Source organism: Saccharothrix obliqua (genome assembly GCF_019375475.1).
GTDB lineage: Bacteria > Actinomycetota > Actinomycetes > Mycobacteriales > Pseudonocardiaceae > Actinosynnema > Actinosynnema obliqua.
Genome location: NZ_JAHXGQ010000009.1, coordinates 227,801 through 285,471 on the forward strand (window position 1 = coordinate 227,801; position 57,671 = coordinate 285,471).

Here is a 57,671-nt window from a genome sequence, read left to right on the forward strand (position 1 = left end):
ATGGAGCGGGGGCTCACCCAGCGCAGCAGGTTGTGCACCGAGCCCGCCTTGTCGTTGGTGCCGGACGCCCGGCCCCCGCCGAACGGCTGCTGGCCGACGACCGCGCCGGTCGGCTTGTCGTTGACGTAGAAGTTGCCCGCGGCGAACCGCAGCGCCTCCTGCGCGTGGGCGATGGCCGCGCGGTCCTGGGCGATGATCGCGCCGGTCAGGCCGTACGGCGCCGCGCTCTCCATCTGCTTGAGCACGGTGTCGTAGTCGCTGTCGTCGAACACGTGCACGGCCAGCACCGGGCCGAAGAACTCGGTGGTGAACACCTCGTGCGCGGGGTTCGAGCCGAGCAGCACGGTCGGGCGCACGAAGTAGCCGTCGGTGTCGTCGGCGGTGCCGCCGGCCGCGATCTCCAGCGAGGAGTCGCCGCGTGCCGCCTCCAGCACGCCGGACAGCTTGTCGAACGAGCGCCGGTCGATGACGGCGCCGAGGAAGTTCGACAGGTCCGTGACGTCACCCATGGTGAGGGACTCGACGTCGGCCAGGAAGTCGTCCTTCATGCGGTTCCACACCGAGCGCGGGACGTACGCGCGGGACGCGGCGGAGCACTTCTGGCCCTGGTACTCGAACGCGCCGCGGACCAGGGCGGTGCGCAGCACGTCGGGGTCGGCGGACGGGTGCGCGAGCACGAAGTCCTTGCCGCCGGTCTCGCCGACGATGCGCGGGTAGGACCGGTAGTTCGCGATGTTCGCGCCGACCTGGCCCCACAGGTGCTGGAAGGTCCTGGTGGACCCGGTGAAGTGGATGCCCGCGAGGTCGGGGTCCGCGAGCGCCACCTCGGACACGGCCAGGCCGTCGCCGGGCAGCAGGTTGATCACGCCGGGCGGGAGGCCCGCCTCCTCCAGCAGCCGCATGGTGAGGTGCGCGGCGAAGCTCTGCGTGGGCGAGGGCTTCCACAGCACCACGTTGCCCATCAGGGCGGGCGCGGTGGGCAGGTTGCCCGCGATGGCGGTGAAGTTGAACGGCGTGATCGCGTAGACGAAGCCCTCCAGCGGGCGGTGGTCGGTGCGGTTCCACACGCCGGGGGAGGACTGCGGCTGCTCGGCGAGGAGCTGCCGGCCGAACGACACGTTGAAGCGCCAGAAGTCGATCAGCTCGCACGCGGCGTCGATCTCGGCCTGCACGGCGGTCTTGGACTGGCCGAGCATGGTGGCGGCGTTCAGCGTCTGGCGCCACGGCCCGGCGAGCAGGTCGGCGGCCTTGAGCAGGATCGCCGCGCGGTCGTCGAAGGACAACGCGCGCCACGCCGGCGCGGCCTTCTTGGCCGCCTCGACGGCGTCCCGGGTGTCCTGCTGCGTCGCGCCGTGCAGCGTGCCCAGGACGGCGCGGTGGTTGTGCGGCTGGACGACGTCGAAGCGCTCGCCGCCGCCCACCCGCTGCTCGCCGCCGATGGTCAGGGTCAGTTCGGTGGGTTCCTTGGCCAGCTCGGCCAGCTTCGCCTGCAACTGCGCGCGCTCCGGGGTACCGGGTGCGTAGCTGAGGACGGGCTCGTTCACCGGTGCGGGGACCCTGGTCACGGCATCCACAAGCAGCTCCTTCGCCACATGGTTGTGTCGGCTTCACGGTAGGACTACCGAGCGTGCACACCGTTGTCCGCACGGCTAGGCTTGCGTGTGCTCCGTTGTCCGCGCGGACAAACGTGCGGCCGGTCGGCTGCCGACCGGAAGGGGGTGCGGGTGAGCCTGCGCCAGGTGTTGATCGCGCTGGGTGATCCGCTGGTGGAACTCCAGGTCGCGCCGCACGGCCTGGAGGTCGACGTGCACGACGTGGTGATCCTCGACCCGGACGACGCGCCCGACATCCGGCCCGGCGACCTCGCCCTGGTGGTCGGCGCGCGTGGCCGGGCGGCGCTGCCGCTGGTCCGGGCCGCCGGGCAGGGCGGCGCGGCGGCCGTCGCGGTGAAGGTGGACGCGCCCGCGCCGGTGCTGCGGCAGGCCGCGGCGGACGCGGGCGTGGCGTTGCTCGGGGTGCGGCCGGAGGTGCGGTGGGAGCACCTGGAGTCGCTGGCCCGCGGTGTGGTGAGCAGCGCGCGGCTGACCGCCGACGCGGGCGCGGGCGAGGTGCTCGGCGACCTGTTCGGCCTGGCCCAGACGATCGCCGCGTTGACCGGCGGCATCGTCAGCATCGAGGACACCGCGAGCCGCGTGCTGGCCTACTCGCGCTCCTCGGACGAGGTGGACGAGCTGCGGCGGCTGTCCATCCTCGGCCGCCAGGGACCCGAGCCGTACCTGAAGATGCTCCGCGAGTGGGGCGTCTACCAGCGGTTGCGCTCCGGTGAGGACGTCGTGCGCATCGACGAGCGGCCCGAGTTGGGCATCCGGCGGCGGATCGCGATCGGCGTCCGCGCGGGCAACCAGCCGCTGGGCACGATCTGGGTGCAGGAGGGCGCGACGCCGCTCACCGAGCGGGCGGAGCGGGCGTTGCTCGGCGCGGCGCGGGTGACCGCGCTGCACCTGGTGCAGCAGCGCGAGCCGACCGCCGCGTTCCGGGAGAACCTGCTGGCGTCGCTGCTGGACGGCCGGATGGACGCGGCGTCGGTGGCCGGGCAGATCGGCGCCGACCCGGCCAAGCCCGCCGCCGTCGTGGTGTTCGCGTTGCGCGGCCAGGAGAACGCCGACCGCACCCAGCACGAGCTGCGGCACGCCGAGCTGACCGGCCTGATCTCCGTGCACGCCGCCGCGTACCGGCGCAGCGCGCTGGTCAGCCAGTCCGCCGGGCGCACCTACGTGTTGTTGCCCGACCTGCCGCCGACCGCGCCGCTGCTCGCGCTGACCAGGGAGATCGTCGCCGCCGCGCGCAAGCACATGGGGCTGCGGGTGCAGGGCGCGATCGGTTCCACCGTGCCGACCGTGGACGAGGTCATGGTGTCCCGGCACGAGGCGGACCGCGTGCTCGACGCCATGGGCCGCGACCTGGACGTGGACGTCGCCACGCTCGCCGACGTCCGGTCGCGGGTGCTGGTCAGCGAGACCCTGGCGCTGCTCGCCGAGCACCCGCGCATCCGCGACCCCCGGCTGGACCGGCTCGAACCGGAGCTGGCGCGTTCCCTGCTGGCGTACCTGGACGCGTTCGGCGACGTGCGTGCCGCCGCGAGCGGGCTCCACGTGCACCCGAACACCCTGCGGTACCGGGTGCGGCGTGCCGCCGAGGTCGGCGGGTTCGACCTGGACGACCCGCTGCTCCGGCTGTTCGCACAACTGCAACTAAGGCTGCCCTGAGCCCTTCACCGGCCGCACCCTAGGCTCCGCGCCGTGAACCTCGATGCGTCGTCCAGGCGCGGCAGTGACTTCGCCGAGTTGTCCAGGACGGTCAAGCAGGCCGGCCTGCTCGACCGGCGGATCGGCTTCTACGTGGTGTGCCTGGTGGGTGCGCTCGGCGCCCTGGCGGCGGCGGTCGCGGGTGTGGTCGCGCTCGGTGACTCGTGGTGGCAGCTCGGCCTCGCCGCCGTGCTGGCCGTCGTCTACACGCAGATCGCGTTCCTCGGCCACGACGCGGGCCACCGCCAGATGTTCGCGACCAACAAGGCGAACGGGACCGTCGGCCTGCTCCTGGGCAACCTGGTGATCGGCGTCGGCTACGGCTGGTGGATGGGCAAGCACAACCGCCACCACGCCAACCCCAACCACGAGGACGAGGACCCGGACGTCGACATCGCCGTGCTCGCGTTCAGCGCCGAGCAGGCCCAGCGCAAGCGTGGCTTCTTCCGGTGGGTGGTGAAGAACCAGGCGTGGCTGTTCTTCCCGTTGCTGTTGCTGGAGGGTTTCAGCCTGCACGTCATCAGCACGGCCGCCGCGGCACGCCGCGAGGTGCGCGGGTGGCGGCTCGAACTCGTGCTGCTCGCCGTGCACTTCGTGGCGTACTTCGGGTTGGTGTTCGCGGTGATGTCGCCGGGCAAGGCCATCGCGTTCATCGCCGTGCACCAGGGCTTGTTCGGCGTGTACATGGGTTGTTCGTTCGCCCCCAACCACAAGGGGATGCCGGTGTTGTCCGCCGGCCACCGGCTCGACTTCCTGCGCAAGCAGGTGCTGACGTCGCGCAACGTGACCGGCGGCTGGTTCACCGATTTCCTGCTGGGCGGCCTGAACTACCAGATCGAGCACCACCTGTTCCCGAACATGCCGCGACCGCACCTGCGCCGCGTGCGGGTGCTGGTCCGCGACTTCTGCCGGGAGCGGGGCATCTCCTACGCCGAGTGCGGCCTGTTCAGCTCGTACGGGTTCGTGCTGAAGTTCCTGCACGAGGCGGGAGCTGAACTGCGTGGTGGAGAAAAGCTCGCTCGCACAGCGTCCAGGTAGTGGTGGTCAGCAGGTAGACGCCCGCCGCCAGCGGCAGCACGGCGGCGACGAGGACGGTCCCGAACGGCAGCAGCCGCACCAGCTTCGCGAACGGCGGCTGCGGCCCGGCGGCTTCGGCGGCACGCGCCGCCTGCCACCGCGCCGTCGCGAACGCGACCACCGCCAGCGCGGCGAACAACACCAGGAACACGGCGTTGTGGTCGTACGCGCCGAACCAGTGCGCGCCCAGCGGCGTGCCGAGCAACGTGCCTTCCAGCAACGGGTTCGGCGTGGTGACCAAGCGGTACATCACCATGAAGAACGGCACCTGCACCAGGGCGGGCAGGCAGCCCGCCAGCATCGAGGTGCCGTTGGCGCGGTACAGCTCCATGGTCTTCTCCTGGAGCTTGCGCATATCTTTGCCGTGCTTCTCCTGGAGCGCGCGCACTTGCGGTGCGAGCGCGGCCCGCGCCTTCTCGCCGCGCACGGCGGCTCGGCTCAGCGGGTGCATCAGCAGGCGGACGACGACGGTGAACAGGACGATGGCGAGCGCGGGCGTGGCGACGCCCGCCAGGGCTGCGCCCAGGGCGTGGAACAAGGGGGTACTCCGGTTTCAAGCGAGCGGGAAGAGGACTTCAGGCGCTGAGGCCGAGTCCGGGTGCTCGCGGCCGGGGACGCCCCGCGGCGTCGGGGTCGCGCAGGCGCAGGAACGCCGCTTTCAGGGCTTTCTCGCGCAGGGACAGGGAACGCGCCCACGTCGGCGTCGTCCGCTCGGTGGGCGCGGTGGTGAGCAGCAGCGCCACCAGGGCGACCGCCGCGACGGCGGCCAGCAGCTCGGCGGGCGCGTGGAAGAGGGTGAACGCGAACAGACCCGGCAGGTACAGCGCGAGCAGCAGCTGGAGCCTGGTCACGGCCACCTCCCCTCGGGTTCCTCAGTCGAGCGTACCCACCACGGCGGGCCGCGTGGGGTGGTCGTAGCGGATCGTCACGTCGGCGTCCGGCGCGTAGTCGTCGTACGCGGGCAGCACCCACCGCAGCTCCGGGTCGACCTGCCGGGCCAGCGCCGCGTTCGACAGCAGCAGGTGCACGGTCAGCTCGGCGGGCAGCCACTTGTCCAGCAGCAGCGTCCCGTCCAGCACCAGCACGCCGCCCGCGGGCAGCGACACGTAGTCGGCGCGGCTCGCCCGGTCCGCGGTGGCGTCCCACAGCGACGGCAGCACCCGGCCCGTGCCGCCCGGCTCCAGCGGGTCCAGCACCTCCCGCAGCAGGCCGGGCACGTCGACCCAGCCGGTGCGGAACGACTCCGGGTCGGTGTGCCCGAACTCCAGCCGCACCGACGCGGGGCGCAGGAAGTCGGCGGCGGACACCCGCAGGACGGGCCGACCCCGGGCCCGCAGCGGGTCCACGAGCGCGTCGGCGAGCCGTTCCGGGTGCGCGGGCGGCGCGCCGTCGACCAGGACGCGGGTCCACGCGTCGCGCGGCCGGTCGGCGATCCGGTCGACCAGCTCCGCGACCAGGGCGTCCGGCGTCAGCGGGCGGACCTTCACGGCAACGGGTAGTCGTGCCAGCCGGTCGGCAGCTCCGGCACCGGCCAGTCCGGGTCGGGCTCGAACTCCGACCACGCCGGGTCCCACCACGTCGTGCCGGCCGCCACCATCGCCTCGATCTCCGCGCCGGTGCGGCGGATCGCCGCGCCCTGGGCGGCCGTGTACTTGCCGTGCGCCACCTGCTCCTCGAACTCGACGCGGTCCTTGTCCTCCAAGCCGCCCTCCACCGGCAGCCAGTAGTCCAGCTCGTGGTCGAGCGTGTCGAAACCGAAGGGCGTGCGGCGGAAGGGGTCCTGGAGGTTGAGGTACCACCCGGCGAACCGGCGTTGCTCGCCCTGCCAGTACAGGTCGACGGAGTAGGCGTCGCCGGGTCGGTGGAGCTGGAGCTTGCCGTGCCCGCGCCAGTGCGTGTTGCCCGCGGTCCGCCACGGGTGCGGGAACGGGTGGTCCGGGAAACCGAAGCGGGCGCCGGGCACCGTGAAGACGGCCAGCAGCTCCGGCCCGTCCTCGATCACGCGGGTCGGCGTCACCGACCACGGTTTGCCGTGCAGGACTTCCCGGCGCAACGCGACGTCACCAGGTGCGAAGAACCCCATGCGGCCAGCCTAGGCGAGCGTGTGGGGAGGGTCGGGGCAGTGCGGTTCGCGGTGGGGGTGGGTGTGCCGGTGCGGGACATGCGCCAGGTCGGTGTGGTGACGCGGGTCGCGGTGGTGGGCGGGTCAGGCGAGGGCGCGGCGCAGGCGGGTTTCCGCCAGGGCGTGCCGGGGATCGGGTCGGGGCAGGCGGCGCACCAGGCGTTCCAGCACCTCCACGTCCTCCACCGCGCCCGCGAACGCCCACAGCGCGTCGGCGTCGTCGTGGTCCAGCACGCCGCGCCGCACGGCCGCCGCCAGCTCCTCCCGCTCCGCGCGCACCACGGGCGCGTCCGACCGCGGCAGCAGCTCGCCCTGGTACGCCGCCGCCGCGGCGGGCACGTCGCCCGCCCGCAACGCCGCCCGCACGGCCAGGAAATCACCCTGCACGTCCGCCGACAGCCGGTACGGCCTGGTCAGCAGCACGTCACCGAGCTGCGCGCGCAACCGGTGCAGCTCGGCGCGCACGGTGGCCGGGTTGCCGCGCTCGCCGTACAGGTGCAGCGCCAACTGCTCGGCGGTCAGCCCGCGCGGGTGCAGCGCCAGGGCGGTCAGCAGTTCGGCGTGCCGCAGCGACAGCACCAGCGCCCGCCCGCCGAGCGACCCGGCGAGCCCGCCGAGGAAGCGCAGGGACAGCACGGGTCTTCGCCCGCTCCGGCGTGGCACGCGGAGCAGGTACCCCTCGTCCAACGGCTCCACGAGCGCTTCCCGCCCGTCGGCCAACCGCACCCGGTCGGCGGTCACGTCCACGCGCCTGGCTCGCAGGTCCGCCGACGCCAGCACGCGCCCGGTGGGGCTGAGCAGCGCGCCCGGCTCACCGCGCAACGCGGCCAGGTGCGGCCGGTTCGCCTCGCGCAGCCGCTGGTCGCGGAGCGCGAGCCGCACCTGGAGCTGGCTCTCCACCAGGCGCGCGGTGGTTGCCACCAGCGCGCTGATGGTGGGGTGCGCGGTGCGCAGCGACCCGCTGAGGTCGACGACGCCGATCGTCCGGCCGGTGTCCGGGTCCCGCACCGGCGACGCCGCGCACGTCCAGTCGTGGTAGGCCCGCACCAGGTGCTCGGCGGAGTGCACGGTGACGGGCCTGCCCAGGGCGAGCGCGGTGCCCATGGCGTTGGTGCCGATGGCGTCCTCGCTCCACCGCGAGCCCTCGGTCAGGTGCACCCGCTCGGCGCGCCCGCGCACGGCGCTCGCGCCCTCGCACCACAGCACGTGGCCCTCGGCGTCGGTGACGATCATGATCTGGTCGGCGTCCCGGGCGATGGCGACCAGCGTCTCCCGCAGCACGGGCAGCATCGCGGCCAGCGGGTGCGCGCCACGCACCTCGGCGACCTCGTCGGGGGCCAGCACGAGCGGCGGCTGGTGGTGGTCCGGGTCGACCCGCGCGGCCAGGGAGCGCCGCCACGACTCGACGATGAACTCCCGCGCCCCGGTCGACGGCGACCCCGTCAGCTCCGCCTCGTGCAGCCCGGCGAGCAGGCGCGGGTCTGGGTGCATCGCGGACAACCTCCTGGCTGACCAGGATGACGCCCCGCGCCCGGTCGCGGCAAGCCGGCTCGTGGTCCGATCGGGTGCAACGTGACTGCAACGTCCCCGCCCCTAGGTTCGCCGCGTCCAGCGCGGTGCCAGTGGGGAGGCGGGAAGACGATGACCAGGTACGCGGCGCCCGGCCGGCCGGGCAGCCCGGTGTCCTGCCGCGAGCGGTACGACCACTTCATCGGCGGCGAGCACGTGCCGCCCACCAGGGGTGGTTACTTCGCCAACGCGTCGCCGGTGACCGGCGAGGTGTTCACCGAGGTCGCCCGCGGCACCGCCGAGGACGTGGACCGGGCGCTGGACGCGGCGCACGGCGCGGCCCGCGCGTGGGGCCGCACGTCCGCCGCCGAGCGCGCGAACGTGCTCGACGAGGTCGCCGACCGGGTCGAGGACCACCTCGAAGCGCTGGCCGTCGCGGAGACCTGGGACAACGGCAAGCCGGTGCGCGAGGCGCTGACCGCCGACCTGCCCGCGGTGGTGGACCACTTCCGCCGCTTCGCGGGCGTGGTGCGCGCCGCGGAGGGCGGTGTCGCGCGGCTCGACGCGGACCGCGTGGCCTACCGCTTCCCGGAGCCGCTGGGCGTGGTCGGGCTGGTCGTGCCGTGGGACTTCCCGCTGCCGGCGGCGGCCTGGCGGCTCGCGCCCGCGCTCGCCGCCGGCAACGCGGTGGTGCTCAAGCCCTCCGAGCGGACGCCCGCGTCGATCCACGTGCTGCTGGACGTGATCGCCGACCTGCTGCCGCCGGGTGTGGTCAACGTCGTCAACGGGTTCGGCGACGAGGCGGGCGCGCCGCTGGTCTCGTCACCCCGGGTGGCGCGGATCGGGTCCACCGGCGGGACCGCCGACCGGCACGCGGGCGGCAAGAGCCCGAACGTCTTCTTCGCCGACGTGGTCGCGCACCGGGACGCCTTCCGCGACAAGGCGTTGGAGGGCTTCGCGATGTTCGCCTTCAACCAGGGCGAGGCCCGCACGTGCCCGTCGCGGGCGTTGATCCAGAGTTCCGCCTACGAGGAGTTCCTGGCCGACGCGGTGGAGCGCACCGGGGCCATGCGGCAGGGCGACCCCCTGGACACCGCCACGATGGTCGGCGCGCTGGTCGACGCCGAGCAGGTCGCGGCGGTGCTGGCGCACGTGGGGACCGGTCGGCGGGAGGGCGCGCGGCTGGTGTGCGGTGGTGAGCGGGCCGACCCGGGCGGCGAGCTGTCCGGCGGCTGCTACGTGGCGCCGACGGTGTTCGAGGCCGACCACAAGATGCGCGTGTTCCAGGAGGACGTGTTCGGGCCGGTGGTGTCGGTGACGCGGTTCGACGACGTCGACGACGCCGTGAAGATCGTGAACGACGCCCCTCGCGGTCCGGGTGCGGGCGTGTGGTCGCGGGACGGCGGCCAGGCGCACCGCGTGGGCCGGGAGATCCGGGCGGACCGGGTGTGGGTCAACGACCACCAGCCGCACCCGGCGTTCGGCGGCTGGGCGGACCACCGCGCGCTGCTGGACCGCTACCAGCGGGCGAAACAGGTGCTGGTGAGCTACTCGGCCGGTGCGCGCGGGTTGTTCTGACGGGCCGGGGGAGGCGCCGCGTCGGCCGCCTCCCCCGCTCCGCTCACTTCCAGGGGACCTGCGGCGACGGGTAGAAGTTCACGCCCTGCGCCTGCCAGCGCGGGCCCTGCGCGGCGAGGCGGACCCGGAACTTGGCCCAGTCGTGGGTCTCCCACGGCGACCAGCCCAGTTCGGCGATGGCGGGCAGCCGCGGGAACGCCATGTGCTCGACCTCCGCCGAGTCGGTCAGCGTCTCCGTCCACAGCGGGGCCTCGACGCCGAGCACCGCCGACGCGGGCAGGTCCTCGACGAACGCGCCGGGGTTCCAGTCGTACGCGTCCTCGACGTCGGTGTACCCGGCCCACTTCAGGCCCAGCTTGGTGTTCTCGTCGTACTTCATGTCCAGGTACGCCTTGGTGGCGGGCGACAGCACGACCCGGCTGCCGCGCTTCGCGGCGGCGACCACGTCCGGCGCGACGGTCTTGGTGCCCCAGAACTGCGGCACGGTCGACGCGGGCGGGTCGGCCTTCACGAACTCGTGCCAGCCGACCGCGGTCTTGCCGTGCTTGGCGACCAGCGGCAGCACCTTGTCCATGAACTTCACGTAGTCCGGGTCGGTGGTGACCAGCGCCTCGTCACCGCCGATGTGGATGTACCGGCCGGGGGTCAGCGCGGCGACCTCGCGCAACACGTCGTCCACGAACTCGTACGTGATGTCCTTGTCGATGCACAGCGAGCTGAAACCGACCTCGATACCGGTGTACAGCGGCGGCGCGACGCCGTCGCAGTTCAGCTCGGCGTAGGAGGCGAGCGCGGCGTTGGTGTGGCCCGGCAGGTCGATCTCCGGGATCACCTCGATGTGCCGGGACGCCGCGTAGGCCACCAGGTCCCGGTACTGCTCCTGGGTGTAGTAGCCGCCGGCGCCGCCGCCGACCTCCGTGCTGCCGCCGTGCTCGGTCAGCCGGGGCCAACTCTTGATCTCCAGCCGCCAGCCCTGGTCGTCGGTCAGGTGCAGGTGCAGGCGGTTGATCTTGTACTGGGCGATCTGGTCGATGTACCGCTTGACCTCGGCCACGGAGAAGAAGTGCCGCGCCACGTCGAGCATCGCGCCGCGGTGCGCGTAGCGCGGGTGGTCGAGCACGCTGCCGCCGGGCACGGTCCACGGGCCGCGCTGCCGCGACGCGGACTCCACCTTGGCGGGCAGGAGCTGGCGGAACGTCTGCACGCCCGCGAAGAGGCCGGCCGCGGTCCGCGCCCGGATCACCACGCCGCGGTGCGTGACGTCGAGCTGGTAGCCCTCGTCGCCGACGCGGGGGTCGGCGCCGGTCAGCAGCAGCGAGATGCCGTGACCGGACGCGCCGGGCGCGACGGGCAGGCGGTAGCCGGTGGACGGCCGCAGCACGCCCGCCAGGTACTCGCCGACCTGGCGGGCCTCCCGCGAGCCGGGGTGGGTGTGGATGCGCGTGTCGGCGGCGAGGGTGTAGGTCACGCCGGGCTTGGGGGTGACTTTCACCGGTGCGGGCACGATGTGGTGCAAGGGGGTCTCCGGAACGGCCTGCGCGGGGCTCGCCGCGCCCACCGCGCTCAGGAACAGCAGTGCGGCGAGCGCGCGTCCGACAGCGCGCCGACCGGCGCGTCTGGTTCTGTCCACGGGTCGTGGCACGGACATCCTCCTGGGGTCGACGTGGATCACCCGGGCGGCGGCCCGATCACCGTTTCAGCCGTGCCGGCGCAGTGTCAAGGTCCGGACCAATCAGGCGAACCGCGGAGCGCCCAGGTCACGCCACACGGCGGGGAACCGCTCCTCCACCCGGGCCGCCTTCGCCGCCGCCAGGCCGTGCAGGACGCCGAACGTGAAGCCGTTCTCCCCGTCGCGGTGCGCCTGCGCACCCAACTCCCGCAGCACCGGCCGGGCCACCACGCTGTCCTGGTGGTCGCCGAGCAGCGTCTGCAACCCCTTGAGCCGCTTGCGGTACTTCCGCGCGGCCTTGCCGAACCGGGGCTCCACCGCCTCGACCGCGTACCGGAGCCGCTTGGCGGCCTTGCGGGACTCGTGCAGCGACTCGTCGTCGTGCGCGTGCGCGGCGGCGCGGGCGAGCCGGCGGTAGGTCTTGTCCACCAGGGGCGGCAGCACCTTCTTCGCCTTGTGCGCCGCGAGCGGGGTCAGCGGCGGTTCGGCGAGCAACGCGTCCACCGCGTCCAGCAGCTCGAAGTACCGGCGGCTGTTCATCGCGGTGGTGGCGGCCTCGTGCGCGGCGGCCTCCAGCGGCGCGAAGTGGCGGGTCAACCGGGCCGCGACGGGTCCGAGCACCACCGCGTCGTCCAGTTCCGCCACGGTCGTCTCGAACTCGGCGCGCAGCACCTCGGCGTCCCGCGCTTCGCCCAGCACGCCCGCGATCCACTTCAGCTCGTCGGTGAGGGCACGGGTGCGTTCGCGGTCCACGACCTTGCCGAACGCCTGGAGCGCGCTGCGCATCCGGCGCGTCGCCACGCGCATCTGGTGCACCGCGTCGTGCTCCTGCCGACGCACGCGCGGGTCCTGCTGCTTCATCGCCTCCGCCTGCTCCCGCAGGTACGCGAGCACCACCTCGCCGGCCGTCCGACCCGGTCCGGGCGCGGGCGGCGCGGGGGACAGGCGGCCCGCCAGCAGCCGGGTCAGCTTCGCCGCCGACGCGGACCGCGTGATGCCCGCCTCGGCCAGCCTGCGCTCCACCAGGTCCAGCAGCGCCCGGTCGCCGCGCTCGCCGAGTTCCACCTCGATCTCGCGCCAGGTGTCCACCGACGCGTCCGCCACGTCCTGCGCGGACACCAGGTCCTCCACCACCTCGGCGAGCAACCGGCCCCGGTCGTCCACGAGCTGCCAGCTGTGCCGCGTGGTCCGGATGCGCGCCACGGGCGCCAGCTCGTCGCCCCGCGCGTGCACCTGCACCAGCGAGCCGAGCTGCTTGGGCGGGTGCTTCGACGCGCGGCCCGGTGGCAGGCGGACCTCCTCGCGGGTGTCCGCGGCGACCGGCAGCTTCAGGTGCCAGCCCGCGTCGTCGCCGCCGACGCGCCTGCGCAGCGTCCACCCGGCACGGGCCAACCGCAGGTCGGCGGTGTCGTAGTAGACCGCTTCGAGGTGCTGCTCCCGCGGCCCGGCCGCCGCGGCGACACCGGGCAGGTCGGCCAGGTCCGGCAGCGCGACGCCGGTCGGCGCTTCGTACTTGCGTTCCGTCTCATGAACCGATGTCGACATGTATCAGGCATACACCGGAGGATCGGTGTTTACCCCTGGTAACTGTGGGTGAAGTGCGGTTGACCTGCTCGGGCGGTCGTACCCGACCGTCCGCGTGGTTTTCCAGTCGGGTGGCTTGCGGGCCGGACTCCGTGGGGTTGGCTGAAGTTCGTGCCCACGGAGAAAGAGCGGCTCGACGTGGTCGAGCCGACCCTCGCCGAAGTCGTCACGCAGGTCCAGCTGCTGACCGCCGAGCTGGGTCGCGTCGGCGCCCGGCTGCTGGTGCTGGAGCGCAGGCTCGCCGGCGCGGGCTCCGGGCCGGACGAGGACTTCGACGCCGTGGACGACGAGATCACCGACGTCGTCACGGCACTGCGCGCCGCGTGGGACGCCGAGCAGGAGGTGCTGGCCGACTCGGTGCGGGTAGAGCTGCGCCAGGAGGTCGCCGAGCACGACGCGCTCAAGGAGCGCCGCGACGCGGGCCGCGCCCGGCTCGCCGCCGGCCGGATACCGCGGTTCGAGCGGGACGCGCTGGAGCACGAGGTGCACCAGCTCGACTGGCAGATCGAGGCGGGCGAGGCCGCGGCGGCGGACGCGGCGGCCCGGCTGGAAGCGGACGCGGCGGCGGCCGAGGAGCCGTGGCGGCAGGAGGCCGTCGTGGCGGGCGAGAAGGCCCGCGTGGAGATCTGGGACGTGGCGGCCCGGCGGCTGGAACGCGCGCTCGCCGCCGACCGCAGGCTGCCGGTGTGGTTCCGGGTCGGCGTCGGCGAGATACCGAGCCCCGACCCGACGCCGTGGGTGCGTGCCGCGACGGCGCTCATCGCCTACCGCCTGGAGTACGGCATCACGACCGCCGTCGACCCGCTGGGCGAGCCGCCGTCGGCGGGTTCCGGTTCGGCGGCCTGGGTGCGCCGCACCGAGGCGCACACCGACCTGGTCGACCAGCTCCAGTCGCTGCGGCCGTAGCTACCGCGGGCAGGTCCCGAGCATCGCGGCCAGCGCGTCGTGCTCGGCCTGGTCCGCGGTGAGGTCGTAGGCCGCCTTCACCGAGACCCAGTTCGTCGCGTACGCGCACCAGTACGCCTCGACCGGCGGTTTCCACTTCGCCGGGTCCTGGTCGCCCTTGGCGCGGTTGGTGGTCGCCGACACCGCGAGGAGCTGGCTGCCGCCCAGGTCGTTGGCGAACTTCTGCCGCTGCTCGTCGGTCCACTTGTCCGCACCCGACCGCCACGCCTCGGCCAGCGGCACGGTGTGGTCGATGTCCAGCTTGCCCGCCTCGGTGATCGTCACCCCGTCGTAGGGGCTGACCCACGAGCCCGCGGTGGCCTTGCAGTCCTTGTCGGTGCGGACGTCCGCGCCCTGCTTCTGGAGCACGACCTCACGCGTGTCGCACGAGTTGCCCTGGCCGCTCCAGTGCGGGAACCGGTCGCGGCTGTAGCCGGCCATCTTGCCCTCCGGCGCGATCCGGAGCGCGGCGAGCCGATCGGCGGCCTCCCCGGGCGCCACCGGCGGCTGCCCCGCCGTCGGTGACTGCCCCGCGGTCGGCGGCTGCCCGGTGGTCGGCGGGTTGTCCTCCTGGTAGCGGGTGAGGAAGTAGCCGAGCACCAGCAACACGACCAACACCGCCGCGCTTGCCCACGTCGTCGTCCGTTTCCCGCTCATGGGCACCTATGATCAGCGATCACGCCGGCGGCGTGATCACCGGGGCTACGGCCTGCTGGTCAGGTAGCCGCCCATGTGCGTGAAGTAGTCGGTGGCGGCGAGTTCACGCCCGTCCTCGGTGCGGACGCGCTTCACCAGCAACGCGTGGTTGCGCCCGCGCCGCGCCAACGCGCCCGCGACGATCGCGACGCCGTCGCCCTCGCGGTAGAAGATCCGGCCCGGCGTGCCGCCGTAGCGGGCCCGCGACACCTCGGCCTCGACGATCTCCAGCCGCCTGCCCCGGTGGAAGGTGAACGCGCTCGGGTACGGGGCGCACTGCGCGCGCACCAGGCGGTCCAGCTCCTCGGCCTCCCACGTCCAGTCGATGCGCAGGTCCTCCTCGGCGCGCTTGTGGAAGAAGCTCGCCTTGGCGCGGTCCTGCTTGACGAAGTCGGTGCGGCCCTTGGCGATCTCGGCCAGGCCGTCCACGGTGATCGGGCCGAACAGCTCCAGCGTCCGGTGGAACAGGTCGGTGGTGGTGTCGCGCGGGCCGACCGGCACGGCGCGCTGGAGCACGATGTCGCCCGCGTCCAGCGTCTCGTCCATGATGTGCGCGGTGACGCCGACCTCCTTCTCGTCGTTGATCAGCGCCCAGATCAGCGGCGAGAAACCCGCGTAGGCGGGCAGCAGCGAGTCGTGCACGTTGAGCGTGCCGTGCTTGGGGAGGGTGAAGATCCGCGGCGGGATCCAGGTGCGCCAGTTGGTCGCGACGATGACGTCCGGGTCGACCTCCTTGAGGCGCTGGAGGAGTTCGTCGTCGTCGGGGCGCTCGCGGATCAGCGTCTCCACCCCGTGCTCGGCGGCGAGGTCGGCGACCGAGTCGCTCCAGATCCGCTCGTAGGCGTGGTCGCTCTTGGGGTGGGTGACCACGAGGACCACCTCGTGCTCGGAGTCCAGCAACGCCTGGAGCGTGCGATGTCCCCAGGTCTGGTAGCCGAACATGACGACCCGCATGGGTCCTCCTCCGCGATTAGGCTTGCCTAAGTTATCCGACCCTAACCTAATCGGGTGGTCGACTAGCCTGTCCAGGGTGATCCTCGACGTGAAAGTGCACGGCCGGATCGTGACCATGGACCCCGCGCGGCCCGAGGCGCGTTGCCTGGGTGTGTGGGGCGGGCGGATCGCCGGGCTGGACGAGGAAGTGGCCGACCTGCCCGCGCGGCGCGTGGTCGACCTGGGTGACGCGGTGGTGCTGCCCGGTTTCGTGGACGCCCACAACCACCTGGCGTGGGCGGGGCGGGCCGCCCGCACGCCGGACGTGTCCGGGTGCGCGACCGCGGCGCAGGTGCTGGACGTGCTGCGTGCCGCGCCGCGCACCGGGTGGCTGGAGGCCGCCGGCTACGACCACCGCGTCCTGGACCGCCCGTTGACGGCACGCGACCTCGACACGGTGGGGACACGCGTGTACTTGCAGGACGTGTCGGGGCACGCGTGCGTGGTGAGCAGCGACGTGCTGGCGTCGCTGCCCGCGTCGGTCGTGGGCGCCGTGGGTCCGAACCCGACCGGTTTCCTCGCGGAACGGGCGCAGACCGCCGTCCGCGAGCTGATCCAGCCGTACTCGGTCGCCGACATCGCCCGCGACGTCCGGGCGGGCGCGGAGCAGTGCCTGCGCGAGGGCGTCGTGCTGGCCGCCGAAGCCGGTGTCGGCGCGGGCCTCACCGGCAGCGGCGCGCTGGAAGTGGCGGCGTACCAACGTGATCCGCTGCCCATCCGGGTGCAGCTGATGGTGTCGGCCGACGAGTTGCGCGCCGTGCGCGCCCACGAGGCCGACGGCGTGCGCCGAGCCCTGCCGCTGGGGCTGCGCACCGGGTTGGGCGACGAGTGGTTGTCCATCGGGGCGTTGAAGCTGTGGACGGACGGCGGCATGATCGCCCGCACCGCGGCGCTCACCGAGCCGTACGCGGGGGTCGGCGGCGTCGGTCAGTTCCAGGACGACCCCGAGGTGATGCGCGCGGCGATCCTCGACGGGCACGCGGCGGGGTGGCAGCTCGCCGTGCACGCGATCGGCGACCGGGCCGTGGACTTCGCCCTGGACGCCCTCGCGGAGGCGCGGGCGGCGGTCGACCGGCCGGACGCCCGGCACCGCGTCGAGCACTGCGGCCTGGTCCGGCCGGACCAGCTCGACCGGATCGCGGAGCTGGGCGTGATCCCGGTCGTGCAACCGACTTTCCTGTGGGCGTACGGGGACGACTACGCGGCGATCATGGGGGAGCACCGAGCGCCGTGGCTGTACCGGGGCCGCGCGTTCCTGGACCGCGGTGTCGTGGTGGCGGGCAGTTCCGACCGGCCGGTGGCGGACGGCAACCCGTTGCGGGGCGTGCAGTTCATGGTGGAGCGACGTTCCTCCGGCGGCCTCCCGGTGGGCGCGGACGAAGCCCTGACGGTGCACGAAGCCCTTGCCGCGTACACGATCGGCGCGGCGTACGCGTGCCGGGTGGAGCACTCGCTCGGGTCGCTCACACCGGGGAAGCTGGCCGATTTCGTCGTGCTGGACCGCGATCCACGCCAGTGCGAACCGGCACGCATCGCCGAAACCACCGTGCTGGCCACCGCCCTGGGCGGCGACTTCCGCCACGACCCCGGGGGCCTGGCCACCTGACCCCGCCCCACCCCGGTGCCGCCGCTCCCACCGCCGCGGCGGCACCGCCCCCACGCCGCGCACCGGCACCGCCGCTCTCCAAGCCGCGCCGCCGCCCGCCTACGCGCCGCGCCCGGCCGCCCTCCCCGCCGCGCCCCGGCACCGCAACCCTCCCCGCCCGCCCCGGCACCGCAACCCTCCCCGCCGCCGGCCTCCCTGCCGCCGGTCTCCCTGCCGCGACGGTGCCCCTCACCCCGCCGCGCCCTCACCCCGCCGCGCCCCGGCACCACCGCTCCCCAGCAGCGTGCCCCTCGCCGCCCCTCCGCCCTGCCGTCCCTCCGCCGCTCGCTCCCGCCCCGCTCAGGCGCTCATCCGCCAGTGCACGACGTACCCGGCCGCCTCCGCGGCGATCAACGCGTCCAACTTGGCCAGGTTCGTGCGCTTCCCCATCCGGAACGCCCGCCCCCGCCGCGCGTCCAACACCAGCGGCGTGGCACCGGGCAACGTGCCGGGCAAGGTCTGCTGGAGGATGCGCAACCCCACGTTCGCCGCCTCCTGCGTCAACGGCGGCTCCTTCACGTACGTCAACACCACCGCCGTCGAACCGTCCGGCATCCGCAGCCCCAGGTGCGGTTTCACGCGCAACGTCAGCTCACCCGACGCCCACTTCGCCGAACCCACCGGCACACCCGTGCCCCGCGTGGCGCGCAACCACGGCACGAAACCGTCCCGCACCTCCTGGAACGCCCGGAGCTGCCCGTTCCTCGTCGCCGCACGCACCGCCGCGTCCAGCTCGGCCTCCGGGTCGGGCGAGTTCGCCGCCCGCCGCATGGCGTCGCGCACCGGGTTGTAGAAGCCGCTCACCCACGGGTCCGCGCCCAGGTACACCTCGCGCTGCCCCGACACGATGCTGATGCGCCCGCGCTGCCCGCTCATCACGTACTCGGTGAACGACAACGCGGTGACGCTGACCGGTTCCACCACGACTGGCTCCCCTCGTCGCATCGAACTGCTGTTCGAATTCTACCGCCGGGGTACGACATTCCGGAGCGTGCGAACGGCTGGTCGCGTACCGTGCCGCCGAACCGGACGCGCGTGACGAGAAGAGGCCGCCCATGGGGGAGCGCTCGGACATCGACCTGACCAGACCCAGCGCCGCACGGGTCTACGACTACTACCTCGGCGGCGCGCACAACTTCGCGGTCGACCGCGAGATGGCGCGCCAGGCCATCGCCATGTGGCCGGAGGTGCCGCTGATCATGCAGGCCAACCGCGCCTTCCTGCGGCGGGCGGTGGAGTTCTGCGCGGCACGGGGCGTCGACCAGTTCCTGGACCTCGGCTCGGGCATCCCGACCGCGGGCAACGTGCACGAGGTGGCCCGCACCGCCAACCCCGAGGCGCACGTGGTCTACGTGGACAGCGACCCGATCGCGGTGACGTACAGCCGCACCATCCTCGGCGACGACCGGCGGACCGCCGTGGTGCAGGAGGACCTGCGCGACCCGGGCGCGGTGCTGGCGGCGGCCGGGGAGCTGCTCGACTTCGCCCGCCCGGTGGCCGTGATGATGGTGGCGGTCCTGCACTTCGTGCCGGACGGGGACCGGCCCGAGGACGTGGTGGCCGCCTACCGGGACGCCGTGGTGCCCGGCAGCCACCTCGTCGTCTCGCACGCCACCCACGACGGCCAGGCCGACACCCACCAGGAGCTGTACCGCAAGCGCACGTCGACCCCCATGACCATGCGGTCGGCGGACCGGGTGCGGTCGTTGTTCGCCGGGTTCGAGCTGGTCGAGCCGGGCGTGGTGCACCTGCCGCGGTGGCGGCCCTCGTCGCCGGACGACGTGGGCGACCACCCGGAGCGCTTCGCCGGCCTGGCCGCGGTGGGCCGCAAGCCCTGACACGCGAAGGGCCCCGCCGCGGCGGGGCCCTTCCCGGTGCTCAGAGGTAGTACGCCAACCCGATGGTGACCAGCCAGAACAGGCCGAGTGCCTGGAGCACGTGGTCCCGGTAGGCCACGTCCTCCGGTGCGCCCGCCTTGCCGCTGTCCACGTCCACCGCGTACCGCAACATGCCGACCACCAGCGGGATCATCGAGATGACGCTCCACTGGTTCACGGTCCGCTCGGCGATCTGGAACGCCCACAGGCCGTACGACATGATCATCACGGCGGCGGCGGTCGCCCACACGAAGCGCAGGTAGCTCTCCGAGTAGTTGCGCAGCGACTTGCGGATGTTCGCGCCCGTGGTGTGGAACAGCTTGATCTCCGCGTACCGCTTGCCCGCCACGATGAACAACGAGCCGAACGCCGTGACCAGCAGGAACCACTGCGACGGCACGATGCCGGCCGCCACGCCGCCCGCGATGAACCGCATCAGGAAGCCGGACGCCACGATGCACAGCTCCAGCACCGGCTGGTGCTTGAGCCCGAAGCAGTAGCCGAGCTGCACCGCCAGGTACACCACGACGATGGTGACCAGTTCCCAGTTCGCCGTGTACGCCAGGGCGAGCGAGCCGAGCACCAGCACCACGGCCGCGCCGTACGCCAGCGGCACCGGCACGACGCCCGCCGCGATGGGCCGGTTCTTCTTGGTCGGGTGCGCCCGGTCGGCCTCCACGTCCTTCGCGTCGTTGACCAGGTAGATCGACGACGCGGCGAGCGAGAACACCACGAACGCCAGCGCCGCCGACGTCAGCACGGAGAACTCGGTGATCTGCGCCGACGTGAACGGCGCGGCGAACACCAGGACGTTCTTCAGCCACTGCTTCGGCCGCATGGCGCGGACCAGGCCGCCGACCACGCCGCCGGAGCGCCGCTCGGTCGCCGCCTCCGACGCGGTGGCGCTCATTTCGCGGCCCGTCGCCGCATGAACCGCCGCACGCCACCCGCGACGGCCGCGCCGAGCACCGAGCCCGCCAGCACGTCGGTCGGGTAGTGCACGCCCAGCACGAGGCGGCTGACCATCATCGGCGGCACGACCGCCAGCGCGCGGCGCCTGCCGAGCAGCCCGCCGAACAGGACGGCGGCGGCCGTGGTGGACGTGGCGTGCGACGACGGGAAGCTGAGCTTGCTCGGCGTGCCCACCAGGACCTGCACGCCCGGGTCGTCCGGGCGCGGGCGGCGCACCACCCGCTTGACCGCGATGGAGGCGGCGTGCGCGCCGACCACGCCGGCGGTGGCGATCAGCCACTCGCGCCGGCGTTCCCGGTCGACCAGCGCGCCCACCGCGCCGAGGGCGCACCAACCCGCGCTGTGCTCACCGAACAGCGACATGGCCTTGGCCGCCCGGACGACGGGCGGGTTGGCCAACGCCGCCTGGACACCGCGCAGCGCGGCCGTCTCCCGGCGCGCCGCGGACCGGTCTTCGTCCATCTGCTTCTCTCCTGACGGTGATTACTGGACGGGCTGCCAGCCCAAGCGGGTCTGGCGGTTGGCGGTGACGGTGTACTGGCCGCCGGGGTACGGGTTGTCGATGCGGTACACCTCGATCCTGCGCTCGCCCGGGAAGTCCCGGAAGCGAGCGGTCAGGAACGTCATCGACGACGACAGCGGCACCTGGCCGAACAACGCGCCCCGGTTCGTCTGCCACACCGAGTCGCCCAGGCCGTCCAGCCACAGCACGGCCTTCGTCACCGGCTCCACGATGCCGTGCTGCACGACCGGCTGCTGCTGGCAGGGGAACAGGAACGCGATCTGCCAGCCCAGCGCCACCTTCTCGTCCCGGCCGAGGTAGCTGGTCAGCGGCACGTACCGCTGCACGCTCGGCGAGGTGACGGCGAGCCAGCCGCCGGTGTCGGTGGTGGCGTCGGTGGCGACCAGGCGCATCACGTCGGCGCCCGCGGGCAGGCCGGTGGAGCCGTCGGCGAGCACCACGTTGCGCCACGCCACCCGGTCGCCCTGGTCGCCCAGGCCGCGCTTGCCCACCACCTCGGGCTCGCCGGGCCCGCTGCGGCCGTACTCGACGGTCAGCGCGTTGCCGGTGCGGATGCGGCCGGAGACCAGGACCGCGACGGCGGAGTCCGCGGCCAGCGAGTCGGGCAGCCGGTACCAGCCGGTCGTGACGGCGCCGGTGGTCTTCTCCGGGGTGTTGTCGGCGGTGGCCTCACCGGTCTGGACGAGGCTGCCCCACACCTGCGTGGCCGCGCCGCCGCCCGGCGGCACGTACGGGGTGAACCAGCCGCCGCCCTCGGTGAAACCGGACACCTGCGCGGACTGGCCGGGCAACGCGGTCAGCGGCTGGGCCGCGTCCACGTCCAGCACGTCCAGCGCGCCCGCCGCGCCGCAGTTGTCGGCGTGGACGTCGCGGACGTTCGCGGCGGACGGCGAGTAGGTGTCCCAGGTCCGCTTGGTCGCCACCGCGAAGCCGCCGACCAGGTACAGCACGTTGACCGCGAAGAACACCACGACCAGCGCGGGCACGGCGAGCACCCACGCCTCGCGGCCCCGGCCGGGCCCGGACCGCTTGAGCACGCGGCCGATGACCAGCGCCAGCACCACCAGGCCGAGCGCCCACCACAGCGGCTGGTCGAACTTCACGAACGCCAGCTGCATCGGCTTGTCCTGGTGGGGCAGGCCGAACATCCAGTTGTACGGCCACACGTTGGGGCCGTGCGCGGCCAGCGCGAGCATGAAGCACGCCGCGACACCGGACGCGATCACGCCCACCAGCGGCAGCTTCGTCTCCCTGGTCAGCTCGCGCGCCAGCGGCACGCCGCCGACCAGCATCAGCGTCAGGAACGCGGCGCCGAGGCCGGCCAGGCTGCCGAAGTGGTGGGTCCACTTGCTCGGCGTGAACCACAGCAGCAGCAGGGCGGCCAGCACCGACCAGCCGGACAGCCACAGCCGGTAGGACACCGGGATCTTCTTCAGCCGCGCGCCGACCACCAGCAGGACGAACCAGACCAGCGCCAGCAGGCACACCACGACGCCCGCGCGCTTGGCGTACGAGCCCATCGCGATGTCGTTGAACAGGAACGCCCAGCGCACCCACTCCGAGTACCAGGTCTCCTGGGGCTGGATGGCGTTGAAGATCTCCTGGCTGCGGGTGAAGTCGTGCAGGCTGCCGTCCACGAAGCCGAGGAACGCGGTCACCGTGCCGGGCGCGACCAGGCAGGCGATCCGCACCAGCAGCCCCGACCGCGTCGGCGACACGTCCTTGAGCAGGTGCCAGATCGCGGGCAGGCCCGCGACCAGCGGCGCGAGCGCCGTGAAGCCGGTCGGGTGCGCGGTGAACCCGATGCCCGCGACCAGCACCGCGACCCACACCAGCGCGAGCCGCCGCCGCTCGACGGCCGTGACGACGGCGAGCAGCGTGCCGATGCCGCACATGGCCACCACGCCCTCGGGCCGCACGCCCATGTCCAGGGGCAGCCACCAGGCGAGGAACGCCGCGCCGAGCACGACCCGCAGCACCACGCCGCCCCAGCGGGCGGTCCACGGGGTGTCCGGCAGCACGCCCGCGCGGGCCGTGTACTTGCGCAGCACGTACCAGGTGACCAGGCCGAACAGCAACGCCGGCACACGCAGCAGCACGGGCGTGGTGCCGATGTTCTGCCAGCCCGCGAGGAAGTAGTAGAACCAGGAGAACGGCGTGAAGTTCTGGTTGAAGATCTGGTAGTAGTTGCCGACATAGCCCTCGAACGGGACGTTCTTGGCCATGGCGTTGTAGTAGCCGTCGTCGTCCGACATCGGCGCGAGCAGCGTCCACAGCACCATCACCGCCGGCACCACCACGTCCACCAGCCGGAAGCTGAACCGGGACGGCTTGGCGGGCGAACGGGGCGTCTCGCGGTCCAGCGCGACCAGGCAGCCCAGCGTGACCAGGCCCGCGATGCCGAGCAGCACCATCAGGCCGATCTTGATGGCCGTCGGCGAGCTGTTGAGCATGTCGTCCACGCGCACCGTGACGGACATGTCGTCCGCGGTGCCGCCGGGCAGCGACGTCACCGAGGTGGCCAGCACCGCCACGCTGGGCAGCGTCGCCGACCGGGCGACCTCCTGGCCGTCCCGGGTGACCACCAGGCCGTTCTTGTCGCCCTGGATCCGGTATGCGCAGTCACCGTCGGGCAGCGGGGAGGTGAACAGCTCCTTGCCCGGCCCGTTGGCGACCAACTGGCCGTCGCGGACCGCGACGACCAGGCCGTCCCGGCCGGTCGCGGGCTGCTTCGGGTCCATGGTGGCGAGCACCACGCCGTCACCGCTCCCGGCCGCCGCGCGGACGGCGTCGCAGCTGAACCGGGCGTCGAACCCGATCGGCTTGTACGAGAGCAGGTTGAGCATGGTCGAGGCCGGCGCGGCGGAGTCCTTGGGCCACTGGACCGTCGGGTCGCTCACGGTGACCGGCGCGAACGGCAGCAGCACCGCGCACAGCACGGTGACCAGGGCCGCCGCCAGGGCCAGCGGGCGCAGGCGGTGCGACCGGGACCGCGTGGGGACCGGTTCTTCGGGGGTGGGCGCCGCGTCGGCGGCGTGCCCTGCGTCCTGAACTGCGTGCGGTCGGGTCACTCGCGGTCGTCCTCGCCTGTGTTCGTTTAGGTCAACGCCCAAGCCGTGTCGTGGGTATTCCAACCGGTGTCGGCCACGCTGCTGTCACGGGCGGGTTCCGGCAGCGTCGCGGATGGCCTGGCGCACGTCGCGAGAATTCGTCCGGACGTCGTCGAATAATCACGTTCGCCGAGGTCCGGCCCCCGCGCGCGGCGACCCCCCGAGAGCCTCAGAGCCACGTGACTGGGCAATACTAATCACCCCCGCGGACCCCTCCCGCCGGGGGCTCATGAGGAGGGCGCGTTCTGGCTGAGCAATCCGGTGGTCGGCAGCGGTCGACCCGCGGCGCGGTCGGGATCGTCGGCCTGTGCGTGGTGACGTCCGGCCTGCTGGTCAACGCCTACCTCGCTATTGTCGCGCGCAACGTGTCACCCGCCGAGTACGCCCATTTCGGCTCGTTCTGGTCACTCGCCCTGGTGGTGGGCTTCGGCGTGTTCCTGCCCGTCGAGCAGGAGCTGGCCCGGCTGCTGCCCGGCCGGTCCGACCGGCGCACGCCCGCGCGGTCCGCGTTGGCCGTGGCGGGTGTGATCGGGCTGGTGGAGCTGGCGGTGGTGCTCGCCGCCACGCCGCTGCTGCTGGACTCGTTCGGCGGACACGGGCTCACCATGGCCGCGCTCGCCGCGATGTGCCTGGTCTCGGCCGGCCAGTTCGTCGTCCGCGGCCTGCTCATCGGGCTCAACCGGATGGGCACCTACGGCCTGGTGCAGGTGCTGGACACCGCGCTGCGGGTCGCGCTGGCGCTCACGGTGGGCCTGTTCGGCGTGTCCGACAGCGCGGGTTTCGCGTGGACCCTGGTGATCGCCGTGCTGCTCGCGCACCTGCCGGTCGCGCCGCTGCTGCTGCGCCGCGTGCGCGAGACGCCCGCGGTGACCACCCCGCCCGCCGAGCCCGTCACGACCCGCCGGTTCGCGGGCGCGGTCGCGCCGCTGCTGCTCGGCTCGCTGTGCGCGCAGCTGCTGCTCAACGGCCTGCCGGTGGCCGTGCCGCTGATGGCGGGTCCCGGCGAGCAGGACGCGGCCGGGCACTTCCTCGCGGCGTTCCTGCTGGCCCGCATCCCGCTGTTCGTCGCGGTGCCGCTGCAAAGCGTGCTGCTGCCGTCCATGGCGGCCCTGGCGGACGCCGGGCGCGGCCGGCTGGTGCGCGCCCTGCTGCGGCTCGCGGCCGGGCTGGCCGTGCTCGCCGCGTGCGGCGTGGCGGTCGCCTGGACGTTCGGGCCGTGGCTGGTGCGGCTGGTGTTCGGCGCGGCCTACGTGATCGAGCCGGGCGACCTGGCGTTGATCGTGCTCGGCGTCATCGCCCACCTGGGCCTGGTCATCACCACGCAGGCGCTGGTCGCCAGCGCGCTGCACCCGGCGGTGGCCTGGAGCTGGCTGTGCGGGATCGTGGTGGCGGGCGTCGCGTTCGCCGTCGTGCCCGGCCTGCTGCTGCGAACGGAACTCGCGTTCCTGCTCGGCTCCGGGGCGGGCTGGCTGTTCGCCATGATCTACTTGGTCGCCCACTCGCGACGCCCTTCACCCACTCGCGAAGACAAGGGAGCTATCCGTGCCGGATGACCGCGACGACCTGGTCATGGCGCTGACCTACTACACCCCGTACGTCTCCGGGCTGACGAACGTGGCGCGGGACGTCGCGGAGGGCCTGGCCGCGCGTGGTCGGCGGGTCACCGTCGTCACCACCCGGCACGACCCGTCGCTGCCGGAGCGGGAGGTCGTGAACGGCGTGCGGGTGCTGCGCGCGCCGGTCCTCGCGAAGCTCGGCAAGGGCACGGTCAGCCCCCAGTTCACCAAGCTGGTGATGGACGCCAGTGCGCGTGCCCGGGTGCTCAACGCCCACCTGCCGATGCTGGAGGCGGGCCCGGTGACGCGCCTGGCGAAGTGCCCGGTCGTGCTCACCTACCACTGCGACGTGAGCCTGCCGCCCGGTGTGGTCAACACCGTGCAGGGCAAGGTGATCGACGCGTCCAGCCGCACCGCCATGCGGCACGCCGCGGCGGTCGTGGCGACCAGTGAGGACTACGCGCGGCACAGCAGGCTGTGGCCGTGGATCGCGCCCCGCATGAGCACCATCCCGCCGCCGTGCGCGCCCGTCGAGGGCGGTGCGCCGACCTATCGCGACGGTTCCGGGTTCCACGTCGGCTTCCTCGGCCGGATCGTGGAGGAGAAGGGCGTCGAATTCCTGGTCGACGGTTTCCGCGCCATCGACGACCCGGACGCCCGGCTGCTCATCGGCGGCGATTTCGCGGCGGTGGCGGGCGGTAGCGTCGTGGAGCGGGTCCGGTCGCGAATCGCCGGTGACCCCCGCATCAAGCTGCTCGGATTCATCCCGGACGAGAAGTTGGCGGACTTCTACGCGTCACTGGACGTGTTCGCGCTACCGTCTGTCAACGCGTTCGAGGCGTTCGGGATCGTCCAGGTGGTCGCGATGCTGGCCGGCGTGCCGGTGCTGGCGAGCGACCTGCCGGGCGTGCGCATCCCGGTGACCGAGACGGGTTTCGGGAAGATCGTCAAGCCCCGGGACGTCGCCGGCATCACGGCGGCGCTCACCGGGTTGCGGGACGACCGCCCGGATTCCGCCGAGGGCGCGGCGAAAGCGCGTGAGTTGTACGGAGTGGACGCGGTGATCGACGCGTACGACGCGTTGTTCGAGAAGGTCGCCGCGCAGTAAACCTGCCGTTCGCACCTGCCAGGAGCTGTCCCTATGACGACGGACCCCACGCACTTCGACGAGGATTACTACCGCGCCAACGGGCAGCTGGGCGACCGCCCCGCCCTTCGGTACTACGTCCGGCTGGTCCAGAGGTACGTCGGACCCGGCCCGTACCTCGATTTCGGGTGCGGGACGGGGCACCTGGTGCGCAGGCTGGCCGGTGCGGGCGAGGCCGCCGGTTTCGAGATCTCCGAGTATTCGGCGGAGCAGGCGCGGCGCACGGCGCCCGGCTGCGTGGTGTACACCAAGACCGACGACATCCCGGACGGCTACTTCGGCGGCATCACGTCGGTGCACGTGCTGGAGCACCTCAGCGACGAGATCGCCGAGGAGGTCGTGGCGACGTTCCGCCGCATCCTCAAGCCGGACGGCAAGGCGCTGGTCGTCATGCCGGACCCGATGGGCCGCGGTCGGCGGCTCAAGGGCGACACCTGGAACGGTTTCGCCGACGAGACCCACATCAACCTCAAGCCGCACGCCGAGTGGCGGAAGTTCCTCACCGACCGGGGGATGCGCGTGCTGCGCGAGGGCAGCGACGGCCTGTGGGACGTGCCCTACCGCAAGCTGCCCAAGCTGGTCGACGCGGCCGTGCACGCGGGCCCGTCGCTGGCGCAGTTCCTGTCCGGCCGCCTCGTGCTGGGGCCCGGCTCGGGTGAGTCGTCCATCTTCGTGCTCGCCAAGGCGTGACCCGGTCCGGCGCCGCGCGGTGTGCGCGGCGCCGGGTCGCGGCGTCAGCCGTTGTTGTCGATCAGGGTCGAGATCTCCCGGTGCACCAGCGAGATCCGCGTGCCCCAGTTCGGGCAGCCGCCCAGGTGGTGCAGCGCGATGACGCGGTGCGAGGACGCGGCCAGCACGGGCGAGCCGGAGTTGCCGCCGGAGGAGTCGCACCGGTAGCCGGTGTTCACCCCGGACGCCACGACGTCGATCTTGCAGTACGCGCCGCCGTCCCGGTCCTCGTACAGCGACAGCCGCTTGGGCTTGACGTCGCCGTGACCGGGCAGGTAGATCCGCTCGCCCGCCTTGGGCTCGCGGACGTCCAGGTACAGCGTGCCGAACTGCTTGATCGCGTCGAAGTTGTTCACCGAGAACAACGCGTAGTCCAGGTTCTGGAGCGAACTGGACTTCAGCAACTGCGCGCCGCTGACCTTCACCCCGGCCCGCGGGTTGTTCCCGCCGCAGGTGGCGCACTGGTAGTCGAACTGGAACTCGCTGGCGCGCAGGTCGGCCGCGCTCTCCAGGCAGTGGTAGTTGGTGATCATCCGGTTGGTGTTGCCGACGCGCCACGCCGTGCAGTGCCCCAGGCCGTTGAGCAGCTGCCGCGCCACCGCGCCCGCGCGGGCGTACTCGGTGGGGTGGTTGCCCTGGTAGCAGACGACGTCCTTGCGCGCGTCGGTGCCGCAGACGCTCAGCGGTCGCGGGTTGGCGGCGGCCGCCTCGGCGGGCGAGAAGCCCCGGTAGTAGCGGTCGACGCGGACGCCGAACCCCTGGCGGGTCAGCGATTCCGCGTTCGGCCGGGCCGCGGCGGCGTGCAGGGTGACCACCGCGGTGTCGCCGTCGACCGACATGGCGGCGAATCCGGAGGGCCCGTGCACCGTGTGCGGCGAGTCGCCGGGGAACGCGGCGTGCCCCGGGTCGCCCCGGTAGGTGTGCACCTCCCGGCCCGCCGGGTCGGACACCGTGACCCGGTCGCCCGGCACCAGCTTCAGCGCCGCGAAGTGCACCTTCACGTAGCTGGACCCGGGTTCGCGCAACACGACCCGCCACGACCGGCCGTCGGCGGCGTACCGCAGGACGGCATCGGCCGCCTTCACCTCACCCGCCTTGGCGACCTGCGGGGGAACCGCCGGTCCCGCGATCGCGGGCGGCGTGGGCGTGATCAACACGAGTGCGAGGGCCATCGGCAGGAGCAGGGACCGGATGGACAAGGCGCACCTCCTTGAAAGGTCGTTTCCTCAAGGGCGGCGGCGGTGCCGGGTCCGGCTCGCAGGTGGACCCGGACCTTTACGTTCGCACGCCGGACCCACGCCCTCCATCCGTCGAAGGCACTGTCTTCGGAACGGCCCCGGCCGGTGCCGCGCGCCCGCTACGCTGGCGGCTCGATCCAGCGCGAACCCGGGGTGTGGCATGGCGGAGTCGACGGGAACGGCGGTCGGGGAGTGCTTCTTCGTCTGCCCGATCGGTGCCGCGAACTCGGACATCAGGAAGCGGTCGAACCAGGTGTACCGGCACGTCGTGAAGGCGACGGTCGAACCCATGGGCTACGAGACCACGCGTGGTGACACCATCGACCAGTCCGGGCTGATCACGACCCAGGTGATCGACAAGCTGCTGAACGCGGACCTGGTCATCGCGGACCTGACCGACCACAACCCCAACGTCTTCTACGAGCTGGCCGTGCGCCACGCGGCGGGCAAGCCGTTCATCCACCTGATGGCGGAGGGGCAGGCGGTGCCCTTCGACATCCAGGGGATGCGCACGGTCTTCTTCGACCACCAGGATCTCGACTCGGTGTTCGAGGCGAAGCGGCAGCTGTCCGGGATGATCCGGCAGATCCAGGCGGGCGCGCGCGTGGAGACGCCGGTGACGTACACGATCGACCTCCAGCAGCTGCGCCAGTCGGACAACTCCGAGGCACGCGGCATCGCCGACCTCATGAGCGAGATGGCGCTCCTCAAGAGAGCCGTGCTGAGCGGCGTCCGCTCCCGCCGCCCGTCCGCCGACCACATGACGCTGCGGAACTTCGTCCAGTACCTCGCCGGAGCCGGTCGCCTGGAGGTCGAGGACCACAGGTTCCTGACCAACGCGGACACCAGCGACGCGCACGACGAGTGGGTGAACGCCGTGGTGTCGTCCGTCGAGACGTGGGCGAACTCCGCCGCCTTCCCGGACGAACCGCCGTTCTGACGGCCCGGTGCTCAGCCGACGCCCAGCGGGGCGACCACGTCGTCCGGCAGCGGGTACGGGTGTTCCGCCGGGAGGAGGGCCGCGGCTTCCCCGTCGCGGCCGGAGGACACGAGTTCTCCCACGGTGCGCATGACGTCCGTGACGTCGGTGATGGCGGCGATCCACTCCTCCACGTAGCGCCGCACCGCCTCCCCGCGCAGACCGACCTGAATGGACCGGTGCCCGAGCGGCCGGTGGTGGAGGTCGCGTTCGGGGTCCCACTGCACCCGCACGGGGCTCTTCTGCACCGCGGAAGCCCATGCGTCGTGGTGACCGTGGACGGTGGGCACGAAGTGGCTGAGCGCCGCGTGTGCCAAGGCCCAGTGGAACCCCTCGCGCGTGATGTCGACGGCCAGCACCCGCTCCTGGCCGGGCTTGCTCGCATAGCCGCAGCGATAAGCCATCCACAGGAACGAGGGCTTGATCCAGGTCATGCGCTCGCGCTTGAACGGCGGCACGAACGTCCCGGCCTTGAGCGCGGCGTCCGCGATGGGCGGCGGGTACGCCTGGTAGACCCGGATGGTGTCGTCCGTGTGCCACGCACGCACTTCGCGCTCGGTCGCTGCCACCGGTCCATCATGTCAAGCAGCCCGCGGCGGTCAGACCGTCGCGGTTACCAGGTCGCGCAACAGGCCGTCCCGCTCGGCGTCGGTCAACTTGCCGTACTGGTGGGGGCTCGGGCCGGTGGCGCTCTGCGGTTGCTTGGCCGTAGCGGCGCACGTGGTCGTCGACGTCGTCAGCTCGACGGCCTCGGCGACCGGCTTGCCGGTGTTGGTGGAGCGCACCTCGACCCGGAGGACGCGGTTGAACAGGCGGTTCGTGAACAGGGAAGTGCCGGTTGTGCTGCCGATGACGCGGTACTCGCACTCACGCACCTCCACGGCGTCGAGCACGGTCACGCAGGCGACGAGCTGGAGCGTCGTGTTGCCGGCCGACTTCCACTCCGCGGGCAGTTCGGTGACGTCCGAGTCGAGGTCGTCCTCGATCCCGGTCGGGTAACCCTTGGCGGCGCGGACGGAGATCGCGATCGAGTGCGGTCCCGGCCCGGAGTAGGCCGGGACGTCGGGGAAGCCACGCCCTTGGCACACCGCGGCGTACCCGCTGGCGACGATCGCCGGTGTCGACGCGGTGGTGGGTGGGGTCGTCGTGGTCACCGGCGCCGTGACGGTGACCGTGGTGGGAGGTGGTGGCGACGCCGTGCAGGCCGCCAGCACGCACATCGTTGCCAACCATAAGCCGTTGCGCAGTGTCTGCCTCACGCACAGGACGTTACCGATCGGGACGGCCCGTCGCGGGTGGTTCGCCGCGTCCGGTCCGCGGTCACGGCCGGGCGTCGAACCGGGCCCGGGCCACGTCGACCTCGTGCAGTGTCGTGGTGGTCCAGCGCAGCAGCGCGTCCACCAGGTCCTGCAACGACTTCCCCAGCGCCGTGATGCGGTACTCGACCGCGATCGGCCGGGTGTCGATCACGACCCGTTCCACCATCCCGTTGCGCTCCAACCTGCGCAGCGCCGCGGTCAGCGACTTCTGCGTCACCACCGGGATCGCCCGCCGCAACCCGTTGAAGCGCAACGGGTTCCCGCACAGCGCGTCGAGGACCTGGAGCGACCACTTGTCCAGGACCTCGTCCAGCAGTTCGCGGTGGCGTTCGGTGAGGGCGGGCGTGGTTTCCGGCATGACACCTAGTCTCGTTGAAGTGCCCTTTCGATACCAGGTAGAAATCGGATACCTACTCAGGAAGGTTCCCCATGCCGGTGCGCTTGTCGACTCCCGAGGGCATGTTCGCCCCCGTCCCCTACCACCACGTCTCGGTCGGCACCGGCACCCGCCAGGTGCACGTGGCCGGGCAGATCGCGCGTGACGCCGAGGGCAACCCGGTCGCCACCGGTGACCTGGCCGGGCAGGTCGCGCAGGCGTTGCGCAACACCGCACGGGGCCTGGCCGGGGCCGGCGCGACGTTCGCCGACGTGGTGCGGCTGCGGTTCTACCTCACGCGGTGGAGCCCGGACCGGTACGGCGACTTCATCGCGGGCATCGAGCGGGTCTCCGACGAACTCGCCCTGCCCCGCCCCCTGCCGCCGTTGTCGGCGATCGGGGTGGACTACCTGTTCGAGCCCGACGTGCTCGTGGAGGTCGAGGCGTACGCGGTGCTGGACTGACCGCCCCGACCGACAGGTGGGTCCGCACTGGACGCGGTCGAGCCCCGACCTCACGGCTCGTCCCAAGTGACCTGTTGGCTCCACGTGTGGCTCCACGCAGGCGGTCGAAGACCGACCTGTCAGCTCCCCCTGACCTGCCTGTGCAGGTCAGGGGGCGTTATCCGAGCGCCCCCGGCAGGATTCGAACCTGCGACCTCGGGATTAGAAGTCCCTCGCTCTCTCCACTGAGCTACGGAGGCTGGAGGGCGGTGACCACGCGCTGTAGCAGCGTAGCCGCCCCACCGGACACATCGTCCGGGAGACGTGGACCGTTTCCGTCCAGGCACCGGAAGTGTGATCAAACCGGCCAAAAAGTGATGCGCATCACGTTAGAACGCCTGCGGAGTGGCGATCCACGAGGGAAACGGGGAGTCTCGCCGGTTCGCCGGGTCTCGCGCCGGTCAGCAGTCGGAGCGCCAGTTCTCCCGCTCGGCGGCCCTTCTCGGCCAGGGGTTGACGCACCGTAGTCAACGGGGGCTCCGCGTGGCCGGCTTCGGGCACGTCGTCGAACCCCACCACCGACACGTCGGTCGGCACGCGGAGGCCCAGGTCGCGTGCTGCCTGGAGCGCGCCGAACGCCAGTTCGTCCGACGCGCACAGCAGGGCGGTGGGCCGCGGCGTCCGCGACAGCAGCTCACGCGCCCCCGCACGGCCCAGGTCGCGGCGGCTCCCGGCGCACTCCCACACGGGCGCCTCGCCGATCACGTCCAGGTACCCGGTCAGCCGGTCGCGGGTCACGCGGAACGCCGCGTCGGGCAACCGGTCGGTCGGGACGGGCCCGGTCGCGCCGTCGCGGTGCAGCCCGAACGCCAGCACGCCGAACCTCGTGTGGCCGAGGTCGCGCAGATGGGTCGCGGCCAGGCGTGCGCCGCCCACGTCGTCCACCTCGACGCGTGCGGTGTCCGGCAGCACGGGCTGGTCGATGACGACCAACGGCAGCCCACGGGCACGCACGACGTCCAACGCGGGCGCGTGGTCAGGCAGCGAGTACGCCACGACGACGTCCGCCTGCGCGCGGGCGACGGTCTCCGGGCGCGGGCCGCCGTCGACGCCGCCGGGCATCAGCACGAGGCCGTGGTCGTGGCCGTCGACGGTGGACGCCAGGCCGTCCAGCACGATCGACACGGCCGGGTCGGAGGACAGCGGCCGGTCGAGCATGACGCCGACGGTCGCGCTGTGCCGGGTGGCGAGGCTGCGGGCGACCGGATCGGGCCCCGCGTAGCCGAGGGACGCCGCCGTCTCCAGTATGCGTTCACGCAGGGCGGCCGAGAGCTGGTCCGGCCGGTTGTACGCGTTGGAGACCGTCGCGCGCGACACACCGACGGCACTGGCCACGGTGTCGAGCGTCGGCTTCCGGTGACGGTCCACGTGACGAGGTTAACCAGGTGGCCGCCTGGATGTTCTGAAGCGCTTCAGTCACACTCGCCCCATGCGCCTCGCGGTCTTCGCAGTCTTCCTCTTCAACGGGGTCGCGCTCTTGTCCTGGGCTGCTCGGATGCCGGCTCTCGCCGCACAGGTCGGCGCGACGGAGGCGACCCTTGGCCTGGCGCTGCTCGGCGCGAGCATCGGCCTGGCCGTGACCGCGCCGATCGCCGCCCGCGTGTGCGCCGCGGTCGGCGCGCGCAGGCTGATCGTGATCGGCGCGGCGGCCACCGTCGTCACCATGCCGGTGCTCTCCTTCACGACCACGCCACTGAACCTGGGCCTGACCCTGTTCGTGATGGGTGCGTGCAACGCATCGCTGGACGTCGGCATGAACGTCGCCGCCGTCGCCGCCACACGCGCCCTCGACCGGCCGTTGATGCCGCAGTTCCACGCGGGCTTCAGCGTGGGCGGTCTCATCGGGTCGCTGGGCGCCGCCGCAGCGGCAGCCGCCGACATGGACCTGCGCACGCACCTCCTCACGGTCTCCGTGGTCGGTGCGCTCGCCATGGCGGCCGTGATCCGCTCGGTGCCCGGTGCGACCGGCGAACCCGCGTCGACCGACACGACCCCCGTCCTGCGCCGTCCGCTGTTGTGGTTGCTCGCAGGCATCACGGTGTTCTCCGCCATCGCCGAAGGCGCAACGGCGGACTGGTCGGCGCTCTTCTTCGTCCGCGAACGCGCCCTCAGCGACGCCGCCGCCGCCGCGGCGTACGCGGGCTTCTCCATCGCGATGGCCGTCGCCCGGCTCGTCGGCGAGCCGATCCAACGCCGCATGGGCCCGTACTGGCTGCTGGCGGGCGGTGCCGTGGTGGCCGCCGCGGGCATCGCGGGGACGGTCCTGATCTCGTCGCCCGTCGCGGGTTTCGTGGGCTTCGCCCTGGCCGGCCTGGGCCTGGCGTTCTGCTTCCCGGTCGTGATGGACCTGGCGGGCGCCGCGGGCCGCCGTGCCGACGGCACCGGCGGCGAACGCGAGATCGGCCTGGTGACGACCGTCGCCTACACGGGCTTCCTGATCGGACCGCCGGTGATGGGCGCCATCGCGCACGCGGCGTCGCTCACGATCGCGTTGGGGTGCATCGCGGTCGTCATCGCCCTCATCGTGCCCACGACGTTGCTCGCACGCAACGCGCGCACACGCGAACTCAGGCTGCGGGAAGCCGATTCAACGCGACCTTGATCAACGACTGGAGCATGGCGGTCATCTGCTCCGCCTTACCGCCGTTGAGGGTCATCGCGACGAGGATGCTCCGATTGGGGTTCACCGCCGTGGTCGTGGTGCACACCATGGCATTGCCGTCGAGGTCGCACGCCACCCAGGACGAGTGACCGTCCACGACGACCTCACGCCCCTTCGCCTGGCGTTGCCGCACGTGTTCGTACTTCTGGTACAGCGCGGTGACAACGCTCGCACCGTCGAACAGGTACTGGCACGACTCCTGGATTTGATCGTCTCGCCTGGTCGGCTGGGCGGTGAGCGCGCCGACCGGCTTGAGGTCGTCGACCGTGAGCAACCCGCACGGGTCCACACCCGCCACGGACCGCTGCTTGGCGATCTTCGGTGAGCCGTCGGACGTCGTGGACGTGGTGGTCGGGGCACTCGCCGGGGTGGCGTCCGACGCCGGCAGGGGGTCGCCGTTGATCGTGTAACTGCACCCGGTGAGCAGAAGCGCGGACAGGGCCACCACGACCCACGAGCGAGAGCTGGTCACGAAGCGCAACGGTAGTCGGTGGCTTCGGTGCACGTCCGGCGGTTGGTGGTGCCGTTGCCGAGCCGCCTACCCTCGACCCGTGCCCATCGACGCGCCTGCCCGCTCCACGCGAACTGGTCTAGTCCCTTTGCTGGTCGTCGGCACGGCCATAGCCGCGCTGCTCGCCGCCGGCATCGCCGCGGCCACCGGCGGCGACAGGTCCGGGCTGCTGGTGGTGCGGGTGCTCACCGAGTCCGCGGCCGTGGTGACGATCGGATCGTTGTTGCTCGCGGCGTTCCTGGTGCCGCCGCAGGCCAACGGGCGGCTCGCGGCGGACGGCTACGCCGCGTTGCGCACGGCCGCGTGGGCGGCTCTGGTGTGGACGCTGGGCGCCGTCGCCGCCGTGCCGTTCACGGCCGCCGACGCGCTCGGCCAGCCCGTGACGGCGTTGCTCGACCCGTCGGTCCTGTTCTCCGTGGCGGGTTTCCTGGAGCAGGCCAAGGCGTGGATGGTGACGGCCGTCATCGTGGCGTTGCTCGCACTGGGCTGCCGTCTGGTGCTGTCGTGGGGCTGGACGACCGCGTTGTTCTTCCTGTCGGTGTTCGCGCTCGTGCCGGTGGCCGTGACGGGGCACTCGTCCGGCGGCGGTTCGCACGACGTGGCGACCAACAGCCTGCTGTACCACCTCGTCGGCGCGGCGTTGTGGGTCGGCGGTCTGATCGCGTTGCTCGCGCACGGCAGGCGTGGCGGCGAACACCTCGGCCTGGCGACCACCCGGTTCTCCCGGCTGGCGCTGGTGTGCTGGCTGGTGATGGCCGTGTCCGGTGTGGTGAACGCGTTGGTGCGCCTGCCGTTGAGCCAGCTGTTCACCAGCGACTACGGCCTGCTGGTGCTGGGCAAGACGGTGGCGCTGGTGCTGCTCGGCGTGTTCGGCTGGTTCCAGCGGCAGCGGAGCGTCCGGGAGGTCGTGACCACCGGTTCGGGCCGGTCGCTGCTCAAGCTCGCGGGCGTCGAGATCCTGCTGATGTTCCTCACGATCGGTCTCGCGGCCGCCCTTTCCCGCACACCACCGCCGCCGGAGGGGCGTGCGTTCCCCAGCACGGTCGAGCTGCGCATCGGCTATGACCTGTTCGGCGAGCCCACGCTCGCCAGGCTGCTGTTCGACTGGCGTTTCGACCTCGTGTTCGGCACGGTCGCCATCGCGCTCGCGGTCGTCTACGTGCTCGGTGTGCTGCGGTTGCGCCGTCGCGGTGACAAGTGGCCGGTGGGCCGCACGATCGCGTGGGTCGTGGGCTGCTTTACGGTGCTGTTCGCCACGTCCTCGGGCATCGGCCGGTACGCGCCGGCGATGTTCAGCATCCACATGGAGAGCCACATGCTGCTCTCCATGCTCGCGCCGATCCTGTTGGTGCTGGGCGGTCCCGTGACGCTGGCGTTGCGCGCGTTGCCCCCCGCGGGCAAGGACAACCCGCCCGGTGCTCGCGAGTGGATCCTGGCGTTGGTCCACTCGCCCGTGTCGAAGGTCCTCACGAACCCGTTCGTGGCGCTGGCGTTGTTCGTGGGCTCGTTCTACGGCCTGTACTTCTCGGGCCTGTTCGACTGGGCGTTGGACTACCACTGGGCGCACCTGGCGATGAACGCGCACTTCATCCTCGTGGGGTACGTGTTCTACTGGCCGGTGATCGGCATCGACCCGTCCCCGAACCGCCTGCCCCCGTTGGGACGCCTGGGCCTGCTGTTCGCGTCCATCCCGTTCCACGCGTTCTTCGGCATCGTGCTGATGAGTTCGGCGACCGTGATCGGCGAGAACTACTACCGGGCGCTGGCACTGCCGTGGGTGTCGTCGCAGTTGGAGGACCAGCGCCTCGGCGGCGGTATCGCGTGGGCGGCGGGTGAGGTGCCGCTCGTCGTGGTCATGGTGGCGCTGTTGGTGCAATGGGCCCGTTCGGACGATCGTGACGCACGACGTTCGGACCGCAAGGCCGACGCGGACGGTGACGCCGACCTCGCTGCCTACAACGCGATGCTGCGCAAGCTGTCCGAACGGGAGTGAGCGTCAGAGCGGACGGCGGAACCCGCGCACCGCGAACACCCAACCGACCAGTCCGAGCGCGGCGCTGATCGTCAACGCGCTCACCACCCCCGTGACCGGGTGCGCGAGGCACAGCGCGCGTGCGGCGTCCACGGCGTAGGTGAGCGGGTTGACGTTGGCGACCGCCTGGAGCCAACCCGGCAGGGCGCCGACCGGCACGTAGGCGCTGGAGGCGAACATCAGCGGGAACATCGCCAGGAAGCCCACGGTCTGCATCAGCTCGGCGTTGCGCAGCCAACTGGCGATGGCGAGGAAGACCCAGCCCAGGCCCCAGCCGACGGCCAGCGACAGGGCCAGCGCGGCGAGCACGCCGCCGACGCCGCCCGCGGGGGAGAACCCGAAGATCACGATCGCGAACAACATCATCAGCACCAGTTGCGCGGCCGTGCGGACCAGGTCGGACAGGCTGCGGGCGACCAGCACCGAACCGACCCGGATGGGCAGCGACCGGAACCGCGCGAGGACGCCGTTCTTCATGTCGGTCACCAGCCCGACGCCCGCCTGGAGCGCGGACTGGATCGCGGTGTTCACCAGGATCGCGGGCATCAGGAAGTCGATGTAGGAAACGCCGGTCGGGAAGCCCGGGGTGTTCGCGATGCTCGCGAAGATCTGGCTGAACAACGTCAGCATGACCAGCGGTTGCAGGACGCTGAACACGATCATCCGGGGATCGCTCACCAGCGTGCGCAGCGAGCGCTGGGTGAGCACCAGCACCTGCGTGAAGACGTCCGTGCCACGCCAACGGGTCCGTGGCGCGGTGAGCGTTGTGGTCATCCGATGGCTCCTGTTCAGGCCGCGTGTGCCGCGAGGGTCAGGTAGACGTCGTCCAGGGTCGGTTCGCCGAGCGCCAGTTCGGTGGCCTCCAAGCCCACTTCGTCCAGCGCGCGGACCACGACGGCCAGCTCGCGCGAGGACGTGACGGGGGCGGTGAGCGTGTCGGCCGCGGGCACCGGGTGCAGCCCGGCCCGTTCCAGCGCCTCCTGCGCCTTGGGCAGGTCGGACCGGTCGGCGAGGGTGACCGTGACGCTGCGCTGGCCGACCTGCGCCTTCAGCTCGGCGCTGGTGCCGGTGGCGACGACGCGGCCCTGCGCGAGGACGGTGATCGAGTCGGCCAGCCGGTCGGCCTCGTCCAGGTACTGGGTGGTGAGCAGCACCGTCGTGCCGTCGGTGACCAGGCGTTCCACGACCTCCCAGAGACCGAGGCGGGCGGCCGGGTCCAGCCCCGTGGTCGGCTCGTCCAGGAAGATCACCTCGGGGTGGCCGACCAGGCTCGCCGCCAGGTCGAGCCGCCTGCGCATACCGCCCGAGTAGGTCCGCGAGGGGCGCTTGGCGGCGTCGACCAGGTCGAACAGCTCCAGCAGCTCGGCGGCGCGGGCCCGCGCCTCGCGGGTGCTCGCCCCGAGCAGGCGGGCGATCAGGACCAGGTTGTCCAGGCCGGACAAGCCCTCGTCCACGGCGGCGAACTGGCCGGTCAGGCCGATGCGGCTGCGCACCTGGTGCGCCTCGCGCACCACGTCGAAACCCGCGACCTCGGCCGTGCCGCGGTCCGGCGGGAGCATCGTGGTGAGCACGTTGACCAGGGTCGTCTTGCCCGCGCCGTTGTGGCCGAGGAGACCGAGCACGGTGCCCCTGGGCACGGCGATGCTCACCCCGTCGAGCGCTTGCCGGTCGCCGAACGCCTTGCCGACGTCCGACGCCTTGATCATCAGGTCGTTCACTGGTCTCCCCTCAGCACGCCGTGCAGGAAAAGCTCGACGAGTTGGTCGGTCCCGGCGGCGGTCTCCCCGAAACCGCCGCCTTCCATCCGGTTGGTGAACACGAGGCCGAGCAGCAGGCGCGCGGCCAACCGCGGTTCGACGCGCATGTCCGCCGCGTCCGGTTCGAACAGGGCCGCGATGTGCTCGGTGAGGTGCCGCATCTCGACCGGCGGCCCCTTCTGGTCGCGGTCGGGGTGGTAGCCGGAGTCGCGCAGGACGCCCATGAGCTTCCACATGCGGTCGAGGTAGCCGGAGACGGCGCTGATCGCCCAGGACAGGCGGTCGGCGAGCCGTTCCGCCTGGCGTGCCTCGACCAGCAACGCCAGTTCCGCGTCCACCCCGAGCACGGAGCGGACGCAGGTCGCGATGAGTTCCTGCTTGTCCTTGAACGCGCGGAACACGGTGCCTTCCGCGATGCCCGCCGCCTTGGCGATCTGGCTGGTCGTCACGTTCGCGCCGTGGTCGAACAGCAGCGGGACGGCGGCGCTGACGATCGCCTCGCGCCGGTCCTCCGGGCTCATCGCGGGGGCGCGCCTGCGGCGCTGGTTGGTGTCCTCCGGCATGGGGCAACTGTATGAGTGAGTCCTCACTCATGTCAACGAGTGAGTCCTCACTCATAGTTGTCCACAGGTCGCCATCCCGCCTGTCCACAGCTCCGGAAAACTTCTTCCCCGCACGTCACGACCGGTCCACTCTGGACTCCGACACCCAGCCCGAGGAGGCGGAAATGGCTTACAACGAGACGCGTGTGACGGTGGCGGGCATCGTCGCCAGCAAGGTCGTGCGCACGGTGGTCGGCACCGGGTACAGCCGCGCGGCCTTCCGCGTGCACACGCGGGAACGGCGCTTCGACCGCGATCGCGAGGAGTGGTTCGACGGCTCGACGATGTTCCTGATGGTGACGTGTTGGCGCGACCTGGCCGACAACGTGCACGCGTGCCTGGACAAGGGGGACCCGGTCCTGGTGCACGGCAAGCTGCGCATCCGCGAGACGGCGGAGAACGGCGTCACCAGCCAGCACATCGACATCGAGGCCACCGCGGTCGGGCCGAACCTGGTGGCGTGCACCGCCCGGCCGTCGAGAACCCGGGACGCGCCGGCGGTGGTGGCCCCGCGGGAGGAGGACGAGCACGCCCTGTCGCCACCCCTCGTCGCGCCCGGCGCCGTGCCCGCGCCGCGTGCCGCCGAACCGGCCCCGAAGGAGGTGCCCGCGATCTCGCACTGATCCCGCGGCGCCCCGTCCCGTGCGCGGTACCCTTCCCGGCCGAACCCCGGTCGGGCCGACCTCGTCGCTGTTTGAGCGTCGCCGCGAGCGGGGACACCTGCGCTCACCCACTGGGAAAAGTGCGAACCGGTGGAGCAGCGGAGGAGGATGTCCCGGTGACGGAGCGGAGCGGCGAGTCGCATCCGAGGTCGAGCCGTGGGCCGTTCGGGGCATGAACGGTGGAAACAGGTTCGCGTTCACCACTGGCACGGAGAATGCGCGTCGAACGTCGCGCAGCCGTCACGAGCATCGAGGAGGGAGGTCGTGGGCAGTCGCCGAGGCGGTACCCGCGCAGGTTCGAGGGCTTGACACCGCGGGAGATCACGCGTCCGGCCGGATCGGCAGGTCACAGCGCCGCACCTCAGCGGCGGCGACCGGCCACCCCGGCAGTGGGTTACCCACGTTCGCGTTAACTCCGCGTTGTCACCACCTTCGTTGCCGGCGTCCGGGGTACTTGCCCGATCGGCACCGCTCTACGATCGCGGGCATGGCCGAGTTCATCTACACCATGAAGAAGGTGCGCAAGGCGCACGGGGACAAGGTCATCCTCGATGACGTCACGATCATGTTCTACCCCGGTGCGAAGATCGGCGTGGTCGGCGCGAACGGCGCCGGCAAGTCGAGCGTGCTGAAGATCATGGCCGGCCTGGACACACCGGGCAACGGCGAGGCTTACCTCTCGCCCGGCTACACGGTCGGCATCCTCCAGCAGGAGCCGCCGCTCAACGAGGAGAAGACCGTCCTGGGCAACGTGCAGGAGGGTCTCGGCGAGATCAAGGTCAAGCTGGACCGCTTTAACGAGATCGCCGAGAAGATGGCCGTCGACTACTCCGACGAGCTGATGGAGGAGATGGGCCGGCTCCAGGAGGAGCTGGACCACGCGAACGCGTGGGACCTCGACTCCCAGCTGGAGCAGGCGATGGACGCCCTGCGCTGCCCCCCGCCCGACGCCGACGTCAAGGTGCTCTCCGGTGGCGAGCGCCGCCGGGTGGCGCTGTGCAAGCTGCTGCTGAGCAAGCCCGACCTGCTGCTGCTCGACGAGCCCACCAACCACCTGGACGCGGAGAGCGTCCTGTGGCTGGAGCAGCACCTGGCCCAGTACCAGGGCGCCGTCCTGGCCGTCACCCACGACCGGTACTTCCTGGACAACCTGTCCCAGTGGATCCTGGAGCTGGAGCGGGGCCGGGCACACGCCTACGAGGGCAACTACTCCACGTACCTGGAGAAGAAGGCCGAGCGGCTGGCCGTCCAGGGCAAGAAGGACCAGAAGCTCCAGAAGCGGCTGAAGGACGAGCTGGACTGGGTCCGGTCGGGCGCCAAGGCCCGGCAGGCCAAGTCCAAGGCCCGCCTGAACCGCTACGAGGAGATGGCGGCCGAGGCGGAGAAGACCCGCAAGCTCGACTTCGAGGAGATCCAGATCCCGCCGGGCCCGCGCCTGGGCAACGTCGTGGTCGAGGTGGACGACCTCAAGAAGGGCTTCGGCGACCGCGTGCTGATCGACGGCCTGTCGTTCAGCCTGCCGCGCAACGGCATCGTCGGCGTGATCGGTCCGAACGGCGTCGGCAAGACGACGTTGTTCAAGACCATCGTGGGCCTGGAGCAGCCGGACTCCGGCACGGTCAAGGTCGGCGAGACGGTCAAACTGTCGTACGTCGACCAGAACCGCGCGGGCATCGACCCGAAGAAGAGCGTCTGGGAGATCGTCTCCGACGGTCTGGACTACATCCACGTCGGCAGCGTCGAGATGCCGTCGCGGGCGTACGTCAGCGCGTTCGGCTTCAAGGGTCCGGACCAGCAGAAGCCCGCGGGCGTGCTGTCCGGTGGCGAGCGCAACCGCCTGAACCTGGCGCTCACCCTCAAGCAGGGCGGCAACCTGATCCTGCTGGACGAGCCGACGAACGACCTGGACGTCGAGACCCTGGGCTCGCTGGAGAACGCCCTGGAGCAGTTCCCCGGCTGCGCCGTGGTCATCTCGCACGACCGGTGGTTCCTGGACCGCGTCGCCACGCACATCCTGGCGTGGGAGGGCACGGACGAGGACCCGGCGCGGTGGTACTGGTTCGAGGGCAACTTCGAGGGCTACGAGAAGAACAAGGTGGAGCGCCTGGGTGCGGAGGCGGCCCGGCCGCACCGCGTCACCTACCGCAAGCTCACACGGGACTGAGCCGGAGGCAGGGACGTCGTGGCCGCGAGGGGCGAGGCGCAGGCGGACGCCGAGGTGAGCACGCTGGTCGTGCCCGCCTGGCGGCTGCGTTGGCGGGCACCGGAGCTGGCTCTGGTGCTGGGCGAGCGCGCGGTGGCGCTCGCCGCCGCGCGCCGGGACGAGGTCGACCGGTTGCGCGCGGAGTACCTGGTGGTCTTCGCGAGCAACCGGATGGGCCGCGGCGTCCGGATCGCCGACCGGGCGTTGGACGCCCTGAAGGCGGCCGAGGCGGAGGCGGAGCACGAGACCGCGTGGCGGTTGCGGGTGGAGCTGGCGGACAGCGCCCGCTCGGCCGGCGCGCCGCTGACCGGTTTCGCCGCCGTCCGCCCCGTGCTGGAGGCGGACGGCGTGCCGGACGCTTTGCGGGCCTCGGCACTCGTGCAGGCAGGCGAGTGCCTGGTCTCGGTGGGTCGTGGCGCGGCCCTCGCCGAGGCGTTGGCGGAGGCCGACCGGCTCTACACCACCGACCCCGTCCTGGACCACGACACCTCGCTGCTCATGCGGGGCCTGCTGCGTGCCGCCGCGGCGGGCAGGCACCGCCGCTGGGGCGACCTGGACGCGGCGATCGCGGCGGGTCGCGAGGGCTTCGAGCTGCTGGACCAGCTCACCGACCCGACGGCCGACAGCGGGCAGGTGCGTGGCCGGCTGACCGTCGAGCTGGTGTGCGCCCTGATGGACGCCAACCACCCGGCCGAGGCGTCCGAGACGGGCACCCCGTTCCTGGACCGGCCGGTGCGCGCGCCGTCGGCGGCGTCGGCCGGCTGGCTCCGGTTGGCGTTGGCGACCCGCGTGCACCTGCCGGCGGGTCGCGTCGACCAGGCCCGCGACCTGCTCCGCGACGCGGCCGACAGCGCCGAACGCCACCAGCTGGACACGCTGCTGGCGGAGAGCCTGCTGGCGCTGGCCCACGTGCACGAGCTGGCGGGCGACCTCACCGAGGCGCTGACCGACCTGCGCTCCGCGCACGCGGCCGAACGCCGCCGGGCGAGGGCCGTCTACGCGGTCCGCGCCCGCCTGGCCGCCGAGTTCTCCGGCGTCCACCCGCGGCCGACCAGCCTGCACGAGCAGTTGACGGCGTTGCTGCGCCGGGACCGGCCGGCCGACCCGGGCCTGACCCCGGAGACCAGGCAGCAACTGCGCCAGTGGCGGCCGGCCCAGGTGCACCGGGCTGACACGCTGCGCGTGAAACGCTCCCGCCGAGCCGCGGAAGACATGACGGTGGAAGGCATCTCCGCCGCCCGAGCCCACGCGGCGGACCGCTGGCGCCTGGTCCAGCCGTTCGGCGAAGCCGCCACCCCGGACCACCCCACCGGCAGCGGCCAAGCAGCCGACGCCGCGGCCACCCCCGCCCCGACCGCCGACCCCACGCCCCCGCAGAAGGCGGAGCCCGGCGGGACAACGGTGTTCGGCCGTCCGGAACACGCGAGGAGCGGCCAGGCCCGCCCGGCGAACCCGCACGGCGGGACCTACCTCGAACGGAACTTCCCACCGCCCCCCGCCCGGTCGGCCGTTCCCCAGTTCCCACCGGCCCAGTTCCCACTGCCGCAACCCCAGCCGGCACGCCCCCAGCCCGCACCGCCACCCACCGAGACCCCCGCTCCCAACACTCCTGCTGCCAACACTCCCGCTGCCGGCACTCCGGCGGTCACTCCTCCTCCGGACGACACCCCTCCGGCGAACACCTCCACCGGCGAAGTCACAGCCACACCAGCCGACCGAGGCGAGCGAAGCGTGTCGGCAGCCGGCCTGATCGCCGCCGCCGGAACCGTCCGCAGCGGCCGGCGACGGGCAGCCCGGGAAGCCGCCGCCGAGGCAGTCGAGGAACAACCCACCACGCCCCGGGGCTCAGACGGCGGCAGCGTGCTGGAAACCCTCAAGGCAGCGGGCCTGCTGGACCCCCAACGAGCAGGGGGCCGTCGCCGCGCCCCGGACACCGAGGAGGGCGACGACCACCCCCCGGCCACCGCCACCACTCCGGCCGCTGCCACTCCCGCCGAGCACACGCCACCAGCCGCCGCTCCCGCGCCCCAAGCCCCTGCACCGCAACTCCCCGCGCCGCAGGCCCCCACACCCCAAGTCCCCGCACCCCAAGCCACCGCGCCCTCACCCGCCGCGCCCTCACCCACCGAAACCACTCCACCTCGCACGAACACCGCACCCGCCGCGAACAGCCCGCACGTCGGGACCCCGCCCCGGGTCGTCGAGGCGGCCTCGCCGGTTGCCGGAAGCGGAGGTGCGGTCCCCGCCGAAGCCGAGTCCTCCGCAGTCGCCAAGCCCCCGCCCCCGCCCCCGGCCGCCGATAACGCCGAAACCGTGCAGTGGCGGGTAGAGCCGCCGGCTCACCTGCGTGAGGGAGCGGGTCCGGTCGACATGTTCGACTCCCCGACGATGGTCCAACCGGCGATCCGCGACGAAGACGCACCCCTAACCGGGCTGGGCGCGGCCTTCGTGAAGGGTCCGGTGATCCCGACCGCGCGCGTCCCGGAGCCACCCGACTTCTCCGGTTTCCCCACGCAGCCCACCGGCCTGCCCGGCCCCGGCACGAGCCCGAACGCCCCGAAGCGCTCCGGCGTTCCGGAGCAGCCGAGGTCGCCGGAGTGGGGAGCATCGGCGAGTTCACCGGACTCGGCCGCGACGTCCCGGCAGATCCGCTTCCCGGACCCCTCGGACCCGGACCCGTCCGAGATCCCGGCCCCGAAGTCCGCGCCGGCGCCCCAGCCGACCGCGCCCCAGCCGACCGCACCCGAACCGTCCCCGGTACCGCAACCGCCGCCGGCACCGCCTCCTCCGGCACCCGGGCAGCCGTCCCCGGTGTCACCCGATGTGCCGGACGTGCCGGACGTGCCGGAGCCCGACCAGGTACCGCCCGTGCCGATTCCGGACCCGGTGCCGTCACCGGCCCCGTCCGGGCCCGATCAGCCGCAGGAACTCCCGCGGGAACACCCGCAAGAAACGGTGCAGGAGTCGACCGCACCAGCCGTTCCGCAGCACGCGGCACCGGCACCGGCAGCACACGAGTCGGCATCGACGTTCGACATGCGTGATTCGCATGGATCATCAAGCGGATTCGGCTTGTCCGCCCAGTTGGAATCGAACGCGATCAACTCCACCGCCGCCGCGGAACCGCCGAGCGAGTTCGACGAGTCCGGCTCCGCCACTACTCCGAGTGCTTTTGGTGTTCCGGCGACCGACGACCCGGCAGACGGGTTCGACGTGCCGGTCCCGTTCACCCCACCGGCCATGTTCGGTCCGCCGGTCATGTTCGGGACGCCGGACCCCTTCGACACCTCCGACTCGCCGGAGACCCCCGGCTCACCGACGGTAGCCACCGCGCATGACGGACGACCGGACGTGCCAGGAGTCGATGATCTCGAACCGCGCACCGGTCCGTCGACCGGGAGCCGAGCGGTGGAAGGACCGCAACTCCGCCGGTCGGCACCCGGCGCAGTCGGTCCGATAGGCGGTGCGCACGACCCGGTGGCCGGCACCGAGAACCCCCACCCGCTCGCTGGGGAGCCCGGGTCGGCCGTCGGTGGTACGGGTGGCGCGGGTGCCTTGGCTCCTGTCGGGAGCGGGCGGGGGATCGGCGTGGGTTCCGGGGGTTTCCTGGGGCGGGCGGATGTCGAGGATGACGAGCCGGAGCCGGAACCCGAGCAAGCCGAGCAGGACGGGGTGGCAGGCGAGCGGGCTGAGCGGGAGCCGGCTGAGCGGGAGCGGGCGGCGGGCGGGCAAGCCGAACCGGAGCAGACGGAGCTGGGCCACGCCGAGCGGCGTGGGGTCGAGTGGGAGCAGGCTGAGCAGGAAAGGGGTGCAGGGGGCGAGTCGGCGGACGCCGGGCAGGAGGCCGCAGCCGAGGTCGAGCCGGCGTCCCACGGGGACTCGGGTGTCGGTGCCGAGGGGGAGCCGTTCGTCACTTCCGTCGTGGTCGGGGGGCGGGCGGTCGAGTTGCCGGCGGTGGGTGCTTCGCCCAGTGCCAACCGGGCCTCGCGGCGGCCGAAGAGCGAGTTGAGCCTGGCCGAGTTGTTGGCCGAGGCGCTGGTGGCCTACGAGACCGGGCGGCGGGAGGACGAGGCGGCCAGGGGTGCCGGCGGTTCTGCCTCCGACTCGGACGTGGAGAGCACCGGGCCCATCCCGCCGGTCGGGGCGGGGGAGACGTCGGTGGAGACCACGACGCCCATACCGAAGGTGACCGGGGAGCCGCCGGCCGCGTCGGGGCTGATCGGGGAGCGTCCGGGAGCCGGGCCGGCCGGAAGCCGGCCGGTGATGCCCGGGGAGCCACCGGCCGGGCCTGGGATGGTCGGCAGCGGTTCGGGCCTGCCCGGGTTGCCCGGAGAGCAACAGGGCGTGCCCGGGACGGTCGGGACCGGTTCGGGCCTGCCCGGGGTGGTCGGGGAGCCACTGGCCGGGCCTGGGGTGGCCGAGGGTGGTTCGGGCGTGCCCGGGTTGCCCGGGGAGCCGCCGGCAGGGCCGGGGGCGTTCGGGGAGCGTCCGGGAGCCGGGCCGGTCGGAAGCCGGCCGGCGGTGCCCGGGGAGCCACCGGCCGGGGCCGCGGGTGCACCGGGCGTGCACAGGTCGATCGGGGACCCACCGGCCTCGGCTGGGCATCCGTCCGCCCGTCGCGGCGGCGGGGAGGTCGGAGGTCAACCGGCCGTGGCCGGGGGGCAACAGGGCGTGTCCGGGTCGACCGGGGAACCACCGCGGTGGACCTTGCCCGAAAGCTGAGAATTGATTTGAGGTTTTGCTGAGGTTTCCCGCGGGTACGCGGCGGAGACGCCGAAAATAGTCCTGCCCCGGGGAAATTTCCACTTTCCGGCAAGTGGTTCGATTCAGTGCGCAGGGTTGCTCCGACAGGGTGGCGGGCGTCTGGTTAAGTGGTGGCGGACCCGGCACACAGAGGTGCCGGATAGCGTGGAGTCGCCTGAACATGACCTCGACTGGAGTCCCGTCCCGATCGGAACTCGCCACCCGCCACGACGCCGGTGCCGGCCGCACGGCCAGTCCCGAACAAGCTCGTGACGAACTGATCGAACGGGCCGCCGCCAACGCCCCCGAACTGGCCGACCTGATCCGCCTCTACTACCGCCACGTGCCCGCCGAGGAAGTCAACGACGACGACCCGGTGGACCTGGTGGGCGCGGTTCGCTCGAACTACCGGCTCGCCGAGACGCGCGTGCCCGGCCGCCCGGTGGTGCGCATCCTCAACCCGACCCGCGTGGACGACGGCTGGACCTGCCCGGCGACCGTCGTCCAGGTGGTCACCGACGACATGCCGTACCTGGTCGACTCGGTGGCCGCCGAGTTGACCCGCGGCGGCGTGCAGGTGCAGCGGGTGGTGCACCCGATCGTCGTGGTGCGCCGCGACCCGGTGACCGGCGCGCTGCACGAGGTGCTGCCCACCGCGGACCCGGCGAACCCGCCGTCGGACGCGCTCGCCGAGTCGTGGATGAACATCGAGGTCGACCTGCTCACCGACCCCGACCGGGCGCGTGAGCTGGAGACCCGGCTGCACACGGTCCTCAACGACGTCCGCGAGGTCGTCGAGGACACCCGCAAGATGACCGACACGGCGCTCCAGGTCGCCGAGCACCTGGTGTCCTCGCCGCCGCCGCTGGACGACGCCGCGGTCGACGACGGCGCACGCCTGCTCCGCTGGCTCGCCGACGACCACTTCACCTTCCTCGGCTACCGGCGGTACGAGCTGGTCCGCGACGACCCGGCCACCGACGGCGAACCCGCCCTCCGCGCGGTCCTCGCCTCCGGCCTGGGCGTGCTCAGACAGGACAGCCTCGCCGCGCGCAGCCTCACCGCCGGCCCGGACGCGGGCGCGCAGGCCCTGGCGCCCGAGCTGCTGGTGCTCACCCAGGCGAGCGCGCAGTCCAGCGTGCACCGCTCGGTCTACCCGTACTACGTGGGCGTGAAGACGTTCGACGACCAGGGCGTCGTCACCGGCGAGCACCGCTTCCTCGGCGTGTTCTCCACCACCGCCCTGCACGAGGACGTGCTGGACATCCCCGCCGTGGAACGCCGCGTCCGCGAGGTCATCCACCGCGCCGGCTTCCCGCTGCACTCCTACTCGGGCCAGCGGATGCTGGAGGTGATCCAGGACTACCCGCGCTACGAGCTGTTCTCGGTCGACACCGACACGCTCTACCAGAACGTCACGGGCGTGATCGCGCTCGCCGAACGCCGCCGGCTGCGGCTGTTCCTGCGCCGCGACCCGTACGGCCGGTTCTTCTCGTGCCTGGTGTACCTGCCGCGCGACCGCTACACGACGACGTCCCGCCTGGCGATGCAGGAGATCCTGATCGACCAGCTCGGCGGCGTGAACCTGGAGTACAGCGCACGCGTCGGCGAGTCCGCGCTGGCCCGCGTGCACTTCACCGTGCACACCGACCCCGGCAAGCAGATCGAGCCGGACACCGGCTACGTGCAGCAGCTGCTGGCGGAGGCGGTGCGCTCCTGGGACGACCGCATGGTGGAGGCCGTCCTGGGCGGCCACTCCAACGGGCCCGGCCTGGGCACCGAGTCCGCCTCCGAGCAGGGCCTGCGCTTCGCGAGCGCGTTCCCGGAGGCGTACAAGGAGGACTTCCCCGCGGCGGAGGGGCTGGCGGACTTCCGCCGCATCGAGGCGCTCGACCAGGGCGGCTCGGACATGCAGTTCTACGTGCCGCACCAGGCCGAGCCGGGTGAGCGGCGGTTCAAGCTGTTCCTCGCGGGCGACCGGATCACGTTGTCCGACGTGCTGCCGATGCTCCAGCGCATGGGCGTGGTCGTGGTCGACGAGCGCCCGTACGAGCTGGTCCGCGAGGACGGCACGGAGTGCTGGATCTACGACTTCGGCCTGCGCATCGACCCGGTGACCCTGGACAAGCTCTCCCAGGAGGACATGGAGTCGGTCCGCACCCGGTTCCAGGACGCGTTCGCCGCCGCCTGGCGCGGCGACGCGGAGGTGGACGGCTTCAACACCCTCGTCCTGCGCGCGGGCCTCACCTGGCGGCAGGCGGCGATGCTGCGTGCCTACGCCAAGTACCTGCGGCAGGCGGGCACCCCGTACAGCCAGGATTACATCGAGGACGCCGTCCTCGGCCACACCGAGGTCGCGACGGCGCTGGTGCGCTTGTTCGAGGCCCGGTTCGACCCGGCGCTGGACGAGGCGCAGCGCGCGTCCCGCACGGAGGCGCTGGCAGGCGAGATCACGGCGTTGATCGACGACGTGACGAGCCTGGACGCGGACCGCATCCTGCGCAGCCTGCTCACCCTGGTACAGGCGACCCTGCGCACCAGCTACTTCGTCCGCGACGAGGCGGGCGCGCACCGCCCGTACCTGGCCGTGAAGCTCGACCCGCGTGCGATCCCGGACCTGCCGCAGCCGCGGCCCCGGTTCGAGATCTTCGTGTACTCGCCGCGGATCGAGGGCGTGCACCTGCGGTTCGGCCCGGTGGCGCGCGGTGGTCTGCGCTGGTCCGACCGGCGCGAGGACTTCCGCACCGAGATCCTGGGCCTGGTGAAGGCGCAGGCGGTGAAGAACGCCGTGATCGTGCCGGTCGGCGCGAAGGGCGGCTTCGTGGTGAAGCGCCCGCCCGTCCCGACCGGTGACCCGGGCCTGGACCGCGAGGCGTTCCTGGCCGAGGGCATCGCCTGCTACCGGCACTTCATCTCGGGTCTGCTGGACCTCACCGACAACCTGAACTCGGGCACCGTCATCCCCGCGCCGCAGGTGGTCCGCCACGACGGGGACGACACGTACCTGGTGGTCGCGGCGGACAAGGGCACGGCGTCGTTCTCCGACATCGCGAACGAGGTCGCCAAGTCGTACGGCTTCTGGCTGGGCGACGCGTTCGCGTCCGGCGGTTCGGTCGGCTACGACCACAAGGCCATGGGCATCACCGCCCGCGGCGCGTGGGAGAGCGTGAAGCGGCACTTCCGCGAGCTGGGCGTGGACACCCAGACCGAGGAGTTCACGGTCGTCGGCGTCGGCGACATGTCCGGTGACGTGTTCGGCAACGGGATGCTGCTGTCCGAGCACATCCGGCTGGTGGCCGCGTTCGACCACCGGCACGTCTTCATCGACCCGAACCCGGTGGCGGGGCCGTCCTACGCCGAGCGCAAGCGGCTGTTCGAGCTGCCCCGGTCGTCCTGGGACGACTACGACCGCTCGCTGATCAGCGCGGGCGGCGGCGTGTGGCCGCGCACGGCGAAGGCCATCCCGGTCAGCCCGGAGGCCCGGGAGGCGCTGGGCCTGCCCGACGGCGTGGTGAAGCTGTCGCCGCAGGAGCTGATGAAGGCCGTCCTGCTCGCGCCGGTGGACCTGCTGTGGAACGGCGGCATCGGCACCTACGTCAAGGCGGGCGCCGAGTCGCACGGCGAGGTCGGCGACAAGGCCAACGACGCGATCCGCGTGAACGGCGCGGACCTGCGCGTGAAGGTGGTCGGCGAGGGCGGCAACCTGGGCCTGACCCAGCGCGGCCGGATCGAGTTCGCCCGCGCGGGCGGCAAGGTCAACACCGACGCGCTGGACAACTCGGCGGGCGTGGACTGCTCGGACCACGAGGTCAACATCAAGATCCTGCTGGACGAGCTGGTCCGCGACGGCAGGCTGGCCCGCGACCAGCGCGACGAACTGCTCGGCGCGATGACCGACGAGGTCGGCGAGCTGGTGCTGCGGGACAACTACTCGCAGAACTCGGTGCTCGGCGTCTCCCGCGCCCACTCCGCGCCGATGATGTCGGTGCACGCCCGCCTCGTCGCGGACCTGGAGGGCCGCGGCGTGCTGGACCGGGCGCTGGAGGCGTTGCCGTCGCCGGCGGAGTTCCGGGCGCTGGAGAAGGCGGGCGCGGGGCTCACGTCGCCGGAGCTGGCGACGTTGCTCGCGCACGTGAAGCTGGCGCTGAAGGAGGAGGTGCTGGCGAGCGACCTGCCGTCGATCGACGTGATCGCGCGCAAGCTGCCCACGTACTTCCCGAGCGAGCTGCGCGACCGGTTCGCCGACGCCATCGGCAGCCACCCGCTGGCCCGCGAGATCATCACCACGGTGCTGGTCAACGAGGTCGTGGACGGCGGCGGCGTGTCCTACGCGTTCCGGCTGGCCGAGGAGATAAGCGCCAGCGCCACGGACGCCGTCCGGGCCTACACGATCGTCACGGCGATCTACGACCTCCCGTCGCTGTGGCGGGAGATCCGGGCGCTGGACAACGTCATCCCGACGGACGTCCAGGACGACATGGTGCTGGAGACCCGCCGCCTGCTGGACCGCGCGTCCCGGTGGCTGCTCACCAACCGCCCCCAGCCGCTCGCGGTGGGGTCCACCATCAGCCGCTTCAAGGGCGTCGTCGAGGAACTGGCCCCGAAGACCCTCGACCTGCTCCAGGGCCGGGAGAAGGAGTCGGTGGTCGCGAACGTGGAGCGCCTGGTCGGCTCCGGTGTGCCGGCGGAGCTGGCGCGCCGCGTGGCGGTGCTGCTGTTCACGTACGGCCTGCTGGACGTGACGGAGGTGGCTGAACTGGCGGAACGCGAGGAGGGCCACGGCGTGGGCCCGGAGCGGTCGCCACTGGAGACGGCCGAGCTGTACTTCGCGCTGTCGGAGCACCTGGACGTGGACCGGATGCTCAGCTCGGTCAGCGGCCTGGAGCGCGGCAACCGCTGGCACGCGCTGGCCCGCCTGGCGCTGCGCGACGACTTCTACTCGTCGCTGCGGTCGATCACGGTCGACGTCCTGCGCGGCAGCGAGCCGGGCGAGTCGCCGACCGAGAAGATCGCGTCCTGGGAGCAGGCGAACGCCTCCCGCCTGGGCCGCGCCCGCGCCGCGCTGGCCGAGATCAACCGGGCGAACCGCCTCGACCTCGCCACGCTCTCGGTAGCCGCCCGCCAGGTCCGCAGCATGATCCGCTGACCGCCCGCCCGTCCCGCGGTCCTCCCGACCGCGGGACGGGTACGGGACCAGGGACCGGCTGCGGCGGCGGTACCGGGCCGCGCACGCGCACCTCGTGCGGACCGGTGGCGGGTTCCTCACGCCGCACGTGGTGGTCGACGGCCGGGTCGTGGCGACCTGGCGGGCGAGGCCGCCGACCTGGGACGCTTCCTCGGCACCGGAGCCGACTTAACCTGGCGGTAGCACGCGGATAGGGTCAACGCCACCGGAAGCTACCTCAGGAGGCGCGTTCAAGTTGGGTGTGTTCGTCACGGGTGTGCGTCCTCGCTGGTCGGATATGGACGCGTTCGGTCACGTCAACCACGCGAACACCGTCACCCTCCTGGAAGAGGCCCGGATAGACCTGCTGTTCACCGAGGCGACGCGGCACGGCGTGGCAGACCTGGCCAAAGGCGTGGTCGTGGCCCGCCTCGTGGTCGACTACCTGAGCCCGCTGGTGTTCACCGGCGACGAGATCGTGGTCGAGATGTCGGTGCGGGAACTGAAGTCGGCGTCCTTCACGTTGGACTACTCGATCCGCAACGGGCGGCGCGAGGGGAGCCCCGTGGTGACGACGGCGGAAACCCTCATGGTGCCCTACAACCTGACGGCCGGTCGTCCGCGTCGTCTCCTAGAGGCCGAACGCGACTTCCTCGCGGGTTGGCGTGCCGGAGGTAACGGTGCCTGAGTTGCTGCTCGCCGCTCCCGCGGAGCGGGACGACCTGGGCGCGTTCGTCGCCCGCGCGGTGCGCCTGGACGCGCAGACCGTCGTGCGCCTGCGCAACCGCCCGGACAGCGACCTGCTGGACGCCTGGGTGGCCACCCCGTTCGACGCGCTGGCGACCCGCACCGTGGCGGGCCGCGTGACGCCGGGCGACGTGACGGTGTCCGGCAGCGACCTGCTCACCGGGTTGGCCGTGGTGCGCAGCGAGAAGGTCGACCCGGGCCCGGCACGCGACCTGATGTGGCGCTCCGCCCTGCCGCCCGCGGAGGGCTGGCTGCCGGTGGACCGCCTGCCCGGCGCCGTCGTCTCGGAGCTGGCCGAGCAGGGCGTGGCCGTGGCCCGCGAGAACCAGGGCCCGCACGGCACCCCGCCCGCGTCGTTGCTGGACCAGACGGTGATCACGGTCAGCGGTTCGGGCCTGGCCGTGAAGGTGCCGCTGCGCTGCCTGTTCGCGCTCTCCGGCATGGGCTTCCTGGGCGGCGACGACGTGCGCGTCACGGCGACCGACGCGTGGCTCCGCATCGACGCCCGCTTCGGCGCCGTAGTCCGCCGCCGCCACTCCATGCTCCCGCTACTGGTCTAGAACGCCCCGCCCCCGGCCCGCGCGCTCCTCGGAACCGCGTGCCGGGGGGCGGAACCGGGTGCCGGGGCCGGCCCCGATCCCGTGCCCGACCGGCCAAACGAAGTACACCGGCCAGCCGGACGGACCTGCGAATCAGACCAGCCAGACCGCGGTATCGGGCGGCAACTGGTTCCCGTCCATCGGTCCGCTCGACAGCAGCACCTCTCCCGGCGGCAGGGGCACCGGCCCTCCGGAGGTGTTGAGGGCGCAGATGAGGCCACCGGCCTTGGTCGACCCACCCCCGCTCAGCTCACCGCCCTTGCGCCGGAAGGCGAAGCACCCGGCGGGTGCGCCGTACCACTCGACCTCGTCGCCGCCGATGGCCCGGTGCGTCTTGCGCAGCTCCACGGCGTGCCGGTAGAGCGACAGCATGGACTCCGGGTCCTCCAACTGGGATTCGGCCGTGAGCGCCGCCCACTCGTTCGGCTGGGGCAGCCAGGTGTTCACCCCCTCGGAGAACCCGTACGGCGGCGTGGCGCCCTCCCAGGGCAGCGGAATCCGGCACCCGTCACGACCGCGCTCGGTGTGACCCGACCGCAGCCACATCGGGTCCTGGAGCGCCCACTCCGGCAGCTCCACGTTCGGCAGGCCGAGTTCCTCGCCGTTGTACAGGTAGACCACGCCCGGCAGCGCGAGTTCCACCAGCGCCATGGCGCGGGCCCGCCGGACGCCCAGCGAGCCGCCGCCGTACCGCGTCACGTGACGCACCACGTCGTGGTTGGACAGGGTCCACGTGGGCGGGGTCCCGGACGACTGGACCGCCGCCAGCGAGTGCTCGATGGCCGAGCGCACCGCGTCCGCGTCGAACGGGGCTTCCACCAGCCGGAAGTTGAAGCCGAGGTGCAGCTCGTCGGGCCGGATGTACCGGGCGAACCGCTCGTCGTCCTTGACCCAGATCTCGCCGACCGTCATGCGGCCCGGGTACTCGTCGACGACCTTGCGGATCATCCGGTGCACGTCGTGCACGGCGTCGTTGTCGAACCGCGGGTCCAGCGCGTTGTCGTGCATGACACCCGACCCCTGCGCCGCGCGCGGGTCCATGTCGGGCAGCCCGTAGGGCTTGGCCATGCCGTGCGCCACGTCGATGCGGAACCCGTCGACACCCCGGTCGAGCCAGAACCGGAGCGTCCGGGCCAGGTCGGTCGGCACCTCGGGGTGCTCCCAGTTCAGGTCCGGCTGCTCGGGCGCGAACAGGTGCAGGTACCACTGGCCGTCCGGCACGCGGGTCCACGCGGACCCGCCGAACACGCTCGTCCAGTTGTTCGGCGGCTGGGAGCCGTCGTAACCCCGCCCGTCGCGGAAGAAGTAGCGCTCCCGCTCGGAACTGCCGGGCGCCGCCCGCAACGCCGCCTGGAACCACTCGTGCCGGTCGCTCGTGTGGTTGGGCACGAGGTCGACCGTCACGCGGATGTTGTGCTCGTGGGCCTCGGCGATCAGCCGGTCGAACGCCGCCAGGTCCCCGAACAGCGGGTCCACGTCCCGGGGGTCGGCGACGTCGTAGCCGTGGTCGGCCATCGGCGAGGTGTAGAACGGCGTCAGCCACAGGGCGTCGACGCCGAGCAGTTCGAGGTACCCCAGCCGGGACCGGATGCCTTCCAGGTCACCCACGCCGTCGCCGTTGGAGTCGGCGAAAGAGCGCACGTAGACCTGGTAGAAGACGGCGTCACGCCACCAGGCGGACTCGTCGGCGATCTCTGGTTGGAGGTCGGAGGATCGGCGCACGAGGTGTCATCCTGCCACCCGCACCCCGAACCCCGTCCTCGTTCGGGTGATCAACAATCAGGCCCAGGCGTTCATCAGGCTGTTCGCGGCCATCTCCAGGTACGCCCAAAGCTGGTCACGGTGCTCGGGAGTGAGATCCGCCTCGTCCACCGCGACCCTCATGCAGCGCAACCACGCGTCCCGCTCAATGGGACCGATCACGAACGGAGCGTGCCGCATCCGCAACCGGGGGTGTCCGCGCTGGTCGGAGTAGGTGTGGGGACCGCCCCAATACTGCATCAGGAACAGCCGGAACCGCTCTTCGGCAGGCCCGAGGTCCTCCTCCGGGTACAGCGGGCGCAACACCGGATCGTCCGCGACCTGCTCGTAGAAGCGCGCGACGATCTTGTGGAAGGTCTCGTACCCACCCACCGCTTCGTAGAAGTTCTCGGCACTGCTCACACAACCATCCTGCCACCAGCCGACAAGTGGGCGACCCCACACACCCCTGCCCGCTGCGTGTCATCCCCGTATGGCCTGCGCGCCAGCGAACCGCGCTTCGCCAGGGAGGGCAAGCACGCTTTTCGCTTGCCCTCCCTGGCGAAGGGTGGTTGTCTCTGACCAGGCCATACGGGGATGACACGCAGCCCTCAACGTCATCCTTGGCGGTCTGCCCGTCCGGCGAGGACGCTTTTACCCCGCGCTCGAATCCCGCTCAGGACTTCAACGAGATCCCAGCCTCTTCCAACGCAGGCATCAACTTCGCGCGAAGGGCCCGCTGCACCGCCCACTGCCGCCCCGGGCGAACCTTCGCCGTGACCCGCATCGTGATGCCCTCCGGCGTGACCTTCTCCACGCCCAACACCTGCGGCTGGTCGATGACGTCCTTCTCCAGGACCTCCTCCGCGACAGCCTCCTCGGCCGCCGTGGTCAGCACCGAGGTGGCCGACGCCAGGTTGGCCCCGTACGCCAGCGGCAGGTCCACGACCGCCACCGCGAACCCCTGGGACGAGTTGCCGACGCGCAGGATCTCGCCGTTGCGGACGTACCACACCGTGCCGTTCGTGTCGCGGATCGTGGTGATGCGCAGCCCGACCGACTCCACGGTTCCGGTGGCCGGCCCGAGGTCGACCACGTCACCCACGCCGTACTGGTCCTCCAGCATCATGAACATGCCGGACAGGAAGTCCTTGACGAGGTTCTGCGCGCCGAAACCGACCGCGACACCCAGGATGCCCGCCGAGGTGAGGATGGGCGCGGGGTCCATGCCCAGCTCGGTGAGCACCTGGATGAACGCGATGCCGAACACCACGATCGTGGTGACCGACTTGAGCACCGAGCCGATGGTCTTCGCGCGCTGCTCGCGCCGCTCGGACACCAGGACCCCGAGCGCCTGCGGCGCGCGTTCCCGCAGCGGGCGCAGCAGCTTCGGCTTGCGCTCCTCCGACGAGCCCCGGGTCAGCCGGTCGATCAGCCGTCGCAGCAGGAACCTGAGCACGACCGCGATGAGCACGGTCAGCGCGATCCGCAACGCCCCTTCGGCGATCTTCGGACCGTTGGCCACCCACCAATCGACCGCGAGCGTCGACTCGAGTCCCACCGGCTCACTCCTCCTTCGCTATCACCCCGAACTCCAGCCCGGTGGCCCCGGCCAGGAAGGTCAACTGGTCCACGGCCAGCGCCAGCGACCGGCTCACCGACCGGCCCGCGTGCCCCACCTCGGTCTCCCGGCGCAGCAGCACGGGGTGCTTCGTCGGATCGCTCGCCGACGCGTGTTGCAGCGCGGCGCACATCTTGCGGGCGTGGTTGGGGTCCACTCGACTGTCCGACTCGAACACCGTGAACAGCACCGAAGGGTACTCAACGCCGGGGCGCACGCGGTGGTACGGGGAGTACGACAGCAGCCACGCCAGCTCTTCCGGGACCGCGGCGCTGCCGTACTCCTCCGCCCACAGCCGCCCGAGCAGGAAGTTCTCGTAACGCACCATGTCCAGCAGTGGCGCCGAGCACACCACCGCCGCGTACAGCTCCGGGCGCTGGGTGAGCGCCGCGCCGACCAGCAGCCCGCCGTTGGAGCCGCCCATGATCGCGAGCTGCTGGGGCGTGGTCCAGCCGTCGGCCACCAGCTTCTCGGCCGCCGCGTGGAAGTCGTCGAACACGTTCTGCTTGCGCTCGCGCATCCCGGCGCGGTGCCACTCCTCGCCTTCCTCGTCACCGCCGCGCAACGAGGCGTGGACCCAGACCCCGCCCGCTTCGACCCACGCCAGCGCCGTCGCGCTGTACCCGGGACCGCGGCCGACGGCGAAACCGCCGTAGCCGGTCAGCAGGGTCGGCCGGGGCAGGTCCGGGTGTCGGGAACCGGACACCACGAACATCCGCACGGTGGTGCCGTCCAGCGACCCGTAGGCGATCTGCTGGGTGGTCACCGCGGGCAGCTCCACGGTGCCCGGTGCGGCGGCGTGCAGGGTCGTCTCGTTGCGCGACAAGGAGAACCGGTACACCGACAGCGGGGTCACGAAGTCGGAGAAGCCGAACCACAGCACGTCCCGGTCCACCGTCGACGCCGTGTCCACAGTGGACCAGCCGTGCAGTGAGCCGGTGCCCGGCAGCGGGATCTCCGCCACGTGCTCACCGGTGTCCGCCGAGTGCAGGTGCAGCTCGGAGACCGCGTGCCTGGTCCGCAGCAGCACCAGCGCGCCGTCCAGCCAGTTCGCGCCGTCCAGCACCGAGTCGGGCTGCTCGGGCACCAGCTCCACCCACTCCTCGGGCGGTGCCGGGTTCGCCGGGTCGGTCACGCACAGGCGGAAGCGGGGCGCGTCCAGGCTCGTGCGCAGGA

General features: G+C 72.2%; 46 protein-coding genes and 1 tRNA gene (2 of these 47 running past the window's edge). 19 read left to right on the forward strand and 28 right to left on the reverse strand.

Annotated features, from left to right (window positions below; translation table 11 throughout):
- Nucleotides 1-1,574: the 5' portion of an L-glutamate gamma-semialdehyde dehydrogenase gene (gene pruA, locus KZQ38_RS26555; protein ID WP_219445550.1), read on the reverse strand. The gene continues 52 nt to the left of window position 1, outside the view; 1,574 of the gene's 1,626 nt are visible here — the first part of the coding sequence; its start codon is at nt 1,572-1,574; its stop codon lies off the left edge, out of view.
- A gap of 150 nt (nt 1,575-1,724) precedes the next feature.
- Here pruA and KZQ38_RS26560 point away from each other — a divergent pair, with 150 nt between their 5' ends.
- Nucleotides 1,725-3,266, forward strand: a complete 1,542-nt coding sequence (locus KZQ38_RS26560) for a PucR family transcriptional regulator (RefSeq protein WP_219445552.1) — start codon at nt 1,725-1,727, stop codon at nt 3,264-3,266.
- Nucleotides 3,267-3,299: 33 nt separating this feature from the next.
- The gene (locus KZQ38_RS26565) at nt 3,300-4,343 is read left to right on the forward strand and encodes a fatty acid desaturase family protein (protein ID WP_308258606.1); all 1,044 of its coding nucleotides are present in this window, start codon (nt 3,300-3,302) and stop codon (nt 4,341-4,343) included.
- Here the strand turns inward: KZQ38_RS26565 and KZQ38_RS26570 are convergent.
- The 5 genes from KZQ38_RS26570 to KZQ38_RS26590 form a co-directional block, all read right to left on the reverse strand.
- Complete coding sequence (locus KZQ38_RS26570) at nt 4,252-4,920, reverse strand: YidC/Oxa1 family membrane protein insertase (RefSeq protein WP_219445554.1); 669 nt, start codon at nt 4,918-4,920, stop codon at nt 4,252-4,254. The genes KZQ38_RS26565 and KZQ38_RS26570 overlap by 92 nt on opposite strands.
- Nucleotides 4,921-4,957: 37 nt before the next feature.
- Nucleotides 4,958-5,233, reverse strand: coding sequence for a DUF6412 domain-containing protein (locus KZQ38_RS26575; RefSeq protein ID WP_219445555.1), 276 nt, complete (start codon nt 5,231-5,233; stop codon nt 4,958-4,960).
- Between the two features lie 21 nt (nt 5,234-5,254).
- Nucleotides 5,255-5,869 carry a nucleoside/nucleotide kinase family protein gene (locus KZQ38_RS26580; protein WP_219445557.1) on the reverse strand — a complete coding sequence of 205 codons (615 nt, stop codon included), beginning with the start codon at nt 5,867-5,869 and terminating at the stop codon, nt 5,255-5,257.
- Entirely contained in the window at nt 5,866-6,465 is a 600-nt protein-coding gene (locus KZQ38_RS26585; RefSeq protein WP_219445559.1) for a ribonuclease FAU-1 family protein, read from the reverse strand. The genes KZQ38_RS26580 and KZQ38_RS26585 overlap by 4 nt, the downstream gene beginning before the upstream one ends.
- Before the next feature lie 123 nt (nt 6,466-6,588).
- Nucleotides 6,589-7,995 (reverse strand): helix-turn-helix domain-containing protein, encoded by a 1,407-nt coding sequence (locus tag KZQ38_RS26590; RefSeq protein ID WP_219445561.1) that lies wholly within the window; start codon nt 7,993-7,995, stop codon nt 6,589-6,591.
- Nucleotides 7,996-8,145: 150 nt separating this feature from the next.
- Here KZQ38_RS26590 and KZQ38_RS26595 point away from each other — a divergent pair, with 150 nt between their 5' ends.
- Nucleotides 8,146-9,591, forward strand: a complete 1,446-nt coding sequence (locus tag KZQ38_RS26595; protein WP_219445563.1) for an aldehyde dehydrogenase family protein — start codon at nt 8,146-8,148, stop codon at nt 9,589-9,591.
- Nucleotides 9,592-9,634: 43 nt separating this feature from the next.
- Here the strand turns inward: KZQ38_RS26595 and KZQ38_RS26600 are convergent, their stop codons facing one another.
- Entirely contained in the window at nt 9,635-11,239 is a 1,605-nt protein-coding gene (locus KZQ38_RS26600; RefSeq protein ID WP_219445565.1) for a beta-N-acetylhexosaminidase, read from the reverse strand.
- Between the two features lie 84 nt (nt 11,240-11,323).
- Entirely contained in the window at nt 11,324-12,805 is a 1,482-nt protein-coding gene (locus KZQ38_RS26605) for a CYTH and CHAD domain-containing protein (RefSeq protein ID WP_219445566.1), read from the reverse strand.
- Nucleotides 12,806-12,955: 150 nt separating this feature from the next.
- On the opposite strand from KZQ38_RS26605, the gene KZQ38_RS26610 reads away from it, so the two are divergent.
- The gene (locus KZQ38_RS26610) at nt 12,956-13,750 is read left to right on the forward strand and encodes a hypothetical protein (RefSeq protein WP_219445568.1); all 795 of its coding nucleotides are present in this window, start codon (nt 12,956-12,958) and stop codon (nt 13,748-13,750) included.
- On the opposite strand, the gene KZQ38_RS26615 is transcribed toward KZQ38_RS26610, so the two are convergent.
- Both KZQ38_RS26615 and KZQ38_RS26620 read right to left on the reverse strand, forming a co-directional pair.
- On the reverse strand, nt 13,751-14,446 hold the full coding sequence (locus tag KZQ38_RS26615; RefSeq protein ID WP_219445576.1) for an HNH endonuclease family protein: 696 nt from the start codon (nt 14,444-14,446) through the stop codon (nt 13,751-13,753).
- 45 nt (nt 14,447-14,491) lie between these two features.
- A complete protein-coding gene (locus tag KZQ38_RS26620) occupies nt 14,492-15,439 on the reverse strand; it encodes a methionyl-tRNA formyltransferase (RefSeq protein ID WP_219445578.1) in 948 nt (315 codons plus the stop codon).
- 76 nt (nt 15,440-15,515) lie between these two features.
- On the opposite strand from KZQ38_RS26620, the gene KZQ38_RS26625 reads away from it, so the two are divergent.
- Nucleotides 15,516-17,084 (forward strand): amidohydrolase, encoded by a 1,569-nt coding sequence (locus KZQ38_RS26625; protein ID WP_219445579.1) that lies wholly within the window; start codon nt 15,516-15,518, stop codon nt 17,082-17,084.
- A gap of 339 nt (nt 17,085-17,423) precedes the next feature.
- On the opposite strand, the gene KZQ38_RS26630 is transcribed toward KZQ38_RS26625, so the two are convergent.
- Entirely contained in the window at nt 17,424-18,047 is a 624-nt protein-coding gene (locus KZQ38_RS26630; protein ID WP_308258607.1) for a hypothetical protein, read from the reverse strand.
- Between the two features lie 131 nt (nt 18,048-18,178).
- Here KZQ38_RS26630 and KZQ38_RS26635 point away from each other — a divergent pair, with 131 nt between their 5' ends.
- Entirely contained in the window at nt 18,179-18,961 is a 783-nt protein-coding gene (locus tag KZQ38_RS26635; protein ID WP_219445582.1) for an SAM-dependent methyltransferase, read from the forward strand.
- 40 nt (nt 18,962-19,001) lie between these two features.
- On the opposite strand, the gene KZQ38_RS26640 is transcribed toward KZQ38_RS26635, so the two are convergent.
- Genes KZQ38_RS26640 through KZQ38_RS26650 form a run of 3 tightly spaced genes read right to left on the reverse strand, consistent with a single transcriptional unit; the run spans nt 19,002 to nt 23,566 of the window.
- The gene (locus KZQ38_RS26640; protein ID WP_219445583.1) at nt 19,002-19,910 is read right to left on the reverse strand and encodes a decaprenyl-phosphate phosphoribosyltransferase; all 909 of its coding nucleotides are present in this window, start codon (nt 19,908-19,910) and stop codon (nt 19,002-19,004) included.
- A complete protein-coding gene (locus tag KZQ38_RS26645; protein ID WP_219445584.1) occupies nt 19,907-20,434 on the reverse strand; it encodes a phosphatase PAP2 family protein in 528 nt (175 codons plus the stop codon). The genes KZQ38_RS26640 and KZQ38_RS26645 overlap by 4 nt, the downstream gene beginning before the upstream one ends.
- 21 nt (nt 20,435-20,455) lie before the next feature.
- Complete coding sequence (locus KZQ38_RS26650; protein WP_219445585.1) at nt 20,456-23,566, reverse strand: arabinosyltransferase domain-containing protein; 3,111 nt, start codon at nt 23,564-23,566, stop codon at nt 20,456-20,458.
- A 353-nt stretch (nt 23,567-23,919) separates the two neighbouring features.
- Between KZQ38_RS26650 and KZQ38_RS26655 the strand changes: the two genes are divergently transcribed.
- From KZQ38_RS26655 to KZQ38_RS26665, 3 genes are read left to right on the forward strand one after another with little or no spacing between them, the layout of a single operon-like run.
- Nucleotides 23,920-25,158, forward strand: coding sequence for a lipopolysaccharide biosynthesis protein (locus KZQ38_RS26655; RefSeq protein ID WP_219445586.1), 1,239 nt, complete (start codon nt 23,920-23,922; stop codon nt 25,156-25,158).
- On the forward strand, nt 25,148-26,269 hold the full coding sequence (locus tag KZQ38_RS26660; RefSeq protein WP_308258608.1) for a glycosyltransferase family 4 protein: 1,122 nt from the start codon (nt 25,148-25,150) through the stop codon (nt 26,267-26,269). Before KZQ38_RS26655 ends, KZQ38_RS26660 begins: the two co-directional genes overlap by 11 nt.
- Nucleotides 26,270-26,302: 33 nt before the next feature.
- Nucleotides 26,303-26,998 (forward strand): class I SAM-dependent methyltransferase, encoded by a 696-nt coding sequence (locus KZQ38_RS26665; RefSeq protein ID WP_219445587.1) that lies wholly within the window; start codon nt 26,303-26,305, stop codon nt 26,996-26,998.
- A 44-nt stretch (nt 26,999-27,042) separates the two neighbouring features.
- Here the strand turns inward: KZQ38_RS26665 and KZQ38_RS26670 are convergent, their stop codons facing one another.
- Nucleotides 27,043-28,236 (reverse strand): trypsin-like serine peptidase, encoded by a 1,194-nt coding sequence (locus tag KZQ38_RS26670; RefSeq protein ID WP_257902276.1) that lies wholly within the window; start codon nt 28,234-28,236, stop codon nt 27,043-27,045.
- A 199-nt stretch (nt 28,237-28,435) separates the two neighbouring features.
- Here KZQ38_RS26670 and KZQ38_RS26675 point away from each other — a divergent pair, with 199 nt between their 5' ends.
- Entirely contained in the window at nt 28,436-29,215 is a 780-nt protein-coding gene (locus KZQ38_RS26675; protein WP_219445588.1) for a hypothetical protein, read from the forward strand.
- A gap of 11 nt (nt 29,216-29,226) precedes the next feature.
- Here the strand turns inward: KZQ38_RS26675 and KZQ38_RS26680 are convergent, their stop codons facing one another.
- From KZQ38_RS26680 to KZQ38_RS26690, 3 genes are all read right to left on the reverse strand, one after another.
- Nucleotides 29,227-29,823, reverse strand: coding sequence for a DUF4291 domain-containing protein (locus KZQ38_RS26680; RefSeq protein ID WP_219445589.1), 597 nt, complete (start codon nt 29,821-29,823; stop codon nt 29,227-29,229).
- Nucleotides 29,824-29,853: 30 nt separating this feature from the next.
- Nucleotides 29,854-30,474, reverse strand: coding sequence for a hypothetical protein (locus tag KZQ38_RS26685; RefSeq protein ID WP_219445591.1), 621 nt, complete (start codon nt 30,472-30,474; stop codon nt 29,854-29,856).
- Between the two features lie 100 nt (nt 30,475-30,574).
- Nucleotides 30,575-30,931, reverse strand: a complete 357-nt coding sequence (locus tag KZQ38_RS26690) for a winged helix-turn-helix transcriptional regulator (protein WP_219445593.1) — start codon at nt 30,929-30,931, stop codon at nt 30,575-30,577.
- 71 nt (nt 30,932-31,002) lie between these two features.
- On the opposite strand from KZQ38_RS26690, the gene KZQ38_RS26695 reads away from it, so the two are divergent.
- Nucleotides 31,003-31,413, forward strand: coding sequence for a Rid family hydrolase (locus KZQ38_RS26695; protein WP_219445595.1), 411 nt, complete (start codon nt 31,003-31,005; stop codon nt 31,411-31,413).
- 166 nt (nt 31,414-31,579) lie between these two features.
- Here KZQ38_RS26695 and KZQ38_RS26700 read toward each other — a convergent pair.
- Together KZQ38_RS26700 and KZQ38_RS26705 are read right to left on the reverse strand one after the other, a co-directional pair.
- A tRNA-Arg gene (locus KZQ38_RS26700) sits at nt 31,580-31,652 on the reverse strand.
- 124 nt (nt 31,653-31,776) lie between these two features.
- Nucleotides 31,777-32,820 carry a LacI family DNA-binding transcriptional regulator gene (locus KZQ38_RS26705; protein WP_219445596.1) on the reverse strand — a complete coding sequence of 348 codons (1,044 nt, stop codon included), beginning with the start codon at nt 32,818-32,820 and terminating at the stop codon, nt 31,777-31,779.
- 61 nt (nt 32,821-32,881) lie between these two features.
- Between KZQ38_RS26705 and KZQ38_RS26710 the strand changes: the two genes are divergently transcribed.
- Complete coding sequence (locus KZQ38_RS26710; RefSeq protein WP_257902277.1) at nt 32,882-34,054, forward strand: MFS transporter; 1,173 nt, start codon at nt 32,882-32,884, stop codon at nt 34,052-34,054.
- Here the strand turns inward: KZQ38_RS26710 and KZQ38_RS26715 are convergent.
- The gene (locus KZQ38_RS26715; protein ID WP_219445597.1) at nt 34,020-34,586 is read right to left on the reverse strand and encodes a DUF3558 family protein; all 567 of its coding nucleotides are present in this window, start codon (nt 34,584-34,586) and stop codon (nt 34,020-34,022) included. The genes KZQ38_RS26710 and KZQ38_RS26715 overlap by 35 nt on opposite strands.
- A 79-nt stretch (nt 34,587-34,665) precedes the next feature.
- Between KZQ38_RS26715 and KZQ38_RS26720 the strand changes: the two genes are divergently transcribed.
- A complete protein-coding gene (locus tag KZQ38_RS26720; RefSeq protein ID WP_219445599.1) occupies nt 34,666-36,618 on the forward strand; it encodes a bifunctional copper resistance protein CopD/cytochrome c oxidase assembly protein in 1,953 nt (650 codons plus the stop codon).
- A gap of 3 nt (nt 36,619-36,621) precedes the next feature.
- On the opposite strand, the gene KZQ38_RS26725 is transcribed toward KZQ38_RS26720, so the two are convergent.
- From KZQ38_RS26725 to KZQ38_RS26735, 3 genes are read right to left on the reverse strand one after another with little or no spacing between them, the layout of a single operon-like run.
- Entirely contained in the window at nt 36,622-37,431 is an 810-nt protein-coding gene (locus KZQ38_RS26725; RefSeq protein ID WP_219445601.1) for an ABC transporter permease, read from the reverse strand.
- A 14-nt stretch (nt 37,432-37,445) separates the two neighbouring features.
- Nucleotides 37,446-38,375, reverse strand: coding sequence for an ATP-binding cassette domain-containing protein (locus tag KZQ38_RS26730; protein ID WP_219445602.1), 930 nt, complete (start codon nt 38,373-38,375; stop codon nt 37,446-37,448).
- Nucleotides 38,372-38,977: a TetR/AcrR family transcriptional regulator gene (locus tag KZQ38_RS26735; RefSeq protein ID WP_219445604.1), complete on the reverse strand. Its 606-nt coding sequence runs from the start codon at nt 38,975-38,977 to the stop codon at nt 38,372-38,374. Before KZQ38_RS26735 ends, KZQ38_RS26730 begins: the two co-directional genes overlap by 4 nt.
- Before the next feature lie 164 nt (nt 38,978-39,141).
- Between KZQ38_RS26735 and KZQ38_RS26740 the strand changes: the two genes are divergently transcribed.
- The 6 genes from KZQ38_RS26740 to KZQ38_RS26765 all read left to right on the forward strand — a co-directional run bounded on the left by KZQ38_RS26740 (nt 39,142) and on the right by KZQ38_RS26765 (nt 53,095).
- Nucleotides 39,142-39,639, forward strand: a complete 498-nt coding sequence (locus tag KZQ38_RS26740) for a single-stranded DNA-binding protein (protein ID WP_219445606.1) — start codon at nt 39,142-39,144, stop codon at nt 39,637-39,639.
- A 526-nt stretch (nt 39,640-40,165) separates the two neighbouring features.
- Nucleotides 40,166-41,842: an energy-dependent translational throttle protein EttA gene (gene ettA, locus KZQ38_RS26745; RefSeq protein WP_219445608.1), complete on the forward strand. Its 1,677-nt coding sequence runs from the start codon at nt 40,166-40,168 to the stop codon at nt 41,840-41,842.
- Between the two features lie 18 nt (nt 41,843-41,860).
- The gene (locus tag KZQ38_RS26750; RefSeq protein WP_219445610.1) at nt 41,861-46,603 is read left to right on the forward strand and encodes a hypothetical protein; all 4,743 of its coding nucleotides are present in this window, start codon (nt 41,861-41,863) and stop codon (nt 46,601-46,603) included.
- Between the two features lie 202 nt (nt 46,604-46,805).
- Nucleotides 46,806-51,770, forward strand: coding sequence for an NAD-glutamate dehydrogenase (locus KZQ38_RS26755; protein ID WP_219445612.1), 4,965 nt, complete (start codon nt 46,806-46,808; stop codon nt 51,768-51,770).
- Between the two features lie 274 nt (nt 51,771-52,044).
- Entirely contained in the window at nt 52,045-52,476 is a 432-nt protein-coding gene (locus KZQ38_RS26760) for an acyl-CoA thioesterase (RefSeq protein WP_219445614.1), read from the forward strand.
- On the forward strand, nt 52,469-53,095 hold the full coding sequence (locus KZQ38_RS26765; RefSeq protein ID WP_219445615.1) for a DUF8185 domain-containing protein: 627 nt from the start codon (nt 52,469-52,471) through the stop codon (nt 53,093-53,095). The genes KZQ38_RS26760 and KZQ38_RS26765 overlap by 8 nt, the downstream gene beginning before the upstream one ends.
- Nucleotides 53,096-53,227: 132 nt before the next feature.
- On the opposite strand, the gene KZQ38_RS26770 is transcribed toward KZQ38_RS26765, so the two are convergent.
- The 4 genes from KZQ38_RS26770 to KZQ38_RS26785 form a co-directional block, all read right to left on the reverse strand.
- Nucleotides 53,228-54,856, reverse strand: a complete 1,629-nt coding sequence (locus tag KZQ38_RS26770; RefSeq protein ID WP_219445616.1) for a glycoside hydrolase family 13 protein — start codon at nt 54,854-54,856, stop codon at nt 53,228-53,230.
- A 57-nt stretch (nt 54,857-54,913) separates the two neighbouring features.
- Nucleotides 54,914-55,297 (reverse strand): globin, encoded by a 384-nt coding sequence (locus KZQ38_RS26775; protein ID WP_219445617.1) that lies wholly within the window; start codon nt 55,295-55,297, stop codon nt 54,914-54,916.
- 253 nt (nt 55,298-55,550) lie between these two features.
- The gene (locus KZQ38_RS26780; protein WP_219445618.1) at nt 55,551-56,435 is read right to left on the reverse strand and encodes a mechanosensitive ion channel family protein; all 885 of its coding nucleotides are present in this window, start codon (nt 56,433-56,435) and stop codon (nt 55,551-55,553) included.
- 4 nt (nt 56,436-56,439) lie between these two features.
- Nucleotides 56,440-57,671, reverse strand: the 3' portion of a protein-coding gene (locus KZQ38_RS26785; RefSeq protein ID WP_308258609.1) for a prolyl oligopeptidase family serine peptidase. The gene runs 889 nt beyond the window's last position; 1,232 of the gene's 2,121 nt are visible here — the last part of the coding sequence; its start codon lies beyond the right edge, outside the window — the gene reads right to left on this strand; it ends in the stop codon at nt 56,440-56,442.

What these genes read in the sequence shown, in the direction of transcription:
- KZQ38_RS26615 (WP_219445576.1), bottom strand. Translation starts at nt 14,446, where the DNA reads ATGAGCGGGAAACGGACGACGACGTGGGCAAGCGCGGCGGTGTTGGTC.
- KZQ38_RS26585 (WP_219445559.1), bottom strand. Translation starts at nt 6,465, where the DNA reads ATGGGGTTCTTCGCACCTGGTGACGTCGCGTTGCGCCGGGAAGTCCTG.
- KZQ38_RS26710 (WP_257902277.1), top strand. Translation starts at nt 32,882, where the DNA reads ATGCGCCTCGCGGTCTTCGCAGTCTTCCTCTTCAACGGGGTCGCGCTC.
- KZQ38_RS26735 (WP_219445604.1), bottom strand. Translation starts at nt 38,977, where the DNA reads ATGCCGGAGGACACCAACCAGCGCCGCAGGCGCGCCCCCGCGATGAGC.
- KZQ38_RS26725 (WP_219445601.1), bottom strand. Translation starts at nt 37,431, where the DNA reads ATGACCACAACGCTCACCGCGCCACGGACCCGTTGGCGTGGCACGGAC.
- KZQ38_RS26595 (WP_219445563.1), top strand. Translation starts at nt 8,146, where the DNA reads ATGACCAGGTACGCGGCGCCCGGCCGGCCGGGCAGCCCGGTGTCCTGC.
- KZQ38_RS26675 (WP_219445588.1), top strand. Translation starts at nt 28,436, where the DNA reads ATGGCGGAGTCGACGGGAACGGCGGTCGGGGAGTGCTTCTTCGTCTGC.
- KZQ38_RS26635 (WP_219445582.1), top strand. Translation starts at nt 18,179, where the DNA reads ATGGGGGAGCGCTCGGACATCGACCTGACCAGACCCAGCGCCGCACGG.
- ettA (WP_219445608.1), top strand. Translation starts at nt 40,166, where the DNA reads ATGGCCGAGTTCATCTACACCATGAAGAAGGTGCGCAAGGCGCACGGG.
- KZQ38_RS26740 (WP_219445606.1), top strand. Translation starts at nt 39,142, where the DNA reads ATGGCTTACAACGAGACGCGTGTGACGGTGGCGGGCATCGTCGCCAGC.
- KZQ38_RS26755 (WP_219445612.1), top strand. Translation starts at nt 46,806, where the DNA reads ATGACCTCGACTGGAGTCCCGTCCCGATCGGAACTCGCCACCCGCCAC.
- KZQ38_RS26600 (WP_219445565.1), bottom strand. Translation starts at nt 11,239, where the DNA reads ATGTCCGTGCCACGACCCGTGGACAGAACCAGACGCGCCGGTCGGCGC.
- KZQ38_RS26665 (WP_219445587.1), top strand. Translation starts at nt 26,303, where the DNA reads ATGACGACGGACCCCACGCACTTCGACGAGGATTACTACCGCGCCAAC.
- KZQ38_RS26605 (WP_219445566.1), bottom strand. Translation starts at nt 12,805, where the DNA reads ATGTCGACATCGGTTCATGAGACGGAACGCAAGTACGAAGCGCCGACC.
- KZQ38_RS26640 (WP_219445583.1), bottom strand. Translation starts at nt 19,910, where the DNA reads ATGAGCGCCACCGCGTCGGAGGCGGCGACCGAGCGGCGCTCCGGCGGC.
- KZQ38_RS26685 (WP_219445591.1), bottom strand. Translation starts at nt 30,474, where the DNA reads ATGTGCGTGCTGGCGGCCTGCACGGCGTCGCCACCACCTCCCACCACG.
- KZQ38_RS26620 (WP_219445578.1), bottom strand. Translation starts at nt 15,439, where the DNA reads ATGCGGGTCGTCATGTTCGGCTACCAGACCTGGGGACATCGCACGCTC.
- KZQ38_RS26690 (WP_219445593.1), bottom strand. Translation starts at nt 30,931, where the DNA reads ATGCCGGAAACCACGCCCGCCCTCACCGAACGCCACCGCGAACTGCTG.
- KZQ38_RS26645 (WP_219445584.1), bottom strand. Translation starts at nt 20,434, where the DNA reads ATGGACGAAGACCGGTCCGCGGCGCGCCGGGAGACGGCCGCGCTGCGC.
- KZQ38_RS26695 (WP_219445595.1), top strand. Translation starts at nt 31,003, where the DNA reads ATGCCGGTGCGCTTGTCGACTCCCGAGGGCATGTTCGCCCCCGTCCCC.
- KZQ38_RS26590 (WP_219445561.1), bottom strand. Translation starts at nt 7,995, where the DNA reads ATGCACCCAGACCCGCGCCTGCTCGCCGGGCTGCACGAGGCGGAGCTG.